This is a genomic window from Enterobacter sp. 01-M-02-SI-ECC, assembly GCF_047530595.1.
Classification (GTDB): domain Bacteria; phylum Pseudomonadota; class Gammaproteobacteria; order Enterobacterales; family Enterobacteriaceae; genus Enterobacter; species Enterobacter cloacae_M.
Genome location: NZ_JBLKCZ010000021.1, coordinates 1 through 57,671 on the forward strand (window position 1 = coordinate 1; position 57,671 = coordinate 57,671).

Genomic DNA, 57,671 nt, shown 5'->3' on the forward strand with positions numbered 1-57,671 from the left:
AACGACTCGGACATCGCCTCGCGGCCCGTCAGTTTCCAGAACAGAAGCCCCTCCACCGGGAGCTGAACGGTAATTCGGTTGAGCATAATCTTTATTCCATCTAGCTTATGCGATTCAGAAAAGAGGTTCGCATCTATGCATGAGCGTCATTTATATATCAAAGTGAATGAGTTTTTTCTCTTTTGCCCATTACGTAAATGAGAGAATATATCTTCAGAAACTCCGATATAACAAACAACCCTAAATTCACCCACACATTTGAAATACCAAACACACTTATCAGAAGTGGGAAAAGAGAAACCGAACATCTGAATGAAATGAGACGAAAGACTTCCTGAATAAGGGCAAACTTAATCGCAACATTTTTTCTCTTAAAAAACATCCAGGCCGAAGCAAAAAGAGAAAGCAACAAAAGCAAATCAAATATAAAAAAGAGGGTTACGATAAAGCTGTAACCGCCTCCTGAAATGACATCTGAGTTCCCTGTGAACGCGATGATATCTGAAATGAAGGGGATCCTGTCCTGGCGAAGTGAATTTATAGCGTAAAGCAAGATAGCCAGTACATCCATACATCCCCAGAAATACCATAATTTACTTTTTAAATTCATAATCCTCTTCTCTGACTCCAGGTATCCATTGCCATGATTTACCACTTACTGCCCAGGCATCATCGCTCTCAAGGTATTTCTGATAAATGGATCGTTGTTCTCCGAATCGTCTAATTACAGATTTTTCAGATATCAACGCGCGTGATACTCCGTCCAGGTCTGCGGGTAGTGCTGTCCAGCGCTGGATTTTATCGCGCGACGTATTCATGTAATCTTTACCGTCCGATCCAAACACCCGTCCCTCGTCCCCCATGCTCGTCAGGCGATTAATCGCCATGATCACAACATTTTTTGTGCCATGATAATCATCTTCCACAGTTTTCCAGTAACCCGGTCCGTAGTAAGCGGTCGATGGAATAAATGAATCACGCGTTGGGGCTGGTTTTCCAAATAGAGCGACATTGTTTCGGTAACGTTCGAGGATGTAACTCACGAAAGCTGAGCTGTACATCTTCTCATCTACACAAAACAACTCTCCTGACTCAGAGATGAAAAAGGGATATATGGCTTTTGTCCGTTGACGGTGGTCTGTTAAAACTACTTCTCCTGAGTCAATTAACCGTTCAATTTTACTAAGATTTTGTGCGTAGAGAGGATCAAACACGGCATTAGGATTAAATTCGAAGCGACGTCGCAACGTTAAACCATCAATGCTGTGAAATGGATTTAAAGCACCGCGCACCACAACAAATTCACGTCCTACGTCGCTCCGCGCATAAACAGGAGAGACAATCTTTTCGAATTCCTTTGGATGAAGCCTCTGGCTTCGAAGATCGTACACTTCCATAGTTTCTCCTGTTTATATTTCTACGGATTCACCAGCCAGGTGCCCGGCCTGGTGATATCCAGCGTCTGGCCACGCGTTCTTCCGTTGCCCTGCAGTTCAATCTTCACCTCACCGGCCGGCAGCTTGAGCGATGCATAGCCGTTGGTCGCCGGACGCAGCGCTTTTGGCTCGCCGTTCACTTTCAGCGTTTCGCCGTCGAGGATGCGGATATAGACCAGCGCAACAGGGCTCTCGACAGGCGGCGGAGTCTGCTGGGCCGTCGCCTGCTCGTTAACCTTCGCCGTTTCTGGCTTCACGTCCGGCGTGTTAGCGGCGGTTTCAGTCGGACGCGTCTCTGCCGGTGGCTGTGCAGCCTGCTCGGGAGCATCATTCCCGCTGCTGAACAGCATCGCCCCGGCGACAACGCCCACCAGCACGCCTGCGGCAACCATGCCCGGGATCTTGTAGCGGCGCCAGTCGAGCAGCGAAGCCGGCTGTTCCTCCTCCACCGGTACCAGCATAGTGCCGGGCTTTTTCGCCGTCAGCACGTCGTTGATACCGGCGACCGGCATCTCAATCAGCGCGGCGAACTCGTCGATGGACTGCGGACGGTCCTCCATGTGCAGCGCCAGCGCGCGGTCGATGGCCTGCAGCAGCGGAATGGAATAGCCCTGCGGCATGATTTCCACCAGCGGTTTGCAGGTATCCTGAATCGAGCGCACCACGCTGACCGGCGGCGGAGAACCCACAATCAGGGTACGCAGCACGGCGCCGAGAGCGTAAATATCCGTCCACGGGCCCTGCTCGCTTTCGTTGTCGTCGGTGTACTGCTCGATCGGCGCAAAGCCCGGGCGCAGCATGGTTTCCGTTTCGTCGGAGAGGTTACCGATGGTGCGGCGCGCGGAGCCGAAATCAAGCAGCACCGGCAGGCCGTTATCCTGAATCTGAATGTTATCCAGAGAGATGTCGCGGTGCAGATAGCCTTCGTTGTGGATGGTCTTGATCGCACCGAACAGCATCGGCAGCGTGCGGCGGATCCAGGCCTCGTTGATCAGCTCCGGCTTTTCCTCACGCAGGCGCGAAAGCGTGGTGCCGCTGTAAAACAGCGTCCCCATGTAGGCCGTGTCGTTTTGTACCCAGAAGCGCAGGACGTGCAGCAGGTTCGGGTGGTTAAAGCGCGCCAGCAGACGGGCTTCCTGAATGAAGCTGTTCAGGCCCGCGGAAAACGCTTTGCCAAAGCGCTCGCTGCGCAGCACAAGGGTCATGTCGTCGCCGCGCACGGCGAGCGAGGAAGGCATAAATTCTTTGATAGCGATAGTGCGTTCGAGCTGGTGATCCCACGCGCGATAGACGATGCCAAAACCGCCGCCGCCGATCACCTCTTTGATTTCAAACTCGTTGAAGCGGTACCCGACCGGGAGCGCGTTTGGGACAGTCCGATTGTTATCATTATCCGTCATCTTTTACAGTTCTCTTGATGATTATTACGCGGCAAACTGACAGTGAAACTCGCCCTGCTCGCAGGTGACGTGCAGACGTCGGTACTGCTCGTCGCTGCGGCTGGCGGTAAGTAAGATCTGGCTCATCTGAGGCAGCAGGGTGTTGGTCAGAATAGCATCCACCATGCGGCCGCCGGACTCCACCTCGGTACAGCGCTGAACGATCTGTTCCACCACGCTGTCGTCAAACTCAGAAATAATGCTGTGATTCTCTTCCAGACGACGCTGAATGCGCCTGAGCTGCAGGCGAACAATCTGCCCCAGCATCTCGTCGCTGAGCGGGTAGTACGGCACCACCAGAAGGCGGCCCAGCAGCGCCGGAGGGAAGACCTCCAGCAGCGGCTGGCGCAGCGCGCCGCTTAACGCCTCAGGCTCCGGCATCAGGTCCGGATCGGCGCACATGGCGCTAATCAGCTCGGTGCCGACGTTGGACGTCAGAATAATAATGGTATTGCGGAAATCGATGTGGCGTCCCTCGCCGTCTTCCATCCAGCCTTTATCAAACACCTGGAAAAAGATCTCGTGGACGTCCGGGTGCGCTTTTTCAATTTCGTCCAGCAGCACCACGCTGTAAGGACGGCGGCGCACGGCCTCGGTTAACACGCCGCCTTCACCATACCCTACGTACCCCGGAGGCGCACCTTTTAAGGTGGAAACGGTGTGCGCTTCCTGAAACTCACTCATGTTAATGGTGATGACGTTCTGCTCGCCGCCGTAAAGGGATTCGGCGAGCGCAAGCGCGGTTTCAGTTTTACCGACCCCGGACGGTCCGCAGAGCATAAAAACGCCCACCGGCTTGTTGGGATCGTCCAGCTTCGCCCGCGAGGTTTTCACGCGGCGGGCAATGAGGTCCAGACCGTGACGCTGGCCGATAACGCGCTGGTTGAGCGTGTCTGCCAGGTTAAGCACCGCGTCGATCTCGTTTTTCACCATCCGGCCCAGCGGGATCCCGGTCCAGTCGGAGACCACCGCGGCGACCACGTTTTCATCTACAGCCGCAAACAGCAGCGGTTCATCGCCCTGAAGGGCGTTCAGCGCCTGCTGCTGCTCCGCCAGCTGGCTGCGCAGATCGGCGCTATCTTCATCACCCGCCGCGAACAGCGCCGCGCGCAGGCGAATAATTTCCTGCACCAGGCTGCGTTCTTCTTCCCAGCGCAGGGCCAGGGCTTCGCGTTTTGTTTCATACGCGTCGCGTTCTGCGCGTAACGTCGTCACGCGCTCGGCGTCACCGGCCCCCACGCGCGCTTCGCGTTCAGCAATCTCAATTTCCACGTCCAGCGCGGCAAGGTGGCGCAGGCAGTCTTCGAGCTGCGCAGGTGGCGCGCTCTGGCTGACCGCGACGCGGGCGCAGGCGGTGTCGAGCAGCGCAACGGCTTTGTCCGGCAGCTGACGCGCCGGGATGTAACGATGCGACAGCTTCACCGCCGCGCTGACCGCCTCGTCGAGCAGCAGGACCTGATGGTGCGTCTCCAGCGGCGACACGGTGCTGCGCAGCATCAGAATAGCTTTCGCTTCATCCGGCTCGTGCACCTGCACCGTCTGGAAACGACGGGTCAGCGCCGGGTCTTTCTCAATGTACTTTTTATATTCTGCCCAGGTAGTGGCCCCGATGGTGCGCAGCTGACCGCGCGCCAGGGCTGGCTTCAGCAGGTTCGCCGCATCGCCGGTCCCCTGCTGGCCGCCAGCGCCAATCAGGGTGTGGATCTCATCGATAAACAGAATAATCGGCGTGGCGCTGGACTGGACTTCGTTAATGAGCGCCTGCAGACGGGCTTCAAACTCGCCTTTCATGCCTGCGCCGGCCTGCAGCATGCCGATATCCAGCAGCCACAGCTGAATATTTTGCAGCGGCTCCGGGACGTCGCCGTCGGCGATGCGCAGCGCCAGCCCTTCAACAACGGCGGTTTTGCCGACCCCGGCTTCCCCGGTCAGCAGCGGGTTGTTCTGACGGCGACGCATCAGGATATCCACCATCTGGCGGATCTCCTCGTCGCGCCCAACAACCGGGTCAATCTTCCCTTCGCGGGCGCGGGCGGTCAGGTCCTGGCCGTACTGGGCCAGAGTCCCCTGCGCCGCCGGTACCGTACCCGCCGGTGCGTCTGCGGCGGCAGCGGCCTGCTGCGTCTCTTTGCTGTTGGCGCAAATCGCGTCGAACTGCTCAATCAGCACCTCGACGTTAAGGCGGGTGAACTGCGACGAGATGCTTTTCAGCACGTTGGCCAGGTTCCAGGTTTTCAGCATGCCGATCAGCAAATGGCCGCCGCGAATACGGCTGACGCCAAACTTCAGCGAGCCGAAGACCCAGGCGCGCTCCACGGCGCTGTCGATATGTTCAGAAAGATCGGAAACGGAACTGGCGCCACGCGGAAGGACGTCCAGCGCGGCAACGATATCGCGCGTCAGCTGCTGTTCATCAAGGGCAAAGTGGCGGATAACCTGCTGCAGATCGCCATCCTGCTGCTGCATCAGCTGATGCATCCAGTGCACCAGCTCAACGTACGGGTTGCCGCGCAGCTTGCAGAACGCAGTGGCGCTTTCCAGAGAGGTAAATAACAGCGTATCCAGTTTGCCGAAAAGCACGGCACGGCTAATTTCTGACATGTTAGTTTCCATTAACAATGATTCGGTATACGGAAGGATTACCGCTCTGCGCGATACACCAGATCGCCACGCGGGACAGGCTGCGGCTGAAGGCCCAGCCAGGTGTTATAGCCTAATCGCCCATTGCTGCCGAGCGTGGTGCCCTGCACCGCGTCTTCACGCAGGATCACCCGCGTTTCCCATTCAAACTCCACCCCGGCGTACTGACGCACCCAGTCGCGCAGTTCGGTGACCCAGGCTTCACCCGGCAGAAAACGGTTGTACTCCTCCGCGCTCAGCGGGCCAATTTCGATGCGAAACTTGTGCTGCACGTCGCGGACGGCGACGCCGAGAAAGGCGGATTCCCCCATGCGCGGCATGCGGCGTCCTGCGCCAAGCTGCGCCTGCTCGCGCGTGGAGAGGGGCATCCACTGCGGCACGTTGCTCACCAGCTTAACCGGGGCTTTAAAATAGTTGCTCAGGATCTTCTCCAGCCCCTCCGGATCCCGCCCGTGACGGGTCAGGTGTCCGGCGTGGGTAAATCGCGCATGCGAGCTCAGGCTGCCTTTGTTCATCTGCCCCGGCTGGCCCATGCCAATCAGCGATGCCAGATACCCCTCAAAGCGCCTGTTGTCGGCGCGGTCCAGAGAGACCGCAGGCTGCGCATCCGCCCAGGCGCGGTAAAACAGCAGCGCAAGGCGGTGATGGAACAGATCGGCAAACGCGCTGAGGCTGGTGTCCTGATGATGATAAATACGCTCGCGGGCGTATTCGGTCATGTGGACCGGCAGCGGGCCGTTCGGGCCAAACAGGCCGAAGCTGAGGATAGACACCTCATGCAGCCCGCTTTCTTCGCGCTGGCGTACCTGAGCCAGCGTCGACGGCGCAAAACTCATCGACGGCTGCTGGCCGATGCGCAGCGGCTCAAATTTCGGCAACGGCGCGTGTCCCAGCGGGTAGCGCTCGCCGCCCTGGGCATCAATGCGCCTTAAAAGCTGAAACAGATCGTAGCGCCAGGGCGTCTCACGGACGCCGTGCCAGAACGCGTCCGGCAGCCTGGTCAGGCGATGCACGCGCAGCGGTGCAGTGGCAGCGTCACTCATATCAGCGCCCTTTTACCCATGCGCGGCGCCCAGTAGCCAATCTCGCCGCGCTGCTGACTTTTCAGGGTGAACTCGGTGAAGCTGTTGATAGAGACCAGACGGGCAAAGAGGCGCTCCATCACGCTGCCGAAGAGCCACGGGCTGGCGCCGGAAAAGGCTCGCTCATCGACCGTCAGGGTGATGCCGATCCCGCGGGCGAAAACGACCGGGCCGGGTTCAGGCACGCGGCGGTGAACCGGCTCCAGCACGCAGTGGCGTACCCCCTCCACCTGACGCGCAACGGGCGTTTCTGCCAGATTGGCGTACAGCCCTAACAGCTGGCGCAACGCGGCCGCGCCGTCTTCGTTTTCGCTGTCCATCAGGCTGAGGTAGTTCATCTGCAGCTGGCTGATGAGTCGCCAGGTGCTGAACCCTTCCGCCAGCGCCGGGCGCGGCGGCGTCGGGCCTTTGCGCAGGGTGAGGGATTTCACCGGCATAGAATCGGCCATAATGAACTGCCCGAGCTCCTGCTGCAGCATCAGCGGCAGGTCGCGGCTGGTGCACAGCACCTCGGCAGAGATATAGCGCAGGTTTTCCTGCCACGGGGCGTGCTGTTCATCCACCAGCGAAACAAACACCTCTGAACCGATATAGCCGGTACGGGTGCCGTAGCGCAGGGCGTGCTCGGACAGCACGCGCTGTTCGCGGCGCAGGGAAAAATAGGCCCCGTAGTTGCCCGCATCACCGCTCCAGGTGCTCCAGAATGGACGAAACGTCTGGTCATCGCGCTGGCCGTCCGCGCTGCCATAGATTTTTTTGACCGCGTAAATTTCATAATCCAGAGGACGAATGTTATCGACCACCAGATGGTATTCATGCTGGCCTTCATTCAGCTTCTGACGCGCCGCGACCTTTGGGAAAAGGTTGATGACCGGGGTACAGTGCAGCGCCAGATGGCTGGCATCGACCACGCGCTCCAGCTGTTCATCCGACTTATCCAGAAGGATGAAGATGTCGAAGGCTTTTTCGCCTTCACAGCGTTCGATAAGCGTGCCCAGACCGCTCAGGCTAATGAAGCGGAAGCGGGCCGGAAAGGCGAAATACTCCTGCAGCAGGCGGTAGCCGTCAAAGTTGCGCAGATCGTCAGGAAGCAGCGCCTGTTCAGGCTCAAAGCCCTCCTGGCGCAGCGCGTCCGACGCCAGCAGCTGTCGCTGCGGCTGCGGGCTGACCGTCTGGCAGACGATCCCGGCGTGATGCTCCATCACCAGCTCCAGCAGCTTCAGCGCTTCAATGTCCGGACCGCCGAGGAAAAATTCCAGACGGTCGAAATCCAGGTGTCCGAGGTTTTGCGGGCCGTCGCAGGCGATGCGGATCCTTAAGGCGCTGGCGATCCCCCGCTGGCTCAGCCCCAGCTGCGCCAGCGGCAGATCGGCGGGCACGCCGCCCAGCTCGACCTTATCGATTTTCAGCGGCAGCAGGTTGACCTCGTGCGCCGTGGTATAGCTGCAGGTTACGCCGGTTTTTTTCAGCGCCAGGCTGTCCATCATGGTGCCGCGCGGCACAATGAAGCCCTTGCTCAGGTCGCCCCGGCTGCTGTCGGGCTCAATCTCAGCGATCGCCATCGACGGCGTGGGCGCGAGATAGTTAGGCGCAATCATCTCCAGCAGTCGCTGGGAGAAGCGCGGAAACTCCGCGTCCATTTTCATCTGCACGCGGGAGGTCAGGAAGGCGAAGCCCTCCATCAGACGTTCGGTATACGGGTCCGCCACTTCGATGCCGCGCATGCCCAGCCGTCCGGCGACTTTTGGGTAGCGTTCGGCAAACTCGGCCCCCATTTCGCGCAGATAGGCCAGCTCGCGGTTGTAATATTCGAGCAGTTTACTTTCCATGATTACCCCGCATCTTTCAGTTCAAAATGGCCGTTTTCCAGATCGACATCGGTACGAAACAGAAACTCCAGCGGGTACGGCACACACCACAGACGCCCTTTGATCTCGATGGAGAGCACATTGTGCAGATCCAGCGAGGAGGTATCCGACACGCAGCGGACCTGCAGCCCCTGCGGCAAAATGCGCGGCTCAAAATTGATGATGGCCTCGGTGAGCTTGCGCTGAATGTCGTGCCATTCGATATCCGACATCCTTTTCCCGGCCAGCGGCGCGACGCCGAAGTTGACCACCGAGCGCTTCACGTGCGGCAAGGCGCTCAAGTCGCCGGAGGCATCGTGGTTGATGGTGTTAAACAGCCACTGCAGATCGCGCAGGACGTTGCGCCGCAGGGCGGCGTGGGTGATCAGATTGCTGTTGGCCGACTCGCGTTTTTTTTCCGGGTCGTTATCGGTGAGACGATCCAGCAGCGAGGGCTGCATTTTGTCGCGCGCCCCCACCTTCTCCTGCCTGCTGCGGGCTTGCCAGCCGCTGCGCAGCAGATCGCCTTCGCCAGCGGGATTACTCATCGGCTCCATCCGTCGCAAACGTCACGAGGCTTAATGACAGCAGCGGGTATTCGCTTTGCTCGCTCAGCCAGGCCTTCTGGCCCCTGCCTTCGTAAAGGGTGCCGTCTTCGTCGAGCGGCTGCCATTCGGTGGTGCGGCCCAGCCTGACCGCATCGGTGGCATCGGCAGCAAACGGGTAACGCGCCGGGATCTGACACACCTGCTCCGTACCGTCGGTCAGGCGCACCAGCGCGTGACGCCAGACCAGATCGGTCACGCTGGCGGGCGCCTGGAAACGGATCTCCGCGATGGCGCTGAACGGCAGCCAGAAATAACGACCGTTCACGATGGTTTCGCAGACCGGGCCGAGACGGGCATCGCCGTCCATCAGCCACTCGAAAGCCTGCGTCTCCTCGTTTTCGAGTGTGATGTGACCCGCAGTGGCCTGCGCCTGTTCGAGGGCTTCGAGACGCAGTTCCCGGGCGCGCTCGCCCTCCTCGCTCAGCGCCGCGGCCAGGGTCGTCAGCCACGGCCACTGGGTTTCAGGCATAGCCGGACGCGCCTGTCCCGCCATCACCTGGGCGCGCTGCAGTTCGCCCTGAATGGATTGCTCCAGCAGCGTGACGGTGGGCTTCGCCTGAGGCTTCAGCGCCAGCCAGCTTTTCAACTGGGTCAGCGCGCGCGTCCAGTTGCCGCTGAGGGTTAAAAACTGCACGAACGCGGCGCGGAGGTCGGCATCTGCCGGACGGGCTTTGATTTCAGCTTCAAGGCGCGCCAGCGCATCGCTGAGCGACTCGCCCGCCAGGTGTTGATAGAGCGTATTCATAGACACTCCTTAATTCGCCGCGCGCCATGCGCCAACGGCCGGATCGCGCAGCTGAGGACGCAGGGTGTCAATCAGCACGATATTCAGCGACGTGCCGGGTGCGACCCAGGCGCTCCAGGTTTTTTTCACCGCCGCAATACGCGCCTGCAGTTTTGCATCATCGCTGGCGATTTCACGGGAGATCTCCACCGCTACGGTGCCGTTGCTTTTCCAGCTGTTCAGGGCGCTATCGTAAGGCAGGATCATCCAGCTCTGGTCGCTGTCTGGGGTGCTGAACACCATGCGCTCTTTGTTGACGGAGGTGATCAGCGCGTTTTCAGGATCGGCGCTTTGATTCAGACCCGCCACCGGGAAGCCATGAATGTAGGTCACCGCCATCTCTTTCTGTCCACCGTTGCGGGACTGCGAAACCACGGTGTGTCCGCTCAGCCAGCTGCCGTTACCGCAGCGGGTGGTGTCAGAATCCGGAATAAAGAGCGCCGGAGCGGAAGCGCCCCCTTCCCAGAAGGTGCGCAGGTGGCAGCCGTCCTGCAGGGTAAATTCCTGCCACGGCGTGCGGTCAGCCGCGACGGTGCGGGAAGCCACGTTCTGGTCCGGCGGCAGCAGCGCGCCGCTGGCTGGGGTTGCGGTGACGGTCGCAGCAGGCGCGGCCTGCTCCTGTTTCACCACCAGCGCCCAGTCCTGCGCTTTGCCTGCCGTACCCTGCGCCAGCGTGGTACCCGCCGGATCGTTGAGCGTCCAGCTAAGCTTATTCACTTTGCTGCACTGGTGTTCCAGCAGGGAGCCAAGACGCGGCACAAAATTCTCCAGCACGGAGACGTCTTTCTTACCATTCGCCACAATGCGCAGCGCCACCTCAGGCTTACACCAGCTCTGCGGCGTGTTGTCTTTGATGTTGTCGATCCAGATATCCAGCTTCTGCGCAGGAGACTGCACGATGCGGAAATTCTCAGCCTGCGCGGTGGAGGTGACCGCCAGAAGTGCCAAACCCGATAGCCAAAGTTTCATATCGTTCCTTGTGTGTCTAATCAGTTCCGCAGGGAAGAAATTGTGCTGCGTCAGAGAGGGTGTGCAGCAAAGTGGTGTCCTGAGGGTTGCCCATCCATACCGCCAGGGCAGTATAGTTATCCTGAGCATTCCCCTCCTGTTCGCCATTCTTTTGAATGATTTGGTTCATTAAGGTCAGCCACTCCTGCGGCGTATTGACCATATGCAGCGACTGCTTCATTTGCTCTTCGCTAACGCCGTGCCAGAACCCGTCGGTGCAGAGTAAGAATGCATCGCCGTCTTCAACCTGCACCACGTCGCTGTAGCTCGCTTCCGGCCCGCCGTTTTCAATCCCCAGCGCGAGGTACAGCAGATTGCTGTTGAGATCGTCGGTCTGGTGCCCGGCGTCTTTCATCTGCTGCACCAGGCTGTGGTCGGTGGTCACATGCCACAGCCATCCCCGGCGAAACAGGTACAGGCGGCTGTCTCCGGCGTGCGCCCAGTAGGCCAGACCGTAATCACGGTCAATGAACAGGCTGACCAGCGTCGTGCCCATCCGGCGATAGTCCTGAACGGCCTGCTGTTCGCTGAGGATGGTGCGGTTCGCCGTCTGCACGTAGTCGCGGATATGCTGCGCATTAAGATGTTTGTCGCCATCGAAGCGGGAGATAATGCTGTTGCGGGCCAGCTCTGCAGCCACCTCACCGCCCGGCAGGCCCGCGATGCCGTCGCAGACGACAAAGCATGCTGAACGTTCCCCTATGGTTTCTCCCGTCTGATCCTGGTTGCTGGCGCGCGTCCCCTGGCGGGAGAGAGAAGCCGTTGCGATATTCATTTGTCTTCCGATCCGCTCTGTGAGTCTTTGTACTGATTTACCTCCATGTCGTACGCGTGAAGGAAGGCCTCGCCGAACAGGGTATGGAAGTCATCCTCAATCTCGCCAGCCGTCTCGCCATAGCTGCGAACAAAATAGTCCCACAGGGCGGCTTTGCGGCTGCCCGGCAGCGCCAGACGAGAGGTCATCCCATTCTGCTTCGCCTGCTCTTCCAGCTGTTCCGGGTTAAAGGACTGCAGCATCGCGGCAATGATGGCGCGGATACCGGAGATCATGCCCAGCTGGTGCGCCTGCAGATCGATAAGCGCGTCGCGCACGGATTTGGTCGGCGGCATAAAGCCCGGCATCGGGGTGCCGAACATCTGGATCAGCACGGTTTTGCCGGTCGGCAACAGCTTGAACGGGTTGTTGGCATCGTCCAGCACCATGGTCATATCGGCCTTCACGCCACGCTTGAGAATGGAACGCGAGGAGAGCAGCGCCACGGTCCCCTGAGAGAACATACCGAGGATTTGCCCGAGCTGTCGCATATTTTCCCGGTCAAACTGCGGGACGGGCTGCATTTCGCTCAGCCCCATGCCTTCCAGCAGCGCCTCCAGCAGCTCGCCCTGCAGCACTTCGCCCTTCTCACCGCTATTCGCCGTAGCGGTTGGGGCGGCGGCGTTATTGACTGGGTCGATGCGCAGACGGCCCTTCGGGGCCTGAGCGCTGCTGCGCGCAACGGCCTGTGGCGTAGGCATGGTGAAGCCTGCGTAATCCGGTCGCGCGGGCTCTTCTTCAGCACGCGGTTCTTCCTGCGGCTCAGGGGCGAACAGCGGAGAATCGGCCAGCACGTCCTCTTCCTGCTCGGGTTCCGGCACTGGCGCAGGCTTTTCGGTAAGAATGTCATCCGGATGGGTTAATGGGGCGCCGCCCATCAGCCCGAGCGGGTCGTCATTACGCGCGGCTGGCGCGCTGGCCTTACCGCCAAACAGGGCCAGCGGATCGAGTTCGTCCGTCGCCTCGTCTTCTTGCTTAGCGGGGGTCGTCTCGCCCGGCGGCACCAGCGTTGACGGGGTGACGTCGTCAAAAATACTCTCTTTTTTGAACAACGCTTCGTCGCTGAACAGCGTGTCCGGGTCAACGTTCTTACGCTCGAGCTTTGGATCGCTGTCGTTAAACATCGCCAGCGGATCTTCAGCGTTACGCTCCGGGGCCGCAGGCTGGGAGAACGGATCGTGCGATGCAGCAGGCTGCGGTTTTGTACGGTTGCTGGAGATGCTGTCGGAGATGGAGAACTCCTGCATCAGGCTATCCCAGATCTCCGTTGGCACGGCGGTTGGCTCGGCCTTCCCGCGCGGTGCGGCGCTCGCCGGCTTCGGTTGCGCAGCGGGCGCGGGTGCGGCTGCCGGACGCGCCTGCTGATGCATACTGGCCGCCATACGGCTCACGGGCTGCGTATCGTGGATCAGTTCGGACACTTCGATACGGTAGTCATCAATACCGAGAATGTCGCCATCCTGCAGCTCAACCTGACGTCCCCGCTCCAGCGGAATGTCATTTAATACCACGCGGGTGACGCTGCCACGGTTGGTCACGCGGCATTCGCCCTGGGCGTCAACGTGAACAATGGCCTGCAGACGAGAGATGGTGCGGTCATTGTCCGGCAACACCAGATTGTTATCCGTACCGCGCCCAATGGTGCCGCCCGGGGCGTAAAAATCACAGCTGCTTTGCGGCGGCTGATGACCGGGTTTCGTAGAAATAATCGTGAATCGCATGGCGTATTCCTGCTGGTATGATTAGCGCTCAAACGCTGCCGCTCTCGGAGCGAGAACGGCGGCGTTTGGGGGCCGATTCCATCTGTTCTATTCTGGCGTTTTGAGCGGACGAATCGCTTCGCTATTGGCGATTAAGCTGCACTTTAAAACCTGATATTGACCCAGTTCGGTACCGCCTACTTTCTCTTTCAGTAAAGAAACAATCACCTTGTCAGCTTTTTCAAAATTCTCAGCAGGGAGATTGCTTGCTTCCAGCCATGCGGCTGCACTGGCCTCTGCATCATCTTTGAGACTTTTACTGTCCGCAATCTTACTGATGCATCGATTTTGCACCCAGTTTTCAAAGATTTGTTGCTGAGAAAAAGCGCTAACATCAGGCAGGGTTTGGGCATAAACAGCAGGGGCATTTATAGCCAGGATCAGCAGTAATAAACGTTTCATTTCAGGCTCCAGAATGTTGCGTTGGTCGGAATAAATGAACCATTACCCGGTGAGCCCAGAAAATGGCAATCATCAGAGCAAATATTTCCATTCCAGAGTGTGACATGCCCGGTAGCGTCGCTCCAGCCGTGCCCGGTGAAGATGATAATGCCCTGTTTGCCTGCAAATTGCGCAGGAGTGGGAGAAGAGACAGACATATCGGCATTGCCCAGTACCGTGGGTAGAAATGAAATCATATCTTTAACGCGGAACATATAGCGCTTTTTGTCGTTTCCGGTCACTGTCGCATATTTACTGTTAGAAGGAATCGGAATGCCACAGTAATTTAAAACGTAGCTCATACGAATTGGGCAGGCATTTTTAAAAATACCGGCGTCGATATTATGCTGAACTTTTCCACCCAACAATTTGCCAACCTGTTCTACGCTTATGTTCACTTCTCTGAATCTGTTCCAGGCGGCACCAAAAGCAGGACGCATTTGAGACATCTTGTTTCTCCTTGATAAGAAGCTCAGGATGGGGCTGTCGCTCTCGGGGCGAGAACGGCGACGTTTGGGGTTAAAACATTCTATTCAGTCTGCGTAAGCTTAAACTGGCCTGAAGGACCTTCTTGTAAGGTGAAACGGGCCGCATAGCGAATAGAATCGTTTTTTTCTGACACTTTCAAGGCAACATCATATTCTCCGGCTTGCCACGCAATCCCCTTCCACTGGTGACACTGCTGGGTCGTTAACGTCACCTCGGGGCTAAACGTTGACGGCGGCGATATCGCTTTCCATTCATTTCCCGCGCGTATCATTATGGTGGGCGAATGGCTGGTGACAGGCGCGTCTAACCCGGAATTAGCAGGGATAGCAAAGCAGGGTTCATTATTTTTCAGCGTAACCGAAAGCGACTGATATTGTCCTGGATGAGACAAACAGGCGCTGACCATCAACGTGACTGCAAACACACCGAATAACTTTTGCATAATCATGCCCGCCAATCCTGAGGGCTCTTGAGGTTGATAATGACCGGGGAAAACTCCCCGGCCACATACGCAATTACGCTTCTTTGTTTTCTTTGATGTTCCAGCCAGCGCTGCTTTCAGCACCTTTACCACCCGACGTGGTCTGCTCCCAGTACTGCTGTTTCACTTTCGCAGCCTGGAATGCATAGGTCACACCAACGGTGTCGCCGTTGTCAGCACCGGTGTACTGAACAGAGGTCACCAGCACATCTTCCAGCGTGATGCGGGAGTATTCCACCTGCTGGCCGCCGGCTTTACAGACGGACAGCTCAACTTTAGTCAGGTGTTTACCGCTGGCGCAGTGTTTCAGGATAGCGGTGGTGGATTTGTCGATCAGCGCGTTAACGTGCAGGTCGTTAAAGTTAACTTTACCGGCACCGCCGCCACCGCCAACGCTCATATTACCTGGCTGGGAAGCGCCCCAGGAGAAGGAGGTAATATCAGTCCAGCCGGTGTGGTTAGAATCTTTAGATTCGCCCGTAACACCCTCGACCTTCAGAAACATATCAATAGCCATAATATCTACTCTTCGTGGATGAACAATATTGCTTTCGAAAAAGCACTTATATGGCAAACAGGAAAGCATGGGGCTGAATAAAACCGTCCATATTTTACCTCTGCCTCTAGCCTGTCGAATTCGTACTTCGTACAGACTCTTCAGAGTGCCTGCAATTGCAACCACCCTAAATTATGGTTAGTCACACCTCATGGTAACTAAGCGCTAGACAATCATTCACTGCATCATCTAGAATATTTTCAACCGTCTATCATTCATATAAGGCAACATAAAATGAAGAAAATAATGTTATTAATACTGACAGTCGTATTTTTAGTTATCGCAATTTTCACAACTGTAGATCTTTTCCAATCAGCCTGGTATGTATTTTCATTAGAAAAAATCACTACAACTTCTGCAGGCTTACTTTTTGGGAAATTGGTTTTTTTGCTGATCATCCTTTTGGCATCTTACTTCTCACTAAAGTCCTTGCGCAAATCAAAGTCTTGACTTTAATTTTTCCGCAAAATAGTAAATAGCGATAGATGCAGCTAAAAGAATGATTAATAGAACTGTATTTATCGTTATTTCTAAGGTGGTTACCGACCAATCAAAAACAAAAATATAATAGCTAAGAGTTGAGAAAAAAAGCATAAATGAGACAATAAGCATGAGATAGACTATAACGTACTTTGATGCTCTTTCAAACACGAGTAGCTCCTGCTAAAAATCGGCTAAAAATCTCTTTATCTATAGCACCATGACTTTGTTGGAAATTTATAGCTTCAATAAATGGCTTAACATTATCTTCAACGAGAAAATATAATAAATCTAAATCACCCGCACCACGCAACTCATAGTAAATATCTTTGTTTAATTTTAACAGATCGTATGAGGTATATACTGAGCGAGAAATTGAAGCACCCACACTTAACACACCAGTAAGCCCTGCAGAAACAAGAAATCGCGGAACAATTTTTGAAACGAATAGCGTAATTAATTCATTTACGAAAACCATTTTAAAGGCTATACCACCTACTTGCGACCCACCTACTTTTAGGAGGAGCTCCTTAGATTGCTCTTCAGATAAACCAGACAGATAACGTTTGACCACTGTATTGATTAACCGACGCACATCTTCTGATGTAAGCCCTTTTTTGATTAGCGTTAACAACCTAATTTTATCTGTTTCATTTCGCCACCTATGGTCAGTATCCAGAAAATCTTTGGTTAACATCCATAAGTCTTCTGGGATTGACATAAAACCATCGACCGCGCTGCGAGCGAAAATTTCTGGACCACTCTGTTTACGCGTATCAAAAATCTTCAACATGCCATCTGCAATTTCTTTTGATGAACTCGTTCCCAATGTTGATTCCTCCTGAAGTTAATGAGCATCGATGGTTTTCTATATGAATTATGCCAATGTAGTTAACTTTGCCGGCCCAATGGGCCGGCTACACTCATCACGCGTCTTTCGTCTTCAGCGACGGCAGTTTAGAAACCAGACGCAGGGAAACGGTCAGACCTTCCAGCTGGTAGTGAGGACGCAGGAAGAACTTCGCGGCGTAGTAGCCCGGGTTATCTTCAATCTCCTGCACCTGCACTTCCGCAGCGGCCAGCGGTTTACGGGACTTGGTCTCCTGAGAGGAGTTCGCCGGGTCACCGTCGACGTAGTTCATGACCCAGTCGTTCAGCCAGCGCTCCATCTCTTCGCGCTCGCGGAAGGAGCCGATTTTGTCGCGCACGATGCACTTCAGGTAGTGGGCAAAGCGGCAGCAGGCGAACAGGTACGGCAGACGAGAGGCCAGACGCGCGTTGGCGGTGGCATCCGGGTCGTGGTACTCGGCCGGCTTCTGCAGCGACTGCGCGCCGATGAAGGCGGCAAAGTCGGAGTTTTTGCGGTGAACCAGCGGCATAAAGCCGTTTTTCGCCAGCTCGGCTTCACGACGATCGCTGATGGCGATCTCGGTCGGGCACTTCATGTCCACGCCGCCGTCATCGCTCGGGAAGGTGTGGCACGGCAGGTTTTCCACCGCCCCGCCGGACTCCACGCCGCGAATCGAGGTGCACCAGCCGTACTCTTTGAAGGAACGGTTGATGTTGGCGGCCATCGCGTACGCGGCGTTCGCCCAGGAGTAGCTGTTGTGGTTCGCGCCGTCGGTCTGCTCTTCAAAGTCAAAGCTGTCCACCGGGTTGGTGCGAATGCCGTACGGCAGGCGCGACAGGAAGCGCGGCATCACCAGCCCCAGATAGCGGGCATCTTCGGATTCACGCAGCGAACGCCAGGCGGCGTATTCGGTGTTCTGGAAGATCTTGGTCAGGTCGCGCGGGTTAGCCAGCTCCTGCCAGGACTCCATCTGCATCACGCCCGGTGCGGTACCGGTGATAAACGGACAGTGCGCCGCAGAGCCGATGCGCGCCATTTCACCCAGCAGCTCAACGTCCTGCGGGCTGTGGTCGAAGTAGTAGTCGCCGACGATGCAGCCAAACGGCTCGCCGCCGAACTGACCGTACTCCTGCTCGTAGATTTTCTTGAAGATCGGGCTCTGGTCCCAGCCCACGCCCTTGAAGCGCTTCAGGGTGCGGCCCAGCTCCTGCTTGGAGATGCTCATAAAGCGGATCTTCAGCATCTCGTCAGTTTCAGTGTTGTTCACCAGGTAGCTCAGACCGCGCCAGGCGCTCTCCAGCTTCTGAAACTCGTCGTGGTGAATGATCTGATTCACCTGCTGCGACAGCTGCTCGTCAATACCGGCGATCAGGTTCTGAATGGTGCGGTAGGTGTCGTTGGAGAAAGTGACGGTGTTTTCCAGCGCCTGCTGCGCCAGCGTTTTAACCGCGCTTTCTACGGCTGAACGGGCCTGATCGGTTTTTGGGCGGAACTCTTTGTTCAGCAGCGCGCTGAATTCATCCTGGCTGAACGCCTGACCCGCCTGCTGCTCGTGTTGTTGAGTCTGGTTGCTCATCGATTATTCCTCGCTACCTTTCGCGCTTTCGTCATTTTTTGGCAACTGGCTCAGGGACTTGAGCAGCGTCGGATCCTGCAGAATTTTAGCGATCAGCTCTTCCGCACCGTTTTTGCCGTCCATATAGGTCAGCAGGTTGGAGAGCTGGGTACGCGCTTCCAGCAGCTTATTCAGCGGCTCGACCTTGCGGGCCACCGCATCCGGCAGGAAGTCGTCCATGCTGTCAAAGGTCAGATCCACGTTGAGCTTGCCTTCGCCGGTCAGGGTGTTATCCACCTGGAACGCCACGCGCGGCTTAAGCGCCTTCATGCGTTCGTCAAAGTTGTCGATGTCGATTTCGAGGAATTTACGCTCGTCGACGGCCGGCAGATTTTCAACCGGTTTGCCGACCAGATCGGCCATGACGCCCATCACAAACGGCAGCTGAATCTTACGTTCTGCACCGTAGATCTCTACGTCGTACTCGATCTGCACGCGGGGGGCACGGTTACGTGCGATGAATTTCTGCCCACTGTTACTCATTGCCATGATGTTCTCCATCAAAGATGCGCGGTGAAGGTGAAACGGCAGGCTCCATGCCTGTCGTCATAATGCCTGGACGCGTTATTCGCGGCGCCCAAAGATGTTTTCAAGTTGGTTAACGCCGTCTGGCGCCAGGTCGCGAATAATGTCCATAAAGTTGAGTTCTGACAGCCGCTGCACCCGTTCAATCATCAGCGGTGCGGGGTGGCTCGGTTCGTACTGCGCAAAATACTGCTTCGCTTTTTCCAGCATCAGCTGCGCGTCGGCGCGGCTGGTGATCTGCACGCTGCGCCAGTCGGTGACCGACTGAACGGGCTGCGCTGCCGTCGACTGCTGCTCGGCCTGGGGTTCTGCCTGCGCCTCGCGGTTCGGCAGCAGCTTGCTGATGTCGGTTACCTGACACGCGCTGGCGACCAGTCCGACGGTTTTCAGCAGCTGTTCCATCTCGGGCACGCCGCTTTCACCGAGATGCCCGGTGAGAAGCTCGCGAATCGCCAGCAGACGTTCGTTAATGACGATAACCGCGGCGGTGCCGGGCTGGTCGCCGCGGGCCAGCTCGTCAATCAGCCGTGGACGGCCGCCGGGATAGTCCGGACATTCCGTCTTGCTGCCGTCCAGCAGGGCCTGGGCATCCCGGAGCGAAATTTCATCGCCGTTTGAACGCAGCAGCGAGGCGTTACGCACGGCGACGGTGAGGTCGGACTTATCGCTCAGCCCTGCCAGGGCGTTAATGCGATAGAACGGATCGGTTTCGCCATACTCTTCCAGCAGCGGATAGAGCGGCTCCCAGTAGCGGGCGATCGCCTCCTGCACCAGCAATAATCCGTCCGCGTAGCCCGCAAGCCCGCGGCGGCGCGTCCAGGCATGGGTTAACGCCAGCAGGACGCGAAGATCTTTGGTGCGGGTCAGCAGGCTGGTGGCGTATTTTTCCACCGTGTTCCAGTCAGCGGGCTCTGCCGGGATAATGGTGTCGCCAAACTGCTGTTCCGCTTTGCCCTGACTGGCCTGATTCATGATCTGGAAGTCGGCGTCGTACTCCAGGTTTTCGCCGCAGGGTTTTTCGGGGCTTATTGGCGCGAGAAATTCTTCGATATTCATGAGATCCCTGCTTATTCAAACATGGGCGGATAAAGACCGTGACGCCCCGGACGGGCGCCCCCTGCCGGGTCGAACAGCAGGGTGAAAAGCTGCCCGGTAAAGTTACCGCTGTGCACGTGGGTGTACAGCGGGTAGCCGTCGCAGCGGTTGGTCCACCAGTAGCTGGTCTGGCGCAGCGGATCAAAACACTCAGCCGCCTGAGGCCAGCCCAGCGTGCTCTGGCCGTCCTCGTCATAGCCAATCACATCAAGGATGTCGGAACGCTTTTGCGGCTCGACGGGCTGCGGCGCAGGGATGGTCATCAGCATCTCATCCAGCTGCGAGGCGGAAAAACTGTTGCGCACCGCATGCAGCCCCAGGCGCCCAATCTGCTGGTACCAGCTTTCGGCCTGGCTGAGCAGGCTGGTCGACCACTCTGACGGGGCGAAGCTCAGCTGAAGGCAAACCGGGTACTGGCGGCCAACGCTGTCGCGGCCCGGCAGCAGGCAGCCCATCTGGATCATCTGGCTGCCGAGCATGGGCGGTACCACAAAATTCCAGACTGGCGCTTTGTGAAACTGGCGCTCGCCGCTGCGCTGCTCTTCCTGCTGCCAGGCCAGCAGACCGACCTGGAACCAGTGTGACCACTGGCGCTGTAAAGTGTCAGGAAAGCGACGCTGCAAAAAATCTCCGGCGCTGGGTAACTTGCCATACCAGCTGTAGCGGTTCATCGCAGGGGTATTCGTCATACGGCTGTCCTTGCGGTTATGGGCATGAGAAACGGGGAAGCTGGAACGGGTTACGAATGCTGTTAGGCGCAAACTCCAGCGTGACCTGATGTCCGTCGACGTTGAAGGTGGCCTGACGGCTCAGGCTACCCGCGCCCGGGCTGGTGCTCGCTTTATCAAAGAAGCGGTTGAGCGCCCAGGCGCCGTTGGTGACCAGCGTCGCCGTGCTGCCGTTCGCCAGCCCCAGCTGCATGCGTACCTGGTTGGTGCCGCCCGGCCCCGGCCAGTTCATGATCTGCACGGCCTGCGGGCCGTGGCTGTAGCGCAGCAGCTGGCCGTCGACGTCCAGCGTCAGGTTCAGAATGGAGTTATCCATTCGCACGGTGCGAACCGTCACCTTGAAGGACGGCGTCGTGGCGCCATTAGCAAAGAAAGCGTCGCGAATCGACTGGGCCTGCTGGAACGGTCTCAGCAGCCCTTCGCTTCCCGGCAGCGTTTTACCGTCGATGCCCGGCATAAAGCGCCAGTTTGCCTGCGTGGTATCCACTTTATTGGTCAGATTGTCGCGGAAGAAAGCGTCCATCAGCCCGGTTCCCGGCGCAAACATGCGCGCGAGATCGTCAGGGGTGACCTCGGTGCTGGCGCTGCGCACCAGCGGGTAACGGCCGGCGATCGCCTGACGGCAGAATCCTCCCACCTCAACGTTAATACGCTTCCGCACGTTTTCGAGGTCGCGGCGCTGGGTATCGCTGCTGGCGCCCACCGCCATATTGCTGAACATGGTTTGTAGCCCGCCCGGCAGGCGACCGGCGCTGGCCTGCAGGCGGCTGATCGCCTCTCCGCCCGGTGCCGGCATACCGCTGTTGGCCGCGTCCTGAACCGCTGTCAGGTAGCGATAGAGCTCATCCACCTGCTTGAGAAAATCATCAAACACGATGGTCTTCCCGCCCTTCTCCAGCGGCTGCGCCAGCTCAATCATCGGTGCGTAGTGGTCGGTGACCAGCTGTTCCGGCGCCTGGGTAACCACGGCGGCCTGGGCCGGCGCAGCGTCATTGTTGCTGAACAGCGCTTCCAGCGTGCGGGTGGCGCGGTTGCTCTGATCCTGCGCTTTGCCCGCATCTTCCGGCGCTGGCGCATTGCGCGACAGCGTCAGGACCTGGCTCAGGTTCTGCACCAGACGGCGCAGCGGCGAGTTTGCGCCGGAGAGCAGGCGCGCGGTGTTGATGCGCTGGGAGAGATCGGCGCTGTTATTGAGCTGAATGTCGGCGAGGAAGCGATCCCAGTTCGCGATAAAGTCGCGCATGTAGAGCTGGCGCACGGCGTTATCGATCTGCTGTTTATCCTCCTGCGCCGTCGCGGCCCCCAGTACCCAGGCGTCGTCCTCGTGCAGGGCGGTGGTTACGCTGTCAATCTGGCCGTTAAAGCTTTTCCAATAACCGTCCGGGGTATACAGACCCGGCACGCCTTCGCTCACCGGTTTGCCGCTTTTGCGGGAAAACACCAGCTCGCTCTGCGGTCCGCCCAGGTCGGAAAGGGAGACCGGCTTGAGGTTGTCATCATGCTCCAGCAGGCGTTTGAGGCGACCGTATACGCGCGTGGAGAGCGGCTGCTGATTGATCATCGCTCTTTCGCGGGCCACCAGGGATTCATCCTGCGCGTACGGCGAGGCCTGAATTTTCGGTTCCAGCAGCTGCGTCAGGTGCCATTCAAGCTGCTGCAGCTGCGCCTTCGTGACGTTCTGCGGAAGATTTCGCTGCAGGTTGAGCATCACCCACGAATGCAGGAATTTGCCGTCGTAGTGCTTCGGCTGATACAGCATCTGATAGGCTTTCAGCGCTTCATAGCTGTATTCCACGTCGCTGCCGTTGTCGTTGCGCAGCCAGGTGGTGATGTGCATGGCAACGGCAGGCAACAGCATCTGATCCAGCGCTTTCTGGTACAGCGACTGCGAGGCATCGCTGACGTCATCTCCGCGGTAGAGCCCCATACGGCGGGATACGGGCGGATCGTTCACATCAAACGCGTCGCTTTTCGGCAGATCCACCAGACCGTTCAGCAGCGGCAGCAGATCGAACAGGTCACGCTGGGTCTGGTTCTGCAGCGACTTGCTCTGCTGGTCCAGCAGCGGCACCTTCGCATCCACCTCTTCCAGATAGGCCTTGTTTTTGGCATAGCTGGTCAGCCACAGACCGCCGAGGATAACCAGCAGGGCCAGCAGCGCCGCGTAGCCGGACCAGATCACCGCCCGGTTGCGCAGCTCCCACCAGCGGTTTTCGCCCGCGATCCCGGCTTCCTGGAAGATGACGTTTTGCAGCAGGTTCTTAATGAAGAAACTCTGACCTTTTGCCCCCGGGATCGGCGCTTCTTTGCTGACCGAATCCCAGTTATCCGCCTCTCCCCCTTCCGGCAGCGACAGCGCGCGGTTCAGTTCGCCCATCACGCGGTCGAACGGCATGCCTTCCTGAGTCCCGCTGGCGAAGTAGATCCCGCGCGGAGAGAACTCGGTTTCGAAGTTGGAGCGGGCGAAGACCGTGCTCAGGTAATCCGCCAGCAGCGGACGCAGCGCGGCGAACTCCTGCGGGAAGAGATACGCTTCGGCGCGGGTTTTCGCGTCGTGCTCTTTCAGCATGGTTTCCGGCAGCCCGGCATCGAGGCGCTGCTGCAGCAGAGAAAACTCCTGCTGGAAGTTGCCCATCAGGTCGTAATCGGCGTGTTTGGTTTGCTCCCACGGCAGGGTAAAGCCCCAGATCTGGTCGCGCTGCGCTTTGTCGTAGTCGGCAAACCAGGCGCGGAAGCCTTTAAGCAGGTCGGCCTTGGTCACCATCACGTAGACAGGGAAGCGAATACCCAGCTGTTCATGCAGCTCGGACAGACGCTGGCGCAGGTTCACCGCCTGCTGGCGGGACGCCTCGGCGGACTGGGTGAGCAGGTCAGAAATGCTGATGGTGATGATGACGCCGTTGATCGGCTGGCGGCGGCGATACTTACGCAACAGGTTGATGAACTCCAGCCATTCGCCGGCGTCCTGTACCTGCTCGCTCTCCTGGGTGGTATAGCGGCCCGCCGTGTCCAGCAGCACCGCCTCATTGGTAAACCACCAGTCGCAGTTACGCGTGCCGCCAATGCCCCGCAGCGCGGTCTTACCGAAGCGATCGGCCAGCGGGAACTGCAGCCCGGAGTTAACCAGCGCCGTGGTTTTACCGGAGCCCGGCGCGCCGATAATGACGTACCACGGCAGCTGATAGAGATATTGCGTGCTGAAGCGCTGCGTCCATTGGGCGCCCTGGCCCGCTTTGCTGAAGTGCGCTTTTTTCAGCATCTGCGCGGCTTCATCAAAGCGGCTGGCGAGGATCTGCTCCTCGCTGTTCAGCCGCTTCTGCGGATCCGCCGCTTCCGGGCTGGCGGTGTTCTCCTTGAGCTTGTCCATCAGCTTGCGGTTAAGCCAGGCATTGTACAGGCGCGGCAGAATGTGGCCCTGCGCCCAGAGCAGATAGACCACGGCGATGCTGATAATGCGGTTCTGTTCAGACTCAAGCGGTCGGGTGTCCACGATGGACAACAGGGGACCAATCATCCAGATCACCGCCGCAAGCGCCGTTACGCCGAGGAAGCTCCACAGAATGCGGTTGGTCAAGATGGAAAGAAGTGTAGTCAGCATTCCTTAGTTTCCTTGCGGCAATCCGTTCAGCTCGGCCTGAGTGTTTTCAGGCGACACCAGCAGAGTAATTTCCACACGGCGGTTACGGGCGCGGTTTTCAGGCGTCGTGTTCGGCGCCACCGGGTTAATCTCGCCCCGCCCTTCCGCTTTCACGCGGCCAGGCTGAGAGAGGCTTCCCTGCAGCATTTTCTGTACCGAGCGGGCGCGTTCCAGAGAGAGTTCATAGTTCGAGGCAAAGCGCGCGCTGCGGATCGGCACGTTGTCGCTGTAGCCCACCACCAGAATTTTGCCGCTGACGTTATTCATCGCCTGCGCAATGCGGTTGATGACCGGTTCATAGCGGTCACGCACGACGGTAGAGGCAGAGGCAAACAGCCCGTCGCCTTTCAGGATAACGACGCTGCGATCCGCTTCGTCTTTCACCGCCACCAGGCCAGCCTCGATTTCAGGCTTCAGGAAACCGCGCAGGTTCAGCACCGCCGGTAGCTGACGGGCCGGTTGCTGAATAGTGGTTTCCGGCAGCTGGGACTGGTAAATCTTCGCCAGCACCGGGTTGGTGCTGTCGCCAAGACGCCAGTTAAGCACGATATAGAAGAGACAGGCGATAAACCCGGCCAGCGCCACGCAGGCCCACAGGGGAACCATCGGCCGCCAGAGCTTACGCAGCACGGGACGATCTTCCGGATGGGGAGAAAGCGGCGGCGGATAGCTGCCGCGCACGCCGCGGATCATCTGCCACAGCCGCTGCTTGATGGTTTCAAGCTGGGTGCGGCCATTATCCAGTACCCGATAGCGTCCTTCGAAGCCCAGCAGCAGGCAGTAGTTGATCATCTCCAGCAGCAGAATATGCTCGCGCGGGTTCTGCGACAGGCGCGCCAGCAGCTGGAAGAACTTCTCACCGCCCCAGGTTTCGTTATGGAAGGTCACCAGCAGACCGTTGCTTGACCAGACGCCGCTGCTGCCCCAGGGGGTGAGCGCGGCGGCCTCATCGAGCGCCGTACACAGGCAGTAACGCGCCCCGACGATCACTTCGTAGGGCAGCCCCGCCTGCTGGCAGCGGACTTCGAAACGGCGAATCTCATCGATCAGGCGCTGGCGTAACGCCACCTGATCGTCATGGGAGACCGAATGACGGATCTGCGGAATCGCGTTGAGCAGCGGATTGGCGGCCGCCACCAGCTGATTGTTGCTACTGGCCCCGGTAAACGCGGCATCACTGCCGGTGTCCTGTCGTTCCTGCATATTAAGCGCTCGCTTTATTATTCTGTCGGGCTACGGATGGCCCAAAACTCCATATCCAGCCCCGGGAACTCCCCTGCAAGATGCAGGGCGAATGCGCCGGACTTATCCATCTCGTGCCACAGCTCGCTGCCCTTCTCCAGTTCAAAGTAGCTGTAGCCGGCATGCCACGGGATCTGCGGCGGCGCGACCGGCATGGCGCGCAGCATAATGCCCGGCAGCTGAAGCTGAACCAGATCGCGGATTTTCGAGACCGGCGCGACCTTCATCTGCGCCGGGAAATGGGTTTGCAGATGTTCGCCTGGCACATTGGCTTTTACCGCCAGCACGAAGCCGAACTCGCGCACCATGCTGGTTTCAGGCACCGTAGCGATGTTCAGGCCATGGGAGCGTTCGTTCAGCGGCAGCTGAATCGCGTGGTCTTCCATCACCAGCGACAGCCCCTGACGCAGCATCAGCATCAGTTTGCTGAAGCAGTTTGCCAGATCGTCATGATCGTAAATCGGCAGCACGCTTTCGGCGGTACGCTGCGACGTCCAGGTGGCTAGCTCGGTCGCAAACGGCAGCCAGCTGCGCCAGAGCGTTTCGGGATGCAGCAGCGGGAGGGTTTTTAAATGAGATACTTCGCCCAGATGACGGTTAACCAGCGACAGCAGCGTGAACTCAATTAGTTCGGAGGTGTTAAAGCGGCCAGGCTGGCGCAGACGACCGCCAATTTGCTGGCTGCGCTGCACCAGCAGACCGTGCAGATCGTTGATCATGCTGTAGATCTGCGGGCTGTTGTTGGCGTTGAGCATCGGCGGGATGTAGCTGTTGTCGAGCCGCACGTGGTTGTCGTTACGTTTCTCCGTCACAAACGCCACGCCGATGGCGGTCCATTCCGCCGTGAGGTCTTTTTCCAGCATCAGGGTCAGACGCAGGCGGCCAAACTGGACGGTGGCATCCCCCACCGACATGGCGTTGTCGTCTTCCACCTCTTGCTCGAAAGCGATGAAGCGCGCCAGCGAGGCCGGCTCTTCGCTAAAAATCACCTCTTCTCTCTCGCCGCGACGAACAGGCAGCGCGAGCACCACCTTTTCGTTGGTGAGGTTGTCAGGAATTTTCAGCGGTACAGGACCGTTGCGCCCGTTACGCACCTGGAAAAAGGTGCCGTCCGGCAGCAGGCCACTGCAGTAGCTCAGGGCAATGCATCCCTGACGAAGCATCGCTTCATCCAGTTCCACGTCAAGAAAGCCCCAGAGATATGACCGCTGTAGCGCGCCCCATTCACGAACATGGTTGAGCAGATAGCTTTCAGTCCGCTGAAAATGGTGTGGACGCAGGAACATGCCTTCGGTCCAGACGACCTTTTCTGCTTTCGTCATGATGATGTGTTTCCTGTGTTGAAGCGCGTTACTGGCTGATGACCCGAATGCCGTTCACGTCGAGAAAAACGTTGGCCTGAAGTTCATCCGCGGACCATTTCCAGAACTGGTAGATATGATTTTCGCCAGGCACAGGCAGAGGGAGTGAAACGCGCCATTTTTTGCCATCCAGCATCTGATACTCCGCCATCACGCCGATGTAGCGGGCCTCCGGAGAGCTTTGCCCGCTGAGGGTTTTAGACAGCTGTCCCGGCATCAGGAAGAACACGTCGCTGTTCAGCAGATTCGCGCCAAGCGTGGCTGACGCGTTGTTCTGCAGGGAGTAGAAGTCGCTGGACATGAAATCCGCATCGGATTTCAGCAACAACACCCGAACCTTAAGCGGCGCAGATTCGTTGATTTGTGGATGAGCCTGAAACTTCAGATTGTAGCGGGAGGGGTCGCTGTGTGAAGACGACGTACAACCACTGACCAGGGCGAAAATCACCGCGTAAAAGAATAACCACAGCTTATGAAAATTTTTATTATTCATAAAAATGCGCTCATGCAAGCCGTTTAGTTCAGGATCCAGGTACCGTTAGCGCTGTCTTTGCAGGCTTTGCTGTTGCCATCGACGTCGACACAGGTCGCTTTTTTACGCGCCTTCGGACGGATGGCCTGTTTACGCACGGCGGCGTCGTACAGGTCGGCCTTGATCACGGCGCGCATCGGGACGTAACCAATCAGCTGATCGTTACCTTCATCGGCAAGCGCCATCCAGTAGTGTTCAACCTGACCCAGCACCACGTAGGTTTTTCCGGTGTCGAGAGTACGGATAACTTTGCCGCTGAAGTCAGGACGGCTCATCAGGGAGGCTGGATACATGGCGCGATACGGTTCGTTGACCGGGTTGAACTCCGCAGGCGGCGTCACAGCGTGACGGTGGGTTAAGGTCACGCCGTTGACCTGGCTGGTCTCGATCGTATCGTCGTTGATCACAGGTTTCTGCGGCGCTTTACAGCCCGCCACCGCCATTACAAACAGAAGTGAAAACAGTACGCGCATTTTCATATGCTTTTCCGTAGCGATATTTCGATGATGAAGATAAGGGGGTGAAGTTTGACTTAGGTGCTATTGTTAAAATAGCCAGGATATTTTCGGGGCGTTACTATTTTAAGGGCATAGCTACCGCACGAGCCCTTCAGAATAAGGCCCAGTGTCTTCCTGACATATTTTGACAAACGGTAAACAAGTTTACATGAGCTTCGCCTCAATTCAATATTTACCGCTACGTAACTGTTGGTAAATGAAGCAGTCGGAAAATTATAGGATTAATCCTATGAAAAAAGCCGATACGGCCTACACGCTGTTATTTTTCCACCACATTACAACGCAAATTATTGTATTATAAAGAAAAAGAACAAAAGAGAACCACTTTCAATAACGCAATACTGCTATTATCGCCACTACCATAATTAGTAGAATTCGCGTATTGGTGAGGTCAGCAGAATATATGAAAGATGAATTATTTGTTGCACTAACAGGGTATCTTTAATATTGAATGCACCCGACAACGTGAATGTGGCTATTTCACTTATGTTGCACTACGTTAATTTTACGCCTCAAAATAACTTTATATTTCGCGTTGTGATAATTCCCCTGTCAGGCATAAATTATATCCATTAATCATTAAGCCTGCGTTAACCATCCTGACATTATCGCAGCCAAAAATGCTCGCAATAGCCCGCCAGCTGCGAACTGTGTTTATTGTTGCCGCCCACAGCCTTCATTCGAAATTTTATTGCTGCTACATCCTCCCCTGCCCATCCCATCTATCTTGCCTACCGGGCGATAGATAATATTTATTATTAAAATGATAAAAAATCGTTATAATTTCTTTAAATATTTAAGCATCAGATCCGATAAATCACTGTAATAAAAAGAGTTTAAGATAAGGCATTTTTCCGCATCGTATGCGCGTAGCCATCCGCTGGTCATTGCTTTCGCTTATTGTCCTTTACAGCGCTTTTACGGGTTCAGACGTTGTGTGACCGAACAAATCAGGAGTGGGTATGAATAAGAAAAGACGCTCGGTGCCGGGTATCAGACACTATGACGGTCCTGCCGGAGGCTGGGGCGCGTTAAAAGCGACGGCCATCGCGGTACGTACCCAAATGGATACCTTTGATGCTCCCGCCACGCTGCTGCGCACCAACCAGCCTGACGGTTTTGACTGCCCGGGCTGCGCGTGGCCGGATAAAGAACACAAGTCGACGTTCCAGTTCTGTGAGAACGGCGCCAAAGCCGTGACCTGGGAAGCCACCAGCAAACGCGTTACCCCCGCGTTTCTGGCTGAGAACAGCGTCTCCTCGCTGCTGGCAAAATCGGACTTTGAACTGGAAGGCTACGGTCGGCTGACGCATCCCCTGCGCTATGACCGGGCAAGCGATACCTTCCGGCCCGTCGACTGGGAAGAGGCGTTTCAACGCATCGGCGAAGTATTGCACGGGCTCGAACCGGACCAGGTCGAGTTCTATACCTCCGGACGCGCCTCTAACGAAGCGGCGTATCTTTTCCAGCTCTTCGCCCGCGAATACGGCACCAATAACTTCCCCGACTGCTCGAATATGTGTCACGAGGCCACCAGCGTCGGTTTGCCGCGTTCGATTGGCATCGGGAAAGGCACAGTCTCGCTGGACGACTTCGATAAGACCGAGCTGGTGATCTCCATCGGCCACAACCCCGGCACCAACCATCCGCGAATGATGGGGACTCTCCATGAGCTGGCCCGTCGCAACGTGCCGATTATCGTCTTTAACCCGCTGCGCGAGCGCGCCCTCGAACGCTTCGCCGACCCGCAAAGCGTGATTGAAATGGCGACCTACGGCTCAACGGATATCGCCTCGACCTATTTCCAGGTGAAGGCCGGGGGCGATGCCGCCGCGCTGAAAGGCATTGCCAAACATCTGCTGGAAATGGAGGCCGAACGCGGTGACGTGCTCGACCATGCGTTTATTGCCGAAAACACCCAGGGCATTGAGGACTTCACCGCCGATATCGCGCAAACCCGCTGGGACGAGATCGAGCGCGAGTCAGGCCTGAGCCAGGCGGCGCTCCAAAAGGTGGCCGACGCCTATGCGAAATCAAATGCCACCATCATTACCTACGGGATGGGCATTACCCAGCACAATAAAGGTACGGCAAACGTCCGCCTGATCGCCGATCTGCTGCTGCTGCGCGGGAATATCGGCAAGCCCGGCGCGGGTATCTGCCCCCTGCGCGGCCACTCTAACGTTCAGGGAAACCGCACTGTCGGGATTAGCGAGAAGCCTACCCCGGCCTTCCTGAACCGTCTGAAGGACGTTTTCGGCTTTGAGCCGCCGTCTCACCACGGACACGATGCGGTGCAGGCCACGCAGGCGATGATCGACGGCCGCGCGAAGGCGCTCATCTGCCTCGGGGGTAATTTTGCCGTCGCGATGCCCGATCACGAGCGGGGTTTTCCGGCGATGGGTAACCTGGATTTGAGCGTACACGTCGGGACCAAGCTCAACCGTACCCATCTGCTGGTGGGCAAAGAGACCTTTATCTTTCCGTGTCTCGGCCGCACCGAGCTGGATCTCCAGGCCACCGGCCGTCAGTCCATTACCGTCGAAGACTCCATGTCGATGGTCCATGCCTCGTCCGGCAAGCTGAAGCCCGCCTCGCCGTTGCTCCTCTCGGAACCTGCTATCGTCGCCGGCATGGCGAAAGCCACGCTGCCGGAAACCCGCGTGGACTGGCTAACGCTGGTTGAGGATTACGACCGCATCCGCGATCTGATCGAGCAGACCATTCCGGGCTTTGAGAACTACAACGCGCGGATCCGCGTTCCCGGCGGCTTCCGCATGCCGCTGCCGCCGACGCAGCGCATCTGGCCAACGGCGACGGGAAAAGCGATGTTCTCGGTGTTCGACGGCGTTCACGAGAACGCCAGCGGCGAAGGTGAGCATGTTCTGCGGTTAATCACGCTGCGCAGCCACGACCAGTACAACACCACCATTTACGCTCTGGACGACCGCTACCGCGGCGTGTTTGGCCGCCGCGACGTGCTGTTTATGAACGAAGACGATATGGCGCAGTCAGGCCTGGAACACGGCGACCGCGTGGATATCGAAACCGCCCTCCCCGGCAGCGTTCAGCGTCTGAAAGACATTACCGTGGTGGCGTACAACATCGCGCCGGGCACCGTCGGCGCCTATTACCCGGAGGCCAACGTGCTGGTGCCGCTTGATTATCTGGATAAGGACAGCGGTACACCGTCGTATAAATCCGTTCCGGTTCGCATCACCCTGCGCTCGAAAGAGATCCGCATGCTGTAAGGCTGCTCGCGCAGAGATAATGATGGATATTAAACAGTTAAAATATTTAATCGCACTCGACGAGACCCGCCACTTTGGTAAAGCGGCCTCGCAGTGCAACGTCACCCAGCCGACCCTCTCCATGCGCATCCGCAGCCTGGAAGAGGAGCTGGGGCTGGTGCTGATCGTGCGCGGGCAGCGCTTTGAAGGGTTTACGCCGGAGGGTGAACGCATCCTCGCGTGGGCCCGTGCCCTGCTGGCCGCGCACGACGGGTTACAGGCGGAAGCCGCGCTGTGTAAAGGCCAGGTGGTGGGCGAATTACGTCTGGGGATGGTGCCGCTGGCAAGCGTGGATCCGATGATCTTTATTCGCCTGCTGACGCGAAAATACCCGGAGCTGACCTACAGCCTCTATTCCATGTCCTCAGCGCAGATTGCCGACGGCGTCAGTCGCAATCAGCTTGAGCTGGGAATTTGCTACCTCAAAAGCATCGACACCAGCCTGTTTGACGTTATCCAGCTGCCAAAAACCAAGATGGGCCTGCTGCACGACGTCCGCCATTTTCAGCTCGGCCAGGCAACGCTGACGTGGCACGACCTGACGGATTTTCCGCTGGGGTTCCTGACCAAAGGGATGCATTACCGGGCGCATATGGAGGCCAGCTTTAAATCTGCAGGCATCGAACCGACGTCCGTTTTCGAGAGCGACTCGACGTTCCAGATCATTCAGGCGGTTCAGAGCGGCGTGTGCTGCGCCGTCATGCCGCTGAACAACGGGCTGGAGGCACTGAACAGCAACTTCAGGATCGTCCCCATCGCCGACGCGAACATTGAGGCTCCCGTCGGCCTGATTATGCGCAGGCAGAAGCCCGTCTCCTCGCTGGCGCTGCGCTGCTTTACCGACGCGCAGGAGATTTATCACGCGGACAATGAGGCGTAGGCCTCGCGCGTCACTACGCTAAAACCGTCGATCAGCACCGCGTCGCGCATCTCCCGGTATTCCGGCGCATCCACCAGCTCGCGGAGCGCATCGCGAATGGCGTCAAGCGTTTCAGGCGAGGTGTTATGCGAGGTGATCAGCGGCAGTCCCGGCGTCAGCGGGGTACGGTCAATGACCGCCAGCCCCGCAAGGCGTTCCGGCTCATGGCGCTGCAGCAGTGCCCAGGTCACGCAGTCGATGGCCGCGATATCCCCCGCCCCGCGCTTCACATCAATCAGCGACTGGCGATGGCTGCCGCTGAAGGACGTTTGCGCGAAAAAAGGACCGCCGCTCGCCTGGGGAGCCACCCTTTTTCGCAGCGCATTGTAGCCGGACTGGGAATCCGGGGAATTACAGACCGCCCGACGTCCGCCAAAATCCGCCAGCGTGAGGTGCCGATCCTCCTCGCGCACCGTCAGAAAGCTGCGGTACTGGATCCCTTCGCAGCCCGGTGCCGCGTAGTGAAAACAGCCGACCACCTGCACGTCCGGGAGCTGCGTGACCAGCGGATAACCACAGGTCTGGCTGAGGATAAGCGCAGGCTGTTGCCAGTGGCTCAGCAGGTCAGACTCCGGCCCGCCGGGATCGCGATCGACGGACACACCGCGCGCGGCCAGCAGCCCCTTTACCGCCAGCCAGAGCGCGCGCGTATCGGCGCGATCCACGGCATACATGGGAAATGCCAGAAGCTTACTCATACCCTTCCCCCTGTTGTTTTGCGGGATGAACGGTGACGTCAACGGGCCTGACCCAGAACTGACGCAGCCATTCGCCATAGCCCCTGACGAGAAAACCGTGGTTTCGCTGCTGGTACGCCTCCCGGTTTTGCTCGTAGATGGCCTTCAGCCCGTACCAGGGAACGCCCGGCAGATCGTGATGTACTGAATGGTAGTTGAGATTCAAAAATAGCACCCGCCAGAATAACCCGGCCTCGTTAATGACGGAGCGCGCCAGCGGGTCGTCCGCCGCGCGATGTTCGAAAAACGATCGGACCTTGGTCAGCGCCAGCGCCGGATAGCTGACGGCCAGCACAAACCAGACGGGTGAAAAACCGGTACGCGTCATCCAGGCGAAGAGCGCCACCAGCAGCAAAACGTGAACCAGCCACATCGCCATCGCCCTCAGGTGAAGGTGGCGAAATGCCGCCACGGCGCTGCCCAGCGTCTGAAGGATATCCAGCAGCGGTGCCAGCATCAGCCGTCCGGCAAAGGTATTCCGGGCGCGGATCGTACGCTTCTGCCAGGGGGAAAAGCGCGCCCAGCTCTCGTCGGTAAAATAGTATGACTCCGGGTCATCCACCGGATGGGTCAGGCTATGGTGCCGATGATGGGCGAGATGGGAGTCCCGGTACAGGCCATACGGATACCAGACCGCCAGCGGGAGCGTGCCGAACAGCTGGTTGAGCCAGGCAAAACGCGTGGGGTGCCCGTGGATCAGCTCATGCTGCAGGGACATGTACCAGGCGGTAAACCCGATGAGCAGCAGCGTGGCGGGCAGCAGGCCCAGCGTTTGCCAGAACGCCAGCGTGGCAAACCAGCCGGCATAAATCGTGATAATCAACAGCCAGGTGGGCAGTTCGCTTCGCCATAAGAAACCCGACGCGAGGCGATGAATTTGATTGCGTTGTTGCGGATGTAAATAGAGGGAGCTTCGTTTACCCATTCCTTAAGACGCCGTTTCGCCAGAGACAGAGCCCTGACGATCGGGGATTACGCCTGAAATCACAAACAACTTAAATCGCATTGCTTTGCCAGAAACGTGGAGCACACGCGCTGCTTGACTTATTCTGTGATAAAGGTACTTTTCAGGACATGAAGAAGATCCTGATTATTGTTCCCGACGGCGGCATGCTGTTTGAAGCCGCCGGTATCGCCGACATTCTGATGCAGGCCAACCGGCTGCATCCGGAAGGGCTTGCGCAGCCCCGCTACCGGATTATCATCGCCACCACGCAGCCTCACCAGGTGATCCACGGCCAGTCCGGCCTGAATTTGCTGGCGGACTATCGCCTGCCGGAGCTGGATCCGCGTGAACCGCTGGATACCATTATCATCACCGGACGCGGCATGAACGAGCAGGAGAGCACGGCGGTGGTTGACTGGCTGCACCTCGCTGCGCCGCACGCCCGGCGGGTAGCCTCTATCTGCGGCGGCGCGATGCTGCTGGCCCAGACCGGCCTGCTGGACGGTCGCAGGGCGACCACCCACTGGCGGCTGCTGGAGACGATGCAAGCCCAGTATCCGACTATCCACGTCGAAGGCGGTCCGCTGTATATTCAGGATGGCCCCATCTGGACCTCCGGCGGCGTGAGTTCCGGGTTCGATCTGACCCTGGCTCTGGTGGAAGACGACTACGGATTTACCCTCGCCCGCGACGTGGCGCAGGATATGGTGATGTATCTGCGCCGTCCCGGCGGCCAGCTGCAGTTCAGCCGCTACAGCCTGCAGCAGCCTGGCGCATCCGGTCCGATAAGCGAGCTGCAAACCTGGATCCTGCAAAACCTCACAGCCGACCTGTGCGTGGAAAATCTGGCCGAGAAAGCGGCAATGAGCCCGCGTAATTTCACCCGCGTGTTTACCCGCGACGCGGGAGTTTCTCCGGCCCGCTACGTGACCGAAGCGCGTCTGGCCGCGGCCCGCCAGCTGCTTGAGCAGACCCATGACTCCCTTGAGCGCGTTGCCGAGCAAAGCGGGTTTGGTACCAGCATTAACCTGCGCCGCATCTTTGAGAAACAGCTTCACCTCACGCCCGGCGAGTACCGTCAGCGCTTCCACTGCCGCAAGATGGCGTAATCTGATCCTTTTTTGTCGTTTACGCCAACCGGCCTGACGCCTACAGTGACTCCAGACAACAGAGATAAGGAGTGCACCATGGTTAAGGTCGGTATTAACGGTTTCGGCCGTATCGGACGTAATTTCCTGCGCGCGGCGCTGGGTAACCCGGATCTGCAGATTGTGGCCATTAACGATCTGACGGACAGTAAAACCCTCGCCCATCTGCTGAAACACGATTCCCTTCTGGGCAAACTGCCCGCGCCCGTTGAAGCGGCTGACGGCGCGCTGCAGGTAGACGGGCAGCGGATCGTCGTATTTAGCGAACGCGATCCGGCGAATATCCCTTGGCGTGATGCCGGGGTAGACGTGGTGATTGAGGCCACCGGCTTCTTTACCGAGCGGGAAAAAGCGGCGGTGCATATCACCCACGGCGGCGCCAAGCGCGTCATCATTTCCGCCCCCGGGAAGAACGACGACCTGACGATTGTGATGGGGGTTAATCACGAGCAGTACGATCCAGCCTGTCACGCGGTGGTGAGTAACGGGAGTTGCACCACGAACGGCCTGGCACCTGCCGCTCAGGTGCTGCATCAGCAGTTCGGGATTGAGCATGGCCTGATGAACACCACGCATGCCTACACCAATAGCCAGGCGCTGCACGATCAGCCGGAGAAAGATCTGCGCGGCGCGCGCGCGGCGGCGCTGTCGATTGTTCCTTACTCAAGCGGCGCGGCAAAAGCACTGGGGAAAGTGATCCCATCCCTTGACGGCAAACTGACCGGGTACTCCCTGCGCGTGCCGGTGCCGGTGGTGTCGATTGTGGATTTAACGGTAACGCTGAGCCGTAACGTAACCGCCGAAGAGGTGAACGAGGCGTTCCGCAACGCGGCCGCCAGCGGGCCACTGAAAGGTATTCTGGGCTATAGCGACGAACCGCTGGTCTCCAGCGATTACCAGGGCGATCCACGCTCCTCGATTATCGACGGGCTTTCCACGCTGGTGATTGGCGGGAACATGGTGAAGATCCTGGCGTGGTACGACAACGAGTGGGGCTTCTCTAACCGTCTGGTTGATCTGGCGGTGTGGATGGATAAGAAAGGGCTGTAAGTCTTACCGTGATGCCGGGTGGCGCTTGCGCTCACCCGGCAAATAATTCACTCCGCCTTCACTTTTACTCCCATAAACACAATTACCATCGCCGTTACCAGCAAAAGACCGCTGCCCGCGAATACGCCGCTGGCACCGTTGAGGTCAAATACCGCCCCGCCCCCGGCCGCACCGGCACTGATTGCCAGCTGAATTGAGGCCACCAGCAGCCCGCCTGCACTTTCGGCTTCATCCGGAACGGTGGTAGCAAGCCAGGTTGACCAGCCCACCGGAACCAGACCAAATGCAAAGCCCCACAGCGCGACCAGGAACCCGTCCAGCATCGCCAGATGACCAAACGCCACCATCGTGAGCGCGAGAACGCCCATTGCGAACGGCACCAGCGCCAGCGTCAGGCGCAGATTGCGTGCCAGCAGATGCCCGGCAACGGAGGTGCCGACAAAGTTGGCCAGCCCAAAGCCGAGCAGGATCAGCGAAATGGTCTCAACGCTCGCCTGCCCCACCGTTTCCAGGAACGGGCGCAGGTAGGTAAAGAAGGCGAAATGGCCGCTGAAGATCAGGATGGTCGCCAGCATGCCGCCGATCATCCCCGGACGACGCAGCACGCGGAACAGCGTACTCAGGCTGCCGCTGCTCTCCGGCTTCATGGACGGCAGGACCCAGAGCTGCCACAGCAGCGCCAGCATGCTCGGCAGGATGCAGAGAACAAAGACGTTGCGCCAGCCGATCAGGCTGCCCAAATAGCTGCCGAGCGGCGCCGCGACCACCGTGGCTATCGATACGCTGGAGAAGATCACCGCCAGCGCCTTCGGCACTTTATCCGCCGGAACCAGACGCATCGTGGTCGCCGTCGACATCGCCCAGAATCCCCCGATGGCGATCCCCAGCAGCAGGCGGCCCATCAGCAGGACGTGCAGGTTGGGCGCAAAGGCTACCAGCAGGCTGGAGATAATTTGCAGCACCGAGAAAAACATCAGCACCCAGCGGCGGTCGATGCTTTTGGTCGCCGGCGTAATCAGCAGTCCGGTCACCAGCGCCACCAGCGCGGTGGCGGTGACGGCCTGTCCGGCCATTCCCTCACTCACGCCCAGGCTCGCGGCCATCGGCGTTAACAGACTGGCGGGCAGAAATTCTGCCGTAATCAAACCAAACACCCCCAGCCCCAGTGAATAGACGGCCCGCCAGGCGGGTTTTGCAGGCGCTACCGCCTCGCTCGCCGCGACACATGAATTCATCTGTTTTTCTCCCGTTATAAAAATGTGACAACTGTCGCAAAAGCATAGAAGGTTCACCCTGGACGATCTATGACATATAATCTCCACTTATTGATTATTCGTCCGGAGTTGCGCCATGACCGTACAGTCACCCGATCTGATCAGCGAACTTTTACGCGGCATGCGCCTGTCAGGGGTTAAATACCGGCGGATTGAAGCCTGCTCGCCGTTTGGCGTCGCGTTCCATCACGCCCCCGGCAAAGCGCAGTTTCATTTCGTGAGCCACGGCAGCGCCCTGCTGCGAATGGAGAGCGGTGCGGCCTTTCAGCTGAGCAGCGGAGACGCCCTCTTTATTCCAGGCGGCAATTCCCATGCCCTGCTATCCGACGAGCGGGCCACCATTACCCCGGTCAGCGACTTTCCCAGCGAGCCTATCTGCAGCTCGGTGTGTGCCATCACCTGCGAGCCCTGCCCGGAAAGCGAGAACACCATCATCTTTAGCGGGTGCATGGATTTTGAGCTGGGCGGGATGCAGCCGCTGATCAAGGCGATGCCGGAAGTGATGATGGTCAGCCGGCTGATGTCCACCTGGCCGGAGATCCACCCGCTGCTGGCGGCGATGGAGCGGGAATCCGTGGCGCGTCAGGCCGGGTACGCCGGGATCCTTGCGCGTCTGGCCGACGTGGTGGCGGCGTTAATCGTGCGCGGCTGGGTTGAAGGCGGGTGTGGTAAAGCCACCGGCTGGGTGCAGGTTCTGCGTGACCCGCGCCTGAGCCGGGCCATTTACGCCATGCACCAGCAGCCCGGCCTGAACTGGAGCGTGGCGGATCTGGCAAAAGAAGCGGGCACGTCCCGTTCCGTGTTCGCCGAACGGTTCCTGGCCGCGACGGGAACCACCCCGGCAAAATATCTCAGCGAGCTGAGAATGCGACTGGCCATCCAGTACATTCGCCACGAAAATCAGCCGATTGAAACCGTCGCGCTGCGGCTGGGGTACGGCTCTCTGGCGGCGTTTAGCCGGGCGTTTAAGCGCATCATTGGACAGGCGCCGGGCACGCTGCGGGAAGCCAGCCAGACGCCGGAAGAGGTCTGACGGGCAGGCAATTATTAACGCGAAGCGGGCAATATTCGTCTAAGGTTTTCAGGTGATTGACAACAGCGGTCACGCTGTTTAGTGAAGACAGGAGACGAACTGATGATAAGACCTCGTACACTACGCCCCGCATTCTTGCCCCTTGCGTTAGGAGGCGCGCTGCTCGGCGTCACTACTTTCGGTTATGCCGACGATAGCCCCGCAGCCCAGACAACCTCACCCGATATTTTGCTGGGCCCGCTGTTTAACGATGTGCAAAGCGCCAAACTGTTTCCCGATCAGAAAACCTTCGCGGATGCCGTCCCCAAAAGCGACCCGCTGATGATTCTGGCGGATTACCGGATGCAGCACACGCAGTCCAGCTTTGACTTACGCCACTTTGTCGAGATGAACTTTACGCTCCCTGCGGAAGGGGAAAAATATGTTCCGCCTGCTGGACAAAGTTTACGTGAGCACATTGACGATCTCTGGCCCGTGCTGACGCGCACCACGGATAAAGCCAGCAACAAATGGGATTCCCTGCTGCCGTTACCCAAACCTTACGTTGTGCCCGGCGGACGTTTCCGCGAGGTCTACTACTGGGACAGCTATTTCACCATGCTGGGCCTGGCAGAGAGCGATCACTGGGACAAAATCAGCGACATGGTGGATAACTTTGCGTATGAGATTGATACCTTCGGCCACATTCCCAACGGCAACCGCAGCTATTACCTGAGCCGCTCCCAGCCGCCGTTTTTCTCAATGATGGTTGAACTGCTGGCGACCCACGACAGCGATGCGCTGAAGAAGTACCGCCCGCAGATGGAGAAAGAGTATGCCTACTGGATGGACGGCGTCGACGCCCTTCAGCCGGGGCAGGCTAACAAACGCGTGGTGAAGCTGGACGACGGCGCTATCCTCAACCGCTACTGGGACGACCGCGACACCCCGCGCCCGGAGTCCTGGCTTGACGACGTGAATACCGCCAAAAGTAACCCTAACCGGCCTGCGACCGAGATCTACCGTGATTTGCGTTCCGCTGCGGCCTCGGGCTGGGACTTTAGCTCGCGCTGGATGGACGATCCGCAAAAGCTCGGCACCATCCGAACCACCAGCATTGTCCCCGTGGACCTGAACGCCCTGATGTTCAAGATGGAAAAACTGCTGGCGCGGGCAAGCCAGGAGGGTGGCGACGCCGCCAGCGCAAGCAAATACGAGGCGCTGGCGACGGCGCGTCAGAAAGCCATCGAGAGCCACCTGTGGAATGATAAAGAGGGCTGGTACGCGGATTACGATCTGAAAAGCAAGAAGGTACGCAATCAGCTCACGGCGGCAGCCCTGTTCCCGCTTTACGTGAAGGCGGCGGCGCAGGATCGGGCCGATAAAGTCGCCGCGGCAACTTCATCGCGCCTGTTGAAACCGGGCGGTATTGCGACCACCACCGTAAACAGCGGCCAGCAGTGGGATGCGCCAAACGGCTGGGCCCCACTGCAGTGGGTGGCCGCGGAAGGGCTGCAGAATTACGGACAGGAGAAGGTCTCAATGGACGTGACCTGGCGCTTCCTGAAGAACGTTCAGCATACTTACGACCGCGAAAAGAAACTGGTCGAGAAGTATGACGTGTCGACAACCGGTACGGGCGGCGGCGGCGGTGAGTATCCGCTGCAGGACGGCTTCGGCTGGAGCAACGGCGTGGCGCTGAAAATGCTGGATCGGGTCTGTCCGAAAGCAAAACCGTGCGACAGCGTGCCGGAGAATCAGCCTGCGGCGAATGATGAGGCTGCGCCGGTGAAAGCTGCTGCACAGTGAGGGTATTGCCGGGTGTCGGCTACGCCTTACCCGGCCTGCGCGTGCTGGCTCTAATCCTCACAAATGAATGCGAGTAGCGAACAATCCCCTCGCCCTTTGGGGAGAGGGTTAGGGTGAGGGGAACATACGGCTGCGGTGGTCATTCCGTTCACTTTATGTTCCTTGCTACTCTTTAACGACATGACCGGTGAACGTGCCAGGGTGGCTCAATCGCCACCACCCTGGCGACCCGGGCTCCCGGCGGTAAATCGCCGCTTCGCGGTGCCCTCGTCTTATTCCTTCCGGCTTATCGGGGACGGGCGGAGGTAACGTCCCTGTAAAGCCCGCCCTCTCGGCGCATCCCTGCGCCTCGCCCCGGCCTTCAGGAAACGCCTCAGCGATTTACAGCCGGACCATGGCGTCGCTGCGAATAAATCGTTTCACTTTAAAAACCAGAATCGCTTCTGGTTAAAAATTAACTGGAGATCCCCCAGCACCGGCAAAGGGAAACGATCGTCAGAAACTATAACTCGCCCCTAACTGATACGTCCTGTCACGTCCAATCCAGCAGTTGGTCGCGTCGTAGCAGGTCAGCGTCTCTTTGTTGGTGATATTCTGCGCGCTGGCTTTGAGCGTTAACCCTGCCAGCGAGGGCAGGATTTCGCCCATCCGGTACGAGGCCGCCAGATCGTACTGCGTAGTGCCGCCCAGTTTTCCCGCATCGTTTGCCGGAGAGATTTCCATCGGCCCGGTGTAGCGTGCGCCCGCTCCCAGCATCAGTCCTTTCAGCGGCGTATTTTCAAAGGTGTAATCCCCCCAGAGGTTGAAGGCATTCTCCGGGACCTGCGTTGGACGTTTACCTTTGTACTTGTCATCTTCCCGGTTGATCGCGTGTGTGTACGCATAGTTGGCAATCAGCGTCAGGCTGTCCGTCGGACGGCTGATGGCGGACAGCTCTGCCCCTTTGGATTCCACTTCCCCGGTCTGACGATAGTTCAGGAAGCCCGGGTCGGAGGTGACGACATTTTTCTGCCGGATGTTAAACACCGAGGCGGTAAAGGTGGTGGCGTAGTCGGCCAGCAGATATTTCACCCCGCCCTCCACCTGCTTGCTGGTGGTCGGTTTGACGTCTTTCGCCACGAGCGTGCCCTGCGGTGACACCGGCGCAAAACCTTCTGAATAGCTGATAAACGGCGACAGACCGTTATCGAAGGCGTAAAGCGCGCCCAGGCGTTTGGTGACGCGATCCTGCGACACCCAGGCTTTATCACCGTTTTGCAGGTAGTTGGTGGTGACGGAGCGGTAATCGTCGTAGCGCAGGCTGCCCAGCAGGTTGAGGCCGCCAAATTCAACCTGATCCTGCAGGTAGTAACCGTTTTGCTGGTAGCTGAGACGGTTTTTCTGGGCGGTATAGAGCCCCAGCGCGCTTTCCTGGATCTGCGAATAGTCAGGATACCGCATATCGATACCCGGCGTGGCCGACGCGTAGCGATAGTGGAAATGGGAGTTCAGCTTCTGATAGTCAAACCCGGCCAGCAGATGGTGTTTCCACTCGCCCAGCGCAACGGTTTTGGTCACCTGGTTGTCGATGTTGAAGCTCTTAAGGTCTTCATCGGTGGTATAAGCAAAGCGGTTGAGCTGATACACCTCGCTTCCCGTCCCTGTCGCGTAGACGCTGCGCTGGTGGGTATCGACGTCGAAATAGCGCGCCTTCTGGTTAAAGCCCCAGCCGCTGTCAAACTCATGTTCAAAGCTGTAGCCCAGCATCCACTGACGCTGCTTAAACCCGCTCCACTCATCTCCGGCGTAATCGCGCTTGCCCGCATATTTCGAGCGCAGGTAGGCGAGCGGCAGCGGGTTAGACGGCGTCAGGCTCGGGGTGTTTTGCGCCAGCGCGTCCAGGGTGAGGCGGGTTTTGCTGTCCGGCTGCCAGGTGACGGACGGAGCAACCAGGTAGTTTTCATACCGGGTGGTGTGCGGCTGATCGTCGTTTTCCGTGGCTTTGCCCAGCAGACGGTAGTTCCAGTCGCTGTCGGCAATCTGCCCGGTTGAATCGAGATAGCCCTCTTTCAGATTACGGTTTCCGGTGTTAACGCCGATCTCCGTCCGCGCTTCCCGCTGCGGTTTTTTACTTTGAATATTCACCAGCCCACCCGGCGAACCGCCGCCGTAAAGTACCGATGAGGGACCTTTCAGGATATCAACGCTGTCGATCAGCAGCGGATCGATGCGCGCTTTGGTATTGCCGGTGACGTTATAGGGCAGCTGCAGCCCGTTGTAGAACTCCTGGTCAACGGTAAAGCCACGAATTTTATATTCGCTCATGTAGGAGGTATTTCCCCGCACCTCGGTTGAGACGCCCGGGGCATAGCGCAGGATTTCATTCACCGAATTCGCGTGACGCTTTTCAATTTCCGGCGCAGAGAGGGTCGTGATGACCTGCGGCGTTTTACTTTCAGCAACGGCCGATTTCGTGGCGCTGTTCGTCCAGGCCGGCAGCGCGCTGCCCTGCTCTGAACCTGTGACGACGATGGTGGATTCTTCGGCGAACACCGGGACCTGCAATGCCAGCGTGACGGCCCCTGCCAGGGCGCAAAGCGTAAAACGTGAGGTATTCATAATGTCGTCTTGTTGTTAGATGCAATACGGAACGACAATTATTATCATTTAGATTAACAAATCAATACTCTGCCAAAATAACGGCCCTCCGCAGAGAGCCGTTCATGTCAATTTATGCTCGTCGCAGTAACCTGAATATGCCCAGCACCACAATGGCACCCACGACAGCGACCAGAAAACTGTGCAGGTCGAAACCACTTATGTTGCCTCCAAAGCCAAACATCGTCGCCAGCCAGCCGCCCACAACCGCACCAACGACCCCGAGTACACAGGTCAAAATAAAGCCGCCGCCATCGTTTCCCGGCATGATCAGTTTAGCGATAGCGCCAGCAATAAGACCAAAGATAATCCAGGCGATGATACCCATAGCGATGCCCTCTTGCAGGTTTAACGCGTGCGCAGAAAACCTTCTGCACAGCTAACTTAAGTATAGGTCATCGCCGGAAAACCATTTTCATCTCACCGACTTATCTTTGCTTAAACAGGCAAAAAAAACTCACCGGTTTGTATTAAGTTTCATTGCAGATTGCCGATAACGCTAAGACAGTCCGTCATCTATCAAGGAGCCATCCGGCGTGAGTCATTACAGTGAGCAGTTCCTCAAGCAAAATCCGCTGGCTGTATTAGGGGTATTACGCGACCTGCAAAAAGGTGAAGTGCCGCTGCGCATCAGCTGGTCGAATAATCAGTTCATCAGCAAGATCCTTGACGCCTCGCAGGATCGGCTGGTGATTGATTTAGGCAGTCAGGAGTATGAAAACCGCGCGGCGCTAAAAGCGGAGAATATCGCGGTGATGGCCGAAACGCAGGGCGCCAAAGTGGAATTTGTCCTGTCGCGGCTGGAACTGAGCGAATATCAGGGACTGCCGGCTTTTGTTACCCCGCTTCCGACGAATCTCTGGTTTGTTCAGCGTCGTGAATATTTCCGCATCAGCGCCCCGCTTCACCCCGCCTATTTTTGTAAGGCCAAAATGCCGGACAAAAAAGAGATCCGCTTCCGCCTCTTCGATCTGTCACTCGGCGGCATGGGCGCGCTGATGGATACGCCGAAACCGGACGGGCTGGTAGAGGGCATGCGCTTTACGCAAATTGAACTGGATATGGGGGGCTGGGGTCGCTTTTATTTCGATGCGCAGCTGATTGCCATCAGCGACCGCACCGTCGTGGACAGCAAAAATGAAACTATCACCACGCCGCGTCTGAGCTTCCGTTTCCTCAACGTCGGGCCCGGCGCAGAGCGTGAGCTTCAGCGTATTATCTATTCCCTGGAGCGGGAGGCGCGGGAACGCGCAAATAAAGTTCTGTGAAGAAATCGGGCAGCGTGACCGCCGCCCGTCTGCGGCATTACATGGCATCCATCGCTTTCTGTACTTTCCAGATATAACGAGGCGCCTGTGGTGCCGGGTGATTTTTCGCCACATGCTCAAAGAATTCGTCTTTGTCCATATCGTTAATCTCTTCTATCGCCTCTTTGCGGTCAGAGGAGAAGGTTCTGAGCAACGCGCCGGCACCGTTAACGTAAGACACCACCAGCGCGTACTGCATCACCTCCGGATCCTTAATCCCCTTCAGCACGCCATGCTCCATAATGCTCAGATAGGCCGTGCCCATTGAAATGTTGCGTTCCGGGTTTTTCAGCTCGCTGGTCGACGGCTGGCCGCTCCAGCCCATGTAGCGATAAACCTCTCTCCCCGCCGTTGACGCTTTAAGCTGCATCAGCCCCACCGCGTTGGATTTGCTGACAAGCGTGGGATTACCGCCGGACTCCACCGCAATGATCGCCGTGATGAGACGCGGGCTGACGCCCCAGGCCTTCCCGGCTTGCTCACTGATCGGCATCCACTGCATGGCCCGTTTCACCGGCACTTCCGGGTTCCAGGGCGGGTTTTGATAATCATGTTTTGAACTACAGCCAGCGAGCAACACAATCAAAAAAGCAAACCATCTCAATTTCACGTCATCTATCCTTATAGCCGGTCATCGCGGTGCGCCGCCTCTTGAAGCAGGCGGCGTATAAGCGGCATGATATAGACAATTAGTTTCTCATTCAGCAAGGAATTGCCATGTCTCAGTTTCATCTTATCGCGCCGTCGGGCTACTGCATTAACCAGGACGCGGCGCAGCGGGGCGTTCAGCGTTTGCTGGAATCTGGCCATCAGGTAGAAAATCAGACGATTATCCCCCGCCGCCAGCAGCGTTTTGCCGGTACCGAAGCGCAGAGGCTGAATGATATCAATAGTCTGGTGAACCTGACGGGCGAAAACCGGGTTGTGCTTGCGGTGCGTGGCGGATACGGTGCGAGCCGGCTGCTGGAGAGCATTGACTGGCAGGGGCTGGCGCTGCGCCAGCAGCAGGATCCGCTGCTGATCTGCGGCCACAGCGATTTCACCGTCATCCAGCTCGGGCTGCTGGCCCTGCATAACGTCATCACGTTTAGCGGCCCGATGCTGGCCGGTAACTTCGGCGCACCGGAGCTGGACGCGTTCACCGTGGAACATTTCTGGCGCGCGCTGCGTAACCCTACCTACAGCGTGGAGTGGCAAGGCAATGGACCGCACTGGGAGTGTGAAGGCCAGCTCTGGGGGGGTAACCTGGCGATGCTGGTCTCGCTCATCGGCACGCCGTGGATGCCGCAAATCGAGGACGGCATTCTTGTGCTGGAAGATATCAACGAACATCCGTTCCGCGTCGAGCGCATGCTATTGCAGCTTTATCATGCCGGTATTCTTGAACGCCAGTCCGCGGTTGTGCTGGGCAGCTTCAGCGGCTCTGCCCCGAATGACTATGACGCGGGTTACTCCCTTGAGACCATGGTCGACTTCGTTCGCTCGCGGCTGGATATTCCGGTCATCACCGGTCTCGATTTCGGCCACGAGCAGCAAACCGTGACCCTGGCGCTGGGGGCGCACGCCACCCTGATCCACAATGATTCCGGCAGTCGGCTGACCATCAGCGGTCATCCTGTCATAAAGGCATAAAAAAGCCGTTATACCCCCTTAATAAAACGCTGTTGCCGTTGTTAATATGTTAGGGTTTTAGTAACAGCGTTAACATTGAGGTGGGAGTAAGAGAACATTGGATGCCGCAGCGATAATCAGCCTTTTCATTTTGGGTTCCGTCCTTGTAACCAGCAGTATTTTATTAAGTTCATTTTCATCGCGTCTCGGCATACCTATTCTTGTCATTTTCCTCGCCATCGGCATGCTGGCCGGCATTGATGGCATTGGCGGTATCCCTTTCGATAACTACCCCTTCGCCTACATGGTGAGTAACCTCGCGCTGGCGGTGATCCTGCTGGACGGCGGGATGCGCACCCAGGCGAGCTCCTTCCGCGTGGCCTTAGGGCCTGCGCTGTCGCTCGCCACGGTCGGCGTGTTGATTACCTCCGGCCTCACCGGAATGATGGCCGCGTGGCTTTTCCATCTCAATATCATGGAAGGTTTGCTGATTGGCGCCATCGTGGGCTCAACCGATGCGGCAGCGGTGTTTTCCCTGCTCGGCGGAAAAGGGCTTAACGAACGCGTTGGCTCCACGCTTGAGATTGAATCCGGCAGTAACGATCCGATGGCGGTATTTCTCACCATTACGCTTATCGAGATGATTCAGCAGCATGAAAGCGGGCTGAGCTGGATGTTTGCGTTACATATCCTGCAGCAGTTCGGTCTGGGGATCGTCATCGGCCTGGCGGGGGGATACCTCTTACAGCAGACGATCAACCGCATCTCGCTGCCCGCGGGGCTTTACCCCCTGCTGGCGCTGAGCGGCGGCATTCTCATTTTTGCCGTCACCACCGCAGTGGACGGCAGCGGTATTCTCGCGGTCTATCTCTGCGGGTTCCTGATGGGCAACCGCCCTATTCGCAACCGGCATGCCATTTTGCAGAACTTCGACGGTCTGGCGTGGCTGGCGCAAATCGGCATGTTTCTGGTGCTGGGCCTGCTGGTTACGCCATCGGACCTGCTGCCGATCGCCGTTCCGGCGCTGCTGCTGTCCGCGTGGATGATCTTCTTCGCCCGTCCGCTGTCGGTATTTGCAGGCCTGCTGCCGTTTCGCGGCTTCAACCTGCGCGAGCGGGTGTTTATCAGCTGGGTGGGCCTGCGCGGCGCGGTGCCGATTATCCTTGCGGTGTTTCCGATGATGGCCGGTCTGGATAACGCCCGGCTGTTCTTTAACGTGGCCTTCTTCGTGGTGCTGATTTCCCTTCTGTTCCAGGGAACCTCGCTCGGGTGGGCGGCGAAAAAAGCCAAAGTGGTGGTCCCGCCCGTGGGCTGGCCGGTCTCCCGCGTGGGGCTTGATATTCATCCGGAGAACCCGTGGGAACAGTTTGTCTATCAGCTGAGCGCCGACAAATGGTGCGTGGGAGCCTCGCTGCGCGATTTGCACATGCCGACCGAAACGCGCATTGCCGCCCTGTTCCGCGATAATGTCCTGCTGCACCCTACCGGCAGCACCCGCCTGCGCGAGGGGGATATTCTTTGCGTGATTGGTCGCGAGCGTGACCTGCCGGCGCTGGGCAAGCTGTTCAGCCAGTCGCCTCCGGTGGCGCTGGACCAGCGCTTCTTCGGCGATTTTATTCTGGAAGCCAGCGCCAAATTTGCGGATGTCGCGCTGATTTACGGCCTGGATGAAGGTGCTGAAGACGGTGATAACCCGCAAACGCTGGGCGAAATCATCCAGCAGCGGCTTGGCGCTGCCCCGGTCGTGGGGGATCAGGTAGAGTTTGCCGGGATGATCTGGACCGTTGCCGAAAAAGAAGATAACGCGGTGCGGAAAGTCGGTTTGAGGCCGATGGAAGAGGAAGCGGAGTAGTTTTTTTGCCGGGTGGCGGCTTCGCCTTACCCGGCTTACAAAACCCTCGAACGTAGGCCGGGTAAGGGTTAGCGCCACCCGGCTAACATAAGTTACACCGTCACAACCGGCACTCTTGGTGCCAGTGCGCACATCAATTCATACCCCACCGTGCCCGCCGCGGCAGCAACGTCGTCAATCTTAACTTCGTTACCCCACAGCTCGACGGGTGAGCCAATGCCCGCCTGCGGGCATGGCGTCAGGTCAACGGCCAGCATATCCATAGATACGGTGCCCACCGTTCCCGTGCGGACCCCATCGACCCAGACCGGCGTGCCGGTCGGCGCGATGCGCGGGTAGCCGTCGGCATAACCGCCCGCCACGATGCCAATCCGCTGCTCGCCCTTTGCCCGGTAGCGGCTGCCGTAGCCCACCGTGTCCCCGGCCTTCAGCGTCTGCACGCCAATGATTTCACTGCGCAGGGTCATGACCGGCTTAAGGCCGCTGTTGGCGATATCCTGCCACTGACCAGAGGGAGACGCACCGTACAGAACGATCCCCGGACGCACCCAGTGATAGTGCGCCTCGGGATGCCACAGCGTGGCCGCCGAGTTCGACAGCGAGCGCGGGCAATCCAGCCCTTCAGCCGCCTGCTCAATGCGGACCATGGCATCGGCAATGCCGTCGGGTTTTTCCGCGTCGGCAAAATGCGCCATCAGCGTCATTTCGCCCACGTTTTTCATGGCGCGCAGCTGCTGCCAGACCGTATGCACCCGCTCAGGCTGAAAGCCCAGGCGGTTCATGCCGCTGTTCACCTTGAGGTAGATATCCAGCGGAGCATGGAGCTTCGCATCCTGGATCGCCTTAATCTGCCAGTTGCTGTGAACGCTGGTGGTCAGCCGGTACTTATCCAGCAGCGGCAGATCGTCCGTATGGAAGAACCCTTCCAGCAGTAGAATCGGCCCTTTCCAGCCGCGCTCGCGCAGCAGAATGGCCTCTTCCAGATTCAGGAGCGCAAAACCGTCGGTCGCGCTCAGCGCGCTCCAGATACGGTCAATGCCGTGGCCGTAGGCATTCGCTTTCACCACCGACCAGACGCGCGAACCCGGTGCCGCCCGACGAACAATTTGCAGATTATCCTTCAGGGCCTGCAGGTTCAGCTGGGCCAGAACAGGACGGGACATGACAACTCCTTAGCTATGCGCGCCGTGCAGGTGCTGTGGACGCGAAGGCGTAAACCCCGATTGATAGCGTGCGGCGCTTAAATCGTCAAACGGAATTGCCGGCGTGCGCCCGGAAATCAGGTCGCTCAGCAGCTGGCCCGATCCGCAGGCCATCGTCCAGCCGAGCGTGCCGTGTCCTGTATTGGTCCACAGGTTTTTGAACGGCGTGCGGCCTACGATCGGCGTGCCGTCCGGGGTCATCGGACGCAGGCCGGTCCAGAACGTCGCCTGCTCAACAAAACCGCCGCGCGGGAAGAGATCGCCCACGACCATCTCCAGCGTTTCACGACGCGGCTTCAGCAGCTCGGTGTTGAAGCCGACGATCTCCGCCATGCCGCCTACGCGAATGCGGTTGTCGAAGCGGGTAATGGCGATTTTGTAGGTTTCATCCAGAATGGTCGAGACAGGTGCGCCGCTCTCTTCTTTCACCGGAATGGTCAGCGAGTAGCCCTTCAGCGGATAAACCGGAATGTCGAGAATGCCTTTCAGCATGGCGGTGGAGTACGAACCAAACGCCATCACGTAGGCATCGGCTTTGATCACCTCGTCGCCGCACTTCACGCCGTAAATTTTTTCCCCTTCCGACAGCAGCTTGTCGACGGAGGTGTTAAAGCGGAACTTCACTCCCGCCTGCTCGCACATTTGCGCCAGACGTTGCGTAAAGAGCTGGCAGTCGCCGGTTTCGTCATTCGGCAGGCGCAGGCCGCCGGTCAGCTTGTGCGCCACTTCCGCCAGCGCCGGTTCAACCTGGCCAAGCTGGCTGGCTTCAAGGAGCTGGTACGGTACGCCCGCATCTTCCAGCACGGCGATATCGCGGGTGGCATTCTCGTACTGTTGCTCGGTGCGGAACAGCTGCAGCGTCCCGCCCTGACGGCCTTCGTACTCAATCCCCGTCGACGCTCGCAGCGCTTTCAGACAGTCGCGGCTGTATTCCGCCAGGCGCACCATGCGCCCTTTGTTCTCCATGTAGTGGCGGGTGTCGCAGTTGCGCAGCATCTGCCACATCCACTTCAGCTGGAACTGCGTGCCGTCAAGGCTGATGGCCAGCGGCGCATGGCGCTGGAACATCCATTTAATCGCTTTCAGCGGAACGCCCGGCGCAGCCCACGGCGCCGCATACCCCGGAGAGATTTGCCCGGCGTTCGCCGCGCTGGTTTCAAGCGCGGGACCGGATTCACGATCGATAACGGTTACGTCATGTCCCGCCTGACTTAAATACCAGGCGCTGGTTACCCCAACGACACCACTTCCCAGTATGACAACACGCATAGCCACTCCATTATGTGCAAAAGAACAATCTTCTAATTACAGATTGATAACCTAGTTGAAAATATTATTCAACATACGACTTTTTTATGGTGACTTACCTCACACATCCCCCAGCATCAGGGGATAGTGCTAATTTGGGATCTCCTGCTGCGCGTTATTTTTAACCAGCATAATATGCTGAGGCATACCGTTTTTTTGCCGTATCAAAAACGCGAAATCGCAAAGAAAAAATTTCTGCCCCAGCACGCTTTTTAACACGTTGATCTATGCTTGAAAGGAGGCTCTCAAGACAGAGAGAGCACCCACAACGAGGGCGCGCTAATGGCTACTATTGATTCCCTGAACAAGGACAACACACGTCTGAGCGATGGACCCGACTGGACCTTCGAGCTGCTGGATGTTTACCTCGCCGAAATCGACCGGGTCGCAAAGCTGTATCGTCTGGATACCTATCCCCATCAGATTGAAGTCATTACGTCCGAACAGATGATGGACGCCTACTCCAGCGTCGGGATGCCGATTAACTATCCGCACTGGTCGTTTGGTAAAAAATTTATTGAAACGGAACGGCTGTATAAGCACGGCCAGCAGGGGCTGGCGTATGAGATTGTGATTAACTCCAATCCGTGTATTGCCTATTTAATGGAAGAGAACACCATTACCATGCAGGCGCTGGTGATGGCGCATGCCTGCTACGGGCATAACTCATTTTTCAAGAATAACTACCTGTTTCGCAGCTGGACGGACGCCAGCTCCATCGTCGATTACCTGATCTTCGCCCGCAAATACATTACCGACTGCGAAGAGCGCTACGGCGTGGACGAAGTGGAAAAACTGCTCGACTCCTGCCACGCGCTGATGAACTACGGCGTGGACCGCTATAAACGCCCGCAGAAAATCTCCCTGCAGGAGGAGAAAGCCCGGCAGAAAAGCCGCGAAGAGTACCTGCAAAGCCAGGTGAACATGCTGTGGCGAACCCTGCCGAAGCGTGAGGAGGAAAAAACGATCGCCGAAGCGCGTCGCTATCCGTCCGAGCCGCAGGAAAACCTGCTCTATTTTATGGAGAAGAACGCCCCGCTGCTGGAGCCGTGGCAGCGTGAGATCCTGCGCATCGTGCGCAAGGTGAGCCAGTATTTTTACCCGCAAAAGCAGACGCAGGTCATGAACGAAGGCTGGGCGACCTTCTGGCACTACACCATTCTTAACCATCTGTACGACGAGGGAAAAGTGACCGAGCGGTTCATGATGGAATTCCTCCACAGCCATACTAACGTGGTGTTCCAGCCGCCCTACAACAGCCCGTGGTACAGCGGGATTAACCCGTATGCGCTTGGCTTCGCCATGTTCCAGGATATTAAGCGCATCTGCCAGTCGCCGACGGAAGAAGACAAGTACTGGTTCCCGGATATCGCCGGTTCTGACTGGCTGGAAACGCTGCACTTTGCGATGCGCGACTTTAAGGATGAGAGCTTCATCAGCCAGTTTATGTCGCCGAAGATCATGCGTGATTTCCGCTTCTTCACCGTGCTGGACGATGACCGCAACAACTATCTGGAGATTTCCGCTATCCATAACGAAGAGGGATACCGTGAGATCCGCTCTCGCCTCTCTTCCCAGTACAACCTGAGCAACCTTGAGCCGAATATTCAGGTGTGGAACGTCGATTTGCGCGGCGACCGCTCCCTGACGCTGCGCTATATCCCGCACAATCGCGCGCCGCTGGATAAAGGGCGTAAAGAGGTGCTGAAGCACGTGCATCGCCTGTGGGGTTTTGACGTGCAGCTGGAGCAGCAGAATGAAGACGGGAGCGTCGAGCTGCTGGAACGTTGCCCGGCGCGGTTGAATACGCTGTAGCGCCACCGGGCGAAAAAAAACCTCTCGTATGAGAGGTTTTTCTTTTAGCGGGTCTGAATCGCTAAATCACCCGGCAGAGTTTTCTGCATACGGTGCCAGATTTCACCGGAATCGTGACCGTAGCGGCGCACCGTCTCATAAACCTGATCGTGCAGGCCTTCGGTACAGAGCTTGCTCAGCTTATGGTAGAAGCCCAGCGCCAGGCTACGCGCTTCCGGATTGGCAAAGTAGTGGCGGCCAATGCGGGTATAAAGCCCTTTCATACCGTTGAGGATCAGGCCATACACCGGGTTGCCGGAGGCAAACGCCAGGCCGCGAAACACGTTGTAATCGAGGGTGGCAAAAGCATCGGCGTGATCTTCCACCTCGTTTGCTGTGGCCAGCACCGCAAGGGCGTCTTCCGGATGCTGACGGAAAGCGGTACGAATAAAGATCGTCGCGATGTTGGTGCGAACGGAGAGCAGATTATCAATGAGCTGCGGCACGCTTTCATGGTCGAGACGCGCCAGCGTTTCAAGAATGTTCAGCCCGGACGTTTCCCAGAAGTTGTTTACTTTCGTAGGCTTACCGTGCTGGATCGTCAACCAGCCATCGCGCGCCAGCCGCTGAAGCACTTCACGCAGCGTGGTGCGAGTGACGCCAATCAGTTCAGAGAGTTCGCGTTCAGCCGGAAGAATGGACCCCGCAGGGAAACGATTATTCCAGATGCTTTCAATGATGTACTCTTCCGCGAAACCCGCCGGGCTCTGCGCCTTAATGACCATAGTGAGATTTCCATTACACAGCTTTAGCAAATTGGACTCATCATACCAGAGGGACGCAGTAGCAGGTAGCGCGGCAAAGAGAGAAAAGAGGGATCGCCGTTTCATTTTTGTGAAATTTACAATGCAGCCTTATCCGCCTCCAGGCCGTGATTTTTGCGTATACTGATGTTTTGTCTTACTTGACGGGAAGGACGTCTGTTGTGGAAATTTCTTTTGGGCGCGCGCTATGGCGCAATTTTTTAGGCCAGTCTCCTGACTGGTATAAACTGATACTGTTGGTTTTCCTGGTCGTTAATCCCATCATTTTTAGCGTGAATCCCTTTATCGCCGGCTGGCTGCTGGTGGCGGAGTTTATCTTCACCCTGGCCATGGCGCTGAAATGTTATCCCCTGCTGCCGGGCGGATTGCTGGCGTTTGAAGCCGTCGTCATCGGTATGACCAGCGCCGAGCATGTCAAAGCAGAGCTGGCGTCTAATCTCGAAGTGCTTCTGCTGCTGATCTTTATGGTGGCGGGTATCTACTTTATGAAACAGCTGCTGCTGTTCATCTTCACGCGCCTGCTGCTCAGCATTCCGTCGAAAATGTACCTCTCGCTGGCGTTTTGCCTTGCCGCCGCCTTCCTGTCGGCCTTCCTGGATGCGCTGACGGTCGTCGCGGTGGTGATCAGCGTCGCGGTTGGGTTTTACGGTATTTATCACCGCGTGGCCTCCTCTCGCCCAAATGAGGACCTGCAGGATGACAGCCACGTCGAGGCGCATAACCGTGACGTGCTGGAACAGTTCCGCGCGTTTCTGCGCAGCCTGATGATGCATGCCGGCGTGGGTACCGCCCTGGGCGGCGTGATGACCATGGTGGGCGAGCCGCAAAACCTGATCATTGCCAAAGCGGCGGGCTGGCACTTCGGTGATTTTTTCCTGAGAATGGCCCCGGTGAGCGTACCGGTGCTGATCTGCGGGCTGGCGACCTGTCTGCTGGTGGAGAAGTTTCGCCTTTTTGGCTACGGGGCGCAGCTCCCGGAGCCGGTGCGTCAGGAACTGCATAAATTCGATGTGCAGAGCCGAAGCCAGCGGACGCGCCAGGAGACGCTACGACTGATTGCCCAAGGGATCATTGGCGTCTGGCTTATCGCGGCGCTGGCGTTCCATCTTGCCGAAGTGGGGCTGATTGGCCTGTCAGTCATTATTCTCGCCACCACCTTTACCGGCGTGACGGACGAACATGCCATCGGCAAGGCGTTTACCGAAGCCCTGCCGTTTACCGCCCTGTTGGCGGTGTTCTTTGCCGTCGTGGCGGTGATTATCGACCAGCACCTGTTCGCGCCGATTATTGCCTTTGTATTAAAGGCGTCACCGGATGCTCAGCTCTCGCTGTTTTACCTGTTTAACGGCCTGCTCTCGTCGATCTCAGATAACGTCTTTGTCGGGACGGTCTACATCAACGAGGCCAAAGCGGCCATGGAGCAAGGCGTTATCAGCGCCGGACAGTTTGAGCTGCTGGCCGTGGCGATCAACACCGGTACCAACCTGCCGTCGGTAGCGACGCCAAATGGCCAGGCCGCCTTCCTGTTCCTGCTGACCTCCGCCCTCGCGCCGCTCATACGTCTTTCTTATGGCAGGATGGTGTGGATGGCACTGCCCTATACGCTGGTGCTCACGATCGTCGGATTGCTTTGCGTCAAAATTACCCTCATTCCCTGTACGCAATGGCTGGTACAAGCGGGTATACTTGCGGCGCAGTAAACTACGCATCTCGGGCAGTTCGCTGCCCGTTTGCCTTTTCGCACGATAAACATCCAATTACGTTTTATTTCGCCAGGTACAGGTGGCGCGAAAAACGAATTCGTTTACACTGCGCTTTCTAAGCATGTTCCAGGGAAATGATTATGTTGAGATTTTTAAACCAGTGCTCCCGCGGTCGCGGAGCGTGGTTGTTAATGGCCCTGACCGCCTTTGCGCTGGAAATGGTCGCGCTGTGGTTCCAGCACGTAATGGGACTGAAACCTTGCGTACTGTGTATTTACGAACGCTGCGCGCTATTCGGCATTATGGGTGCGGGCCTGGTGGGCGCGATTGCCCCAAAATCGCCGCTTCGCTATGCCGGTATTGCCATCTGGATCTACAGCGCCTGGAAAGGAATTGAACTCTCCTGGCAGCACACCATGATGCAATTGCATCCGTCACCGTTTATGACCTGTGATTTTGCCGCCCGCTTCCCGAGCTGGCTGCCGCTGGACAAATGGCTGCCGCAGGTGTTTGTTGCATCCGGTGACTGCTCCGTTCGTCAGTGGGAATTCCTGACGCTGGAGATGCCGCAGTGGCTGGTGGGTATTTTTGCCGCCTACTTCGTCGTGGCGCTGCTGGTGCTGATTGCCCAGCCGTTCAAACCGAAGAAACGCGATCTGTTCGGAAGGTAAAAGCAAAAAGGCAACCGAGGTTGCCGTTTTTAGTGCTTGCGCCCTCTCCCGTGGGAGAGAGTTGGGGTGAGGGCATCAGGCCGCACAAGCACAAAAAAACCCGCCTCGGCGGGTTTTTTAATCTCAACGGGTCGGGTGATTCATGATGTGGTCTTCCCAGTCACGCACCTCGGACTCTTTCACAGCAATGTGGCGCACAGAGATACGTTCACCGTGCATCGCCGCTTTTGAACCGGTTAACAGCGGATGCCAGTCAGGCAGACCTTTCCCTTCCGCCAGCAGGCGATACGCGCAGGTATGCGGCAGCCATTCAAACGTCGGCAGATTATCCCGGGTTAACTTGATGCAGTCAGGCTCAAATTCAAACCGGCGCTCATAGTTGCGGCACTGGCAGGTTTTAATGTTTAACTGCTTGCAGGCAACGTTGGTGAAGTAGATTTCATCCGTATCTTCATCCATCAGCTTGTGCAGGCAGCACTGCCCGCAGCCGTCACACAATGATTCCCATTCCGCGTCAGTCATGTCGTCGAGAGTTTTGCTTTGCCAGAAAGGGATGTTGTTCATCAGGATGTCCACACGTCAAAAGAAAGCGCACCTTATAACGAGTCTGGCACGTTGTTGCAAGTTTTGCCGCCCTCTTCAGGCGGCAAGATGGGGTTACAGCACGCGAGTTTTCAGCGACAGGCCGTTAAAACCGACCTCAAGCTCGTCACCGCTGAGTAGCGGGCCAACGCCTTCTGGGGTTCCGGTCAGGATCACATCGCCTGGTTTAAGGGTAAAGAAGCGGCTCATGTAGGCGATCAGGGGCACAATCTTATGGATCATGTCTGCCGTGGTGCCCTGCTGGCGGATCTCGCCGTTAACCTTCAGGCTGAGCGGCGTGTCCTGCGGATCGCCGTTAAATTCGCTCACCGGCACAAACGCCGAAATCGGGCAGGAATTATCAAACCCTTTGGCTTTTTCCCACGGCTGCCCTGCTTTCTTCATTTTGCCCTGCACGTCACGCAGGGTCAGATCCAGCGCCACGCCGTATCCGGCAATCGCTTTTTTAACATGTTCTTCCGAGGCCTGGCGCAGCGTCGCGCCGATCAGCACGGCAAGTTCAACTTCGTGATGCACCGAACCCAGCCCCTGGGGCAGCGCCAGCGGCTGGCGGATATCGCAAAGCGCCGTTTCAGGCTTAATAAACAGGACCGGCTCTTCTGGCGTCGCGCTGCCCATCTCCTGAATATGTTTTGCGTAGTTGCTGCCCACGCAAACCACTTTGCTGACGGGATAATCCAGTAATGCACCTTGCCAGTTATGATGTTGATACATGGTCGACCCCTAAACGGTTGATGTGTTGTGCCCAAAAACAGTTGAGACTATTTTTTACCGTTCGCCTCAAGATGCTGTTTTAATAAATTCTCGGGTGGCGGTGGAAGCTGTAAATAATAGCCTTGCTCGGATAAGGCCGTTTTCACTTTATCCAGATCGGCGTTAATCAGTTTCTTACGACCATCGAGCGGCAGCAGCATCGCCAGCTGTGGTCGGCCAAAGTTCTTCATTAATTCTTCAGGCACGCGTGAAAAATCGTCTTTCTTTTCGACATAAAGATAGGTCTGGTCACGGCTTGTACTTCTGTAGATCACACAAAACATGTTTTTACTCTGAATTAATGGGTGGTTGCTTGCCTCAATATACTCCTGACTATAACATGCCTGATACTCTTCGGAATATCGCAGCGAGTGGTTGCGGTTAATAGCAAATTGAGTAAGGCCAGGATGTCAAACACGCCCATCGAGCTTAAAGGCAGTAGCTTCACCTTATCAGTGGTACATTTGCATGATGCAAAACCCGAGGTTATTCGTCAGGCGTTAGAAGACAAAATCGCCCAGGCTCCCGCCTTTCTGAAGCATGCCCCTGTTGTTATCAACGTCAGCGGTCTTGAGGCGCCGGTTAACTGGAAGCTTCTCCAGCAGGCCGTCTCCTCGACCGGACTGCGTATCGTGGGCATCAGCGGCTGCAAAGATACTGAGCTGAAAGCGGAAATTGAGCGTGCGGGGCTGCCTCTTCTGAATGAGGGCAAAGAAAAAGCCTCGCGTGCGGCACCCGTTGCCGTGCAAACGCCCCCTCCTGCGGTGCAAAACGTTACTACCGTCACAAAAACGCGAATGATTGATGTGCCGGTTCGTTCCGGTCAGCGCATTTATGCACCAAACTGTGATCTGATTGTTACAAGCCACGTCAGTGCTGGCGCTGAGCTGATTGCAGATGGCAATATTCACGTATACGGTATGATGCGTGGACGTGCGCTCGCAGGTGCAAGTGGCGATCGAGATGCGCAAATATTTTGTACTCACCTGACGGCGGAACTGGTGTCCATCGCAGGTGAATATTGGCTGAGCGACAAGATCCCAGCCGAATTTTATGGCAAAGCGGCTCGCCTGCTTCTGGCAGACGACGCGTTGACCGTTCAACCGTTGAATTGATCCCTTTTTAACAAGGAATTTCTATGGCACGCATTATTGTTGTTACTTCGGGTAAAGGAGGCGTTGGCAAGACCACCTCCAGCGCGGCCATCGCTACTGGTTTGGCCCAGAAGGGAAAGAAAACCATCGTTATCGACT

The 57,671-nt window shown here is 57.6% G+C and carries 51 protein-coding genes (1 of these 51 running past the window's edge); 14 read left to right on the top strand and 37 right to left on the bottom strand.

Going from position 1 to position 57,671, the window contains the following annotated elements; translation table 11 throughout:
• Positions 1-157: 157 nt before the first annotated feature.
• From ACMWLG_RS20270 to ACMWLG_RS20390, 25 genes are all read right to left on the bottom strand, one after another.
• Entirely contained in the window at positions 158-610 is a 453-nt protein-coding gene (locus tag ACMWLG_RS20270; RefSeq protein WP_045404275.1) for a hypothetical protein, read from the bottom strand.
• The gene (locus tag ACMWLG_RS20275; RefSeq protein WP_045404277.1) at positions 594-1,397 is read right to left on the bottom strand and encodes a hypothetical protein; all 804 of its coding nucleotides are present in this window, start codon (positions 1,395-1,397) and stop codon (positions 594-596) included. The genes ACMWLG_RS20270 and ACMWLG_RS20275 overlap by 17 nt, the downstream gene beginning before the upstream one ends.
• A gap of 20 nt (positions 1,398-1,417) precedes the next feature.
• A complete protein-coding gene (locus ACMWLG_RS20280; protein WP_045404280.1) occupies positions 1,418-2,836 on the bottom strand; it encodes a serine/threonine protein kinase in 1,419 nt (472 codons plus the stop codon).
• Between the two features lie 24 nt (positions 2,837-2,860).
• Entirely contained in the window at positions 2,861-5,476 is a 2,616-nt protein-coding gene (tssH, locus tag ACMWLG_RS20285) for a type VI secretion system ATPase TssH (RefSeq protein ID WP_045404282.1), read from the bottom strand.
• Positions 5,477-5,514: 38 nt separating this feature from the next.
• Positions 5,515-6,558, bottom strand: a complete 1,044-nt coding sequence (gene tssG / locus ACMWLG_RS20290) for a type VI secretion system baseplate subunit TssG (RefSeq protein ID WP_045404284.1) — start codon at positions 6,556-6,558, stop codon at positions 5,515-5,517.
• A complete protein-coding gene (gene tssF / locus ACMWLG_RS20295; protein ID WP_045404287.1) occupies positions 6,555-8,426 on the bottom strand; it encodes a type VI secretion system baseplate subunit TssF in 1,872 nt (623 codons plus the stop codon). Before tssF ends, tssG begins: the two co-directional genes overlap by 4 nt.
• A gap of 2 nt (positions 8,427-8,428) precedes the next feature.
• Entirely contained in the window at positions 8,429-8,992 is a 564-nt protein-coding gene (gene tssE / locus ACMWLG_RS20300) for a type VI secretion system baseplate subunit TssE (protein ID WP_023312148.1), read from the bottom strand.
• The gene (locus tag ACMWLG_RS20305) at positions 8,985-9,797 is read right to left on the bottom strand and encodes a type VI secretion system accessory protein TagJ (protein ID WP_045404288.1); all 813 of its coding nucleotides are present in this window, start codon (positions 9,795-9,797) and stop codon (positions 8,985-8,987) included. The genes tssE and ACMWLG_RS20305 overlap by 8 nt, the downstream gene beginning before the upstream one ends.
• A 9-nt stretch (positions 9,798-9,806) precedes the next feature.
• The gene (locus ACMWLG_RS20310; protein ID WP_045404289.1) at positions 9,807-10,805 is read right to left on the bottom strand and encodes a hypothetical protein; all 999 of its coding nucleotides are present in this window, start codon (positions 10,803-10,805) and stop codon (positions 9,807-9,809) included.
• Positions 10,806-10,821: 16 nt separating this feature from the next.
• The gene (locus ACMWLG_RS20315) at positions 10,822-11,619 is read right to left on the bottom strand and encodes a PP2C family protein-serine/threonine phosphatase (protein ID WP_023336024.1); all 798 of its coding nucleotides are present in this window, start codon (positions 11,617-11,619) and stop codon (positions 10,822-10,824) included.
• Positions 11,616-13,379 (bottom strand): type VI secretion system-associated FHA domain protein TagH, encoded by a 1,764-nt coding sequence (tagH, locus tag ACMWLG_RS20320; RefSeq protein WP_045404291.1) that lies wholly within the window; start codon positions 13,377-13,379, stop codon positions 11,616-11,618. The genes ACMWLG_RS20315 and tagH overlap by 4 nt, the downstream gene beginning before the upstream one ends.
• 87 nt (positions 13,380-13,466) lie before the next feature.
• Positions 13,467-13,820, bottom strand: a complete 354-nt coding sequence (locus ACMWLG_RS20325; RefSeq protein WP_045404294.1) for a T6SS amidase immunity protein Tai4 family protein — start codon at positions 13,818-13,820, stop codon at positions 13,467-13,469.
• Positions 13,817-14,308: a type VI secretion system amidase effector protein Tae4 gene (locus tag ACMWLG_RS20330; protein ID WP_045404296.1), complete on the bottom strand. Its 492-nt coding sequence runs from the start codon at positions 14,306-14,308 to the stop codon at positions 13,817-13,819. The genes ACMWLG_RS20325 and ACMWLG_RS20330 overlap by 4 nt, the downstream gene beginning before the upstream one ends.
• A gap of 80 nt (positions 14,309-14,388) precedes the next feature.
• Complete coding sequence (locus ACMWLG_RS20335) at positions 14,389-14,796, bottom strand: putative T6SS immunity periplasmic lipoprotein (protein ID WP_045404297.1); 408 nt, start codon at positions 14,794-14,796, stop codon at positions 14,389-14,391.
• Between the two features lie 67 nt (positions 14,797-14,863).
• Positions 14,864-15,346 (bottom strand): Hcp family type VI secretion system effector, encoded by a 483-nt coding sequence (locus tag ACMWLG_RS20340; protein WP_008502640.1) that lies wholly within the window; start codon positions 15,344-15,346, stop codon positions 14,864-14,866.
• Positions 15,347-16,028: 682 nt separating this feature from the next.
• Positions 16,029-16,694, bottom strand: a complete 666-nt coding sequence (locus ACMWLG_RS20345; RefSeq protein WP_226855178.1) for a hypothetical protein — start codon at positions 16,692-16,694, stop codon at positions 16,029-16,031.
• Positions 16,695-16,791: 97 nt separating this feature from the next.
• Positions 16,792-18,291, bottom strand: a complete 1,500-nt coding sequence (gene tssC, locus ACMWLG_RS20350) for a type VI secretion system contractile sheath large subunit (RefSeq protein WP_023336028.1) — start codon at positions 18,289-18,291, stop codon at positions 16,792-16,794.
• Positions 18,292-18,294: 3 nt separating this feature from the next.
• A complete protein-coding gene (gene tssB / locus ACMWLG_RS20355; RefSeq protein ID WP_008502644.1) occupies positions 18,295-18,819 on the bottom strand; it encodes a type VI secretion system contractile sheath small subunit in 525 nt (174 codons plus the stop codon).
• Positions 18,820-18,894: 75 nt separating this feature from the next.
• On the bottom strand, positions 18,895-19,911 hold the full coding sequence (gene tssA / locus ACMWLG_RS20360; RefSeq protein WP_045404306.1) for a type VI secretion system protein TssA: 1,017 nt from the start codon (positions 19,909-19,911) through the stop codon (positions 18,895-18,897).
• Between the two features lie 11 nt (positions 19,912-19,922).
• Positions 19,923-20,639 carry a type VI secretion system-associated protein TagF gene (tagF, locus tag ACMWLG_RS20365; RefSeq protein WP_023312158.1) on the bottom strand — a complete coding sequence of 239 codons (717 nt, stop codon included), beginning with the start codon at positions 20,637-20,639 and terminating at the stop codon, positions 19,923-19,925.
• A gap of 16 nt (positions 20,640-20,655) precedes the next feature.
• Positions 20,656-24,276 carry a type VI secretion system membrane subunit TssM gene (gene tssM, locus ACMWLG_RS20370; RefSeq protein WP_045404311.1) on the bottom strand — a complete coding sequence of 1,207 codons (3,621 nt, stop codon included), beginning with the start codon at positions 24,274-24,276 and terminating at the stop codon, positions 20,656-20,658.
• A 3-nt stretch (positions 24,277-24,279) separates the two neighbouring features.
• Positions 24,280-25,518 carry a DotU family type VI secretion system protein gene (locus ACMWLG_RS20375; RefSeq protein ID WP_045404313.1) on the bottom strand — a complete coding sequence of 413 codons (1,239 nt, stop codon included), beginning with the start codon at positions 25,516-25,518 and terminating at the stop codon, positions 24,280-24,282.
• A 17-nt stretch (positions 25,519-25,535) separates the two neighbouring features.
• Positions 25,536-26,879, bottom strand: coding sequence for a type VI secretion system baseplate subunit TssK (tssK, locus tag ACMWLG_RS20380; protein WP_029740099.1), 1,344 nt, complete (start codon positions 26,877-26,879; stop codon positions 25,536-25,538).
• 28 nt (positions 26,880-26,907) lie between these two features.
• Positions 26,908-27,411 carry a type VI secretion system lipoprotein TssJ gene (tssJ, locus tag ACMWLG_RS20385; RefSeq protein ID WP_045404315.1) on the bottom strand — a complete coding sequence of 168 codons (504 nt, stop codon included), beginning with the start codon at positions 27,409-27,411 and terminating at the stop codon, positions 26,908-26,910.
• A gap of 23 nt (positions 27,412-27,434) precedes the next feature.
• A complete protein-coding gene (locus ACMWLG_RS20390; protein WP_045404316.1) occupies positions 27,435-27,929 on the bottom strand; it encodes a hypothetical protein in 495 nt (164 codons plus the stop codon).
• A 1,001-nt stretch (positions 27,930-28,930) separates the two neighbouring features.
• On the opposite strand from ACMWLG_RS20390, the gene ACMWLG_RS20395 reads away from it, so the two are divergent.
• Together ACMWLG_RS20395 and ACMWLG_RS20400 are read left to right on the top strand one after the other, a co-directional pair.
• Positions 28,931-31,219, top strand: coding sequence for an FdhF/YdeP family oxidoreductase (locus tag ACMWLG_RS20395; RefSeq protein WP_045404318.1), 2,289 nt, complete (start codon positions 28,931-28,933; stop codon positions 31,217-31,219).
• 22 nt (positions 31,220-31,241) lie between these two features.
• Entirely contained in the window at positions 31,242-32,138 is an 897-nt protein-coding gene (locus ACMWLG_RS20400; RefSeq protein ID WP_045404385.1) for a LysR family transcriptional regulator, read from the top strand.
• Here the strand turns inward: ACMWLG_RS20400 and ACMWLG_RS20405 are convergent.
• Complete coding sequence (locus ACMWLG_RS20405) at positions 32,117-32,875, bottom strand: phosphate/phosphite/phosphonate ABC transporter substrate-binding protein (RefSeq protein WP_045404320.1); 759 nt, start codon at positions 32,873-32,875, stop codon at positions 32,117-32,119. The two genes, ACMWLG_RS20400 and ACMWLG_RS20405, sit on opposite strands and share 22 nt — an antisense overlap.
• Positions 32,868-33,839, bottom strand: coding sequence for a fatty acid desaturase (locus ACMWLG_RS20410; RefSeq protein WP_045404323.1), 972 nt, complete (start codon positions 33,837-33,839; stop codon positions 32,868-32,870). The genes ACMWLG_RS20405 and ACMWLG_RS20410 overlap by 8 nt, the downstream gene beginning before the upstream one ends.
• Before the next feature lie 149 nt (positions 33,840-33,988).
• On the opposite strand from ACMWLG_RS20410, the gene ACMWLG_RS20415 reads away from it, so the two are divergent.
• The gene (locus ACMWLG_RS20415; protein WP_045404326.1) at positions 33,989-34,969 is read left to right on the top strand and encodes a GlxA family transcriptional regulator; all 981 of its coding nucleotides are present in this window, start codon (positions 33,989-33,991) and stop codon (positions 34,967-34,969) included.
• A gap of 78 nt (positions 34,970-35,047) precedes the next feature.
• A complete protein-coding gene (gap, locus tag ACMWLG_RS20420; protein WP_045404329.1) occupies positions 35,048-36,058 on the top strand; it encodes a type I glyceraldehyde-3-phosphate dehydrogenase in 1,011 nt (336 codons plus the stop codon).
• A gap of 47 nt (positions 36,059-36,105) precedes the next feature.
• Here gap and ACMWLG_RS20425 read toward each other — a convergent pair whose 3' ends face one another.
• Complete coding sequence (locus tag ACMWLG_RS20425) at positions 36,106-37,293, bottom strand: MFS transporter (RefSeq protein WP_033145809.1); 1,188 nt, start codon at positions 37,291-37,293, stop codon at positions 36,106-36,108.
• A 115-nt stretch (positions 37,294-37,408) separates the two neighbouring features.
• On the opposite strand from ACMWLG_RS20425, the gene ACMWLG_RS20430 reads away from it, so the two are divergent.
• Together ACMWLG_RS20430 and ACMWLG_RS20435 are read left to right on the top strand one after the other, a co-directional pair.
• On the top strand, positions 37,409-38,365 hold the full coding sequence (locus ACMWLG_RS20430) for an AraC family transcriptional regulator (protein WP_045404333.1): 957 nt from the start codon (positions 37,409-37,411) through the stop codon (positions 38,363-38,365).
• A gap of 102 nt (positions 38,366-38,467) precedes the next feature.
• Positions 38,468-40,153, top strand: a complete 1,686-nt coding sequence (locus ACMWLG_RS20435) for an alpha,alpha-trehalase (protein WP_045404335.1) — start codon at positions 38,468-38,470, stop codon at positions 40,151-40,153.
• Between the two features lie 495 nt (positions 40,154-40,648).
• On the opposite strand, the gene ACMWLG_RS20440 is transcribed toward ACMWLG_RS20435, so the two are convergent.
• A complete protein-coding gene (locus ACMWLG_RS20440; protein ID WP_045404337.1) occupies positions 40,649-42,751 on the bottom strand; it encodes a TonB-dependent siderophore receptor in 2,103 nt (700 codons plus the stop codon).
• 112 nt (positions 42,752-42,863) lie between these two features.
• Positions 42,864-43,118: a GlsB/YeaQ/YmgE family stress response membrane protein gene (locus ACMWLG_RS20445; protein WP_008502662.1), complete on the bottom strand. Its 255-nt coding sequence runs from the start codon at positions 43,116-43,118 to the stop codon at positions 42,864-42,866.
• 208 nt (positions 43,119-43,326) lie between these two features.
• Here ACMWLG_RS20445 and ycgR point away from each other — a divergent pair, with 208 nt between their 5' ends.
• A complete protein-coding gene (gene ycgR, locus ACMWLG_RS20450; protein ID WP_023312174.1) occupies positions 43,327-44,058 on the top strand; it encodes a flagellar brake protein YcgR in 732 nt (243 codons plus the stop codon).
• A gap of 37 nt (positions 44,059-44,095) precedes the next feature.
• On the opposite strand, the gene emtA is transcribed toward ycgR, so the two are convergent.
• A complete protein-coding gene (emtA, locus tag ACMWLG_RS20455) occupies positions 44,096-44,707 on the bottom strand; it encodes a membrane-bound lytic murein transglycosylase EmtA (protein ID WP_023312175.1) in 612 nt (203 codons plus the stop codon).
• Between the two features lie 107 nt (positions 44,708-44,814).
• Here emtA and ldcA point away from each other — a divergent pair, with 107 nt between their 5' ends.
• Both ldcA and ACMWLG_RS20465 read left to right on the top strand, forming a co-directional pair.
• A complete protein-coding gene (ldcA, locus tag ACMWLG_RS20460) occupies positions 44,815-45,729 on the top strand; it encodes a muramoyltetrapeptide carboxypeptidase (RefSeq protein WP_045356007.1) in 915 nt (304 codons plus the stop codon).
• A gap of 97 nt (positions 45,730-45,826) precedes the next feature.
• On the top strand, positions 45,827-47,560 hold the full coding sequence (locus tag ACMWLG_RS20465) for a potassium/proton antiporter (RefSeq protein ID WP_023312177.1): 1,734 nt from the start codon (positions 45,827-45,829) through the stop codon (positions 47,558-47,560).
• Positions 47,561-47,652: 92 nt separating this feature from the next.
• Here the strand turns inward: ACMWLG_RS20465 and dadX are convergent, their stop codons facing one another.
• Both dadX and ACMWLG_RS20475 read right to left on the bottom strand, forming a co-directional pair.
• Positions 47,653-48,723 (bottom strand): catabolic alanine racemase DadX, encoded by a 1,071-nt coding sequence (gene dadX / locus ACMWLG_RS20470; RefSeq protein ID WP_045404343.1) that lies wholly within the window; start codon positions 48,721-48,723, stop codon positions 47,653-47,655.
• Between the two features lie 9 nt (positions 48,724-48,732).
• On the bottom strand, positions 48,733-50,031 hold the full coding sequence (locus ACMWLG_RS20475; RefSeq protein ID WP_023312179.1) for a D-amino acid dehydrogenase: 1,299 nt from the start codon (positions 50,029-50,031) through the stop codon (positions 48,733-48,735).
• A 321-nt stretch (positions 50,032-50,352) separates the two neighbouring features.
• On the opposite strand from ACMWLG_RS20475, the gene ACMWLG_RS20480 reads away from it, so the two are divergent.
• Entirely contained in the window at positions 50,353-51,885 is a 1,533-nt protein-coding gene (locus ACMWLG_RS20480) for a SpoVR family protein (RefSeq protein ID WP_023293929.1), read from the top strand.
• A 44-nt stretch (positions 51,886-51,929) separates the two neighbouring features.
• Here the strand turns inward: ACMWLG_RS20480 and fadR are convergent, their stop codons facing one another.
• A complete protein-coding gene (gene fadR / locus ACMWLG_RS20485) occupies positions 51,930-52,649 on the bottom strand; it encodes a fatty acid metabolism transcriptional regulator FadR (RefSeq protein ID WP_023312180.1) in 720 nt (239 codons plus the stop codon).
• Between the two features lie 200 nt (positions 52,650-52,849).
• Between fadR and nhaB the strand changes: the two genes are divergently transcribed.
• Complete coding sequence (nhaB, locus tag ACMWLG_RS20490) at positions 52,850-54,388, top strand: Na(+)/H(+) antiporter NhaB (RefSeq protein WP_045404345.1); 1,539 nt, start codon at positions 52,850-52,852, stop codon at positions 54,386-54,388.
• A gap of 143 nt (positions 54,389-54,531) precedes the next feature.
• Positions 54,532-55,062, top strand: a complete 531-nt coding sequence (gene dsbB / locus ACMWLG_RS20495) for a disulfide bond formation protein DsbB (RefSeq protein WP_024909807.1) — start codon at positions 54,532-54,534, stop codon at positions 55,060-55,062.
• A gap of 123 nt (positions 55,063-55,185) precedes the next feature.
• On the opposite strand, the gene ACMWLG_RS20500 is transcribed toward dsbB, so the two are convergent.
• From ACMWLG_RS20500 to ACMWLG_RS20510, 3 genes are all read right to left on the bottom strand, one after another.
• Positions 55,186-55,626 carry a YcgN family cysteine cluster protein gene (locus tag ACMWLG_RS20500; protein WP_023312183.1) on the bottom strand — a complete coding sequence of 147 codons (441 nt, stop codon included), beginning with the start codon at positions 55,624-55,626 and terminating at the stop codon, positions 55,186-55,188.
• 93 nt (positions 55,627-55,719) lie between these two features.
• Positions 55,720-56,379: a fumarylacetoacetate hydrolase family protein gene (locus ACMWLG_RS20505; protein WP_045404348.1), complete on the bottom strand. Its 660-nt coding sequence runs from the start codon at positions 56,377-56,379 to the stop codon at positions 55,720-55,722.
• A 47-nt stretch (positions 56,380-56,426) separates the two neighbouring features.
• Entirely contained in the window at positions 56,427-56,702 is a 276-nt protein-coding gene (locus tag ACMWLG_RS20510; protein WP_023312185.1) for a YcgL domain-containing protein, read from the bottom strand.
• A gap of 123 nt (positions 56,703-56,825) precedes the next feature.
• Here ACMWLG_RS20510 and minC point away from each other — a divergent pair, with 123 nt between their 5' ends.
• Entirely contained in the window at positions 56,826-57,533 is a 708-nt protein-coding gene (gene minC / locus ACMWLG_RS20515) for a septum site-determining protein MinC (protein WP_023312186.1), read from the top strand.
• Positions 57,534-57,556: 23 nt separating this feature from the next.
• On the top strand, positions 57,557-57,671 hold the 5' portion of the coding sequence (gene minD, locus ACMWLG_RS20520; protein WP_023312187.1) for a septum site-determining protein MinD. It continues 698 nt past the right edge of the window; the window shows 115 of its 813 coding nt (coding positions 1-115); it begins with the start codon at positions 57,557-57,559; its stop codon lies beyond the right edge, outside the window.

Bases quoted from the DNA above. Each gene is read 5' to 3' on its own strand.
- ACMWLG_RS20445 (WP_008502662.1), bottom strand. From the start codon at position 43,118: ATGGGTATCATCGCCTGGATTATCTTTGGTCTTATTGCTGGCGCTATC.
- tagH (WP_045404291.1), bottom strand. From the start codon at position 13,379: ATGCGATTCACGATTATTTCTACGAAACCCGGTCATCAGCCGCCGCAA.
- tssE (WP_023312148.1), bottom strand. From the start codon at position 8,992: ATGAGTAATCCCGCTGGCGAAGGCGATCTGCTGCGCAGCGGCTGGCAA.
- ACMWLG_RS20395 (WP_045404318.1), top strand. From the start codon at position 28,931: ATGAATAAGAAAAGACGCTCGGTGCCGGGTATCAGACACTATGACGGT.
- ACMWLG_RS20430 (WP_045404333.1), top strand. From the start codon at position 37,409: ATGACCGTACAGTCACCCGATCTGATCAGCGAACTTTTACGCGGCATG.
- tssA (WP_045404306.1), bottom strand. From the start codon at position 19,911: ATGAATATCGAAGAATTTCTCGCGCCAATAAGCCCCGAAAAACCCTGC.
- ACMWLG_RS20480 (WP_023293929.1), top strand. From the start codon at position 50,353: ATGGCTACTATTGATTCCCTGAACAAGGACAACACACGTCTGAGCGAT.
- ACMWLG_RS20500 (WP_023312183.1), bottom strand. From the start codon at position 55,626: ATGAACAACATCCCTTTCTGGCAAAGCAAAACTCTCGACGACATGACT.
- ACMWLG_RS20340 (WP_008502640.1), bottom strand. From the start codon at position 15,346: ATGGCTATTGATATGTTTCTGAAGGTCGAGGGTGTTACGGGCGAATCT.
- ACMWLG_RS20510 (WP_023312185.1), bottom strand. From the start codon at position 56,702: ATGTTTTGTGTGATCTACAGAAGTACAAGCCGTGACCAGACCTATCTT.
- ACMWLG_RS20280 (WP_045404280.1), bottom strand. From the start codon at position 2,836: ATGACGGATAATGATAACAATCGGACTGTCCCAAACGCGCTCCCGGTC.
- ldcA (WP_045356007.1), top strand. From the start codon at position 44,815: ATGTCTCAGTTTCATCTTATCGCGCCGTCGGGCTACTGCATTAACCAG.
- tssK (WP_029740099.1), bottom strand. From the start codon at position 26,879: ATGACGAAAGCAGAAAAGGTCGTCTGGACCGAAGGCATGTTCCTGCGT.
- ACMWLG_RS20440 (WP_045404337.1), bottom strand. From the start codon at position 42,751: ATGAATACCTCACGTTTTACGCTTTGCGCCCTGGCAGGGGCCGTCACG.
- gap (WP_045404329.1), top strand. From the start codon at position 35,048: ATGGTTAAGGTCGGTATTAACGGTTTCGGCCGTATCGGACGTAATTTC.
- minC (WP_023312186.1), top strand. From the start codon at position 56,826: ATGTCAAACACGCCCATCGAGCTTAAAGGCAGTAGCTTCACCTTATCA.
- ACMWLG_RS20400 (WP_045404385.1), top strand. From the start codon at position 31,242: ATGGATATTAAACAGTTAAAATATTTAATCGCACTCGACGAGACCCGC.
- tagF (WP_023312158.1), bottom strand. From the start codon at position 20,639: ATGACGAATACCCCTGCGATGAACCGCTACAGCTGGTATGGCAAGTTA.
- dadX (WP_045404343.1), bottom strand. From the start codon at position 48,723: ATGTCCCGTCCTGTTCTGGCCCAGCTGAACCTGCAGGCCCTGAAGGAT.
- ACMWLG_RS20410 (WP_045404323.1), bottom strand. From the start codon at position 33,839: ATGGGTAAACGAAGCTCCCTCTATTTACATCCGCAACAACGCAATCAA.
- ACMWLG_RS20305 (WP_045404288.1), bottom strand. From the start codon at position 9,797: ATGAATACGCTCTATCAACACCTGGCGGGCGAGTCGCTCAGCGATGCG.
- ACMWLG_RS20415 (WP_045404326.1), top strand. From the start codon at position 33,989: ATGAAGAAGATCCTGATTATTGTTCCCGACGGCGGCATGCTGTTTGAA.
- tssM (WP_045404311.1), bottom strand. From the start codon at position 24,276: ATGCTGACTACACTTCTTTCCATCTTGACCAACCGCATTCTGTGGAGC.
- ACMWLG_RS20405 (WP_045404320.1), bottom strand. From the start codon at position 32,875: ATGAGTAAGCTTCTGGCATTTCCCATGTATGCCGTGGATCGCGCCGAT.
- ACMWLG_RS20335 (WP_045404297.1), bottom strand. From the start codon at position 14,796: ATGATTATGCAAAAGTTATTCGGTGTGTTTGCAGTCACGTTGATGGTC.
- tssH (WP_045404282.1), bottom strand. From the start codon at position 5,476: ATGTCAGAAATTAGCCGTGCCGTGCTTTTCGGCAAACTGGATACGCTG.
- dsbB (WP_024909807.1), top strand. From the start codon at position 54,532: ATGTTGAGATTTTTAAACCAGTGCTCCCGCGGTCGCGGAGCGTGGTTG.
- fadR (WP_023312180.1), bottom strand. From the start codon at position 52,649: ATGGTCATTAAGGCGCAGAGCCCGGCGGGTTTCGCGGAAGAGTACATC.
- ACMWLG_RS20315 (WP_023336024.1), bottom strand. From the start codon at position 11,619: ATGAATATCGCAACGGCTTCTCTCTCCCGCCAGGGGACGCGCGCCAGC.
- tssG (WP_045404284.1), bottom strand. From the start codon at position 6,558: ATGAGTGACGCTGCCACTGCACCGCTGCGCGTGCATCGCCTGACCAGG.
- ACMWLG_RS20390 (WP_045404316.1), bottom strand. From the start codon at position 27,929: ATGAAAATGCGCGTACTGTTTTCACTTCTGTTTGTAATGGCGGTGGCG.
- ACMWLG_RS20275 (WP_045404277.1), bottom strand. From the start codon at position 1,397: ATGGAAGTGTACGATCTTCGAAGCCAGAGGCTTCATCCAAAGGAATTC.
- ACMWLG_RS20375 (WP_045404313.1), bottom strand. From the start codon at position 25,518: ATGCAGGAACGACAGGACACCGGCAGTGATGCCGCGTTTACCGGGGCC.
- ACMWLG_RS20425 (WP_033145809.1), bottom strand. From the start codon at position 37,293: ATGAATTCATGTGTCGCGGCGAGCGAGGCGGTAGCGCCTGCAAAACCC.
- tssC (WP_023336028.1), bottom strand. From the start codon at position 18,291: ATGAGCAACCAGACTCAACAACACGAGCAGCAGGCGGGTCAGGCGTTC.
- ACMWLG_RS20435 (WP_045404335.1), top strand. From the start codon at position 38,468: ATGATAAGACCTCGTACACTACGCCCCGCATTCTTGCCCCTTGCGTTA.
- ACMWLG_RS20475 (WP_023312179.1), bottom strand. From the start codon at position 50,031: ATGCGTGTTGTCATACTGGGAAGTGGTGTCGTTGGGGTAACCAGCGCC.
- ACMWLG_RS20310 (WP_045404289.1), bottom strand. From the start codon at position 10,805: ATGAAACTTTGGCTATCGGGTTTGGCACTTCTGGCGGTCACCTCCACC.
- ACMWLG_RS20325 (WP_045404294.1), bottom strand. From the start codon at position 13,820: ATGAAACGTTTATTACTGCTGATCCTGGCTATAAATGCCCCTGCTGTT.
- tssB (WP_008502644.1), bottom strand. From the start codon at position 18,819: ATGGCAATGAGTAACAGTGGGCAGAAATTCATCGCACGTAACCGTGCC.
- tssF (WP_045404287.1), bottom strand. From the start codon at position 8,426: ATGGAAAGTAAACTGCTCGAATATTACAACCGCGAGCTGGCCTATCTG.
- ACMWLG_RS20330 (WP_045404296.1), bottom strand. From the start codon at position 14,308: ATGTCTCAAATGCGTCCTGCTTTTGGTGCCGCCTGGAACAGATTCAGA.
- tssJ (WP_045404315.1), bottom strand. From the start codon at position 27,411: ATGAATAATAAAAATTTTCATAAGCTGTGGTTATTCTTTTACGCGGTG.
- ACMWLG_RS20270 (WP_045404275.1), bottom strand. From the start codon at position 610: ATGAATTTAAAAAGTAAATTATGGTATTTCTGGGGATGTATGGATGTA.
- ACMWLG_RS20505 (WP_045404348.1), bottom strand. From the start codon at position 56,379: ATGTATCAACATCATAACTGGCAAGGTGCATTACTGGATTATCCCGTC.